Origin of the sequence: Paracidovorax sp. MALMAid1276 (assembly GCF_049198005.1) — a bacterium.
Classification (GTDB): Bacteria; Pseudomonadota; Gammaproteobacteria; order Burkholderiales; family Burkholderiaceae_C; genus Acidovorax.
The window spans coordinates 1-54,617 of record NZ_JBMIRS010000262.1; the positions used below are offsets into that span (position 1 = coordinate 1).

A 54,617-nucleotide genomic window follows, 5' to 3' on the forward strand; every position below is an offset into this window, starting at 1 on the left:
GGCTGATGCAGTGAGGCGCGGAGATGGCAACCGGCGCTGCGCAAGGCCAGCGCCCCCGCGCAAGGGCCGCCCCGCCGCGCTGGGGGCGTCCCCCTTGGGGGGAAGGCGCGCAGCGCCTCAGGGGAGGGCTCAATGATCCCGCGCCGCCTTCGCGTGGTCCGGGAAATCGCTGAACACGCCGTCCACACCCAGGTTGTAGAACAGCTTGTATTCGGCCTGGGGGTCGCCCTTGAAGTCCGAGGCCAGGCGCCGGGCCTCGCTGCGGAAGGTGTAGGGGTGCACCATCAGGCCTTCGGCGTGGGCGTTCTTCACCACGTCGGTGGCGGGCATCATCACGCGGTCGCGGTCGTCGATCTTGCCGTCGCCGTTCAGGTCGTCGGGCTTGCCGTCGCGGTTGTTGTCCACCTGGCGCGAAGGAATCAGGTAGGGCTTCCAGGGGCCGATACCGTCGGCATAGGTTTTCACTTCCTTGAGGCCTGCCGGCGTGAGCAGGCTGGCGAAAGTGCGCGGGTCTCCCGCCACCGCAAAGTCATAGGGCTTGTCGTAGGGGGCGGTCAGGTCCATGCTGCCGTCGGCGTTCACGTCGTTGGCATCCACCAGCTGCACCAGGCGGATCTGCGTCTTGGTGCGCAGGTACTTGAGGTTGCTGACCTCGAACGACTGCACGATGACGGGGGACGCCTTGGTGGTATAGCCGTACTGGGCCAGCACGGCCAGCAGGCGGTCTTCCAGCTTCAGGCCCAGGTTGACGTGGTAGGTGGGGTGCTTGGTTTCGGGGTAGACGCCCACGGTGCGGCCCACGCGTGTGCTTTCGGCCTTGGCCAGGTCCAGAATCTCCTGCAGCGTGGGGATCTGGTACCTGCCGTTGTGCGACTGGTCGCGCTCCGCCATGGGCTGCACGGCGCGCAGGGTCTTGATTTCTGCCAGGGTGAAGTCCGAGGCAAACCAGCCTTCCTCCTCCACGCCGTCCACCATCTTCTTGGTCTTGCGGCTGGCAAATTCCGCGCGGGTGGCCACGTCGGTGGTGCTGGTGATGTTGGGCTCGTGGCGGGCGATGAGCACGCCATCCTTGGTGGCCACCAGGTCGGGCTCGATGAAGTCGGCGCCGAGTTCCACCGCGCGGCGGTAGCTCTCCAGCGTGTGCTCCGGCAGGTAGCCGCTGGCGCCGCGGTGGCCGATGACCAGGGGTTTGTCGCCGCCGAGCGTGGGGTAGCGCGGGCCGTCGTCGCCGCCACAGGCCGCCAGAACCGCCAACGACAGGGCCATGACGGCCCACTTTGCACCCGAGATGCGCATGCTCTTCTCCTCAGACTTGTTGTGTGAAACCGCCGAACTGTGGGACTGCGATGTGACAGTGCCATGACTGCCACGGCGTGGGGCAAGTCACAGTGCAACAGTGCCCGAGAACCCGATGCCACGCACCAAAAAGATGCAACCAACCGCAACATTCCCCATTGTTGTGCGCGATAGTCAATGCCAGCGTATAACCCTTGAACACCCGCAGCCTGCGCGCGCTTGCCGCTTTCCCTCGCAGCCCTTCATTCCGAAAGTCCTATATCCATGAAACACGCGTCTGCCCACAGCTTTCTTTCGCACGTCGCCCACCGCAATCCCGGCCAGCCCGAGTTTCTGCAGGCGGTGACGGAGGTGATCGACAGCCTGTGGCCGTTCATCGAAAAACACCCCCGCTATGCCGAGCACGGGCTGCTGGAGCGGCTGGTGGAGCCTGAGCGCGTGGTGATGTTCCGCGTGGCCTGGGTGGACGACCACGGCACTGTGCAGGTCCACCGCGGCTACCGCATCCAGCACAGCATGGCCATCGGGCCCTACAAGGGCGGCATCCGGTTTCACCCGTCGGTGAACCTGTCGGTGCTGAAATTCCTGGCGTTCGAGCAGACCTTCAAGAACGCGCTGACCACGCTGCCGATGGGCGGCGGCAAGGGCGGCTCCGATTTCGACCCCAAGGGCAAGAGCCCGGGCGAGGTCATGCGTTTTTGCCAGGCTTTTGTGTCGGAGCTGTTCCGCCACGTGGGCGCAGACACCGACGTGCCCGCGGGCGACATCGGCGTGGGTGGCCGCGAGGTGGGCTACATGGCCGGCATGATGAAAAAGCTCAGCAACCGCGCCGACTGCGTGTTCACGGGCAAGGGCCTGTCGTTTGGCGGCTCGCTGGTGCGCCCCGAGGCGACGGGCTACGGCACGGTGTACTTTGCGCAGGAGATGCTCAAGTCGCAGGGCAAGTCTCTGGACGGCCTGCGCGTGTCTGTCTCCGGATCGGGCAACGTAGCCCAGTACGCGGTGGAGAAGGCCATGCAACTGGGCGCCAAGGTGGTCACGGTGTCGGACTCCAGCGGCACCATCGTGGACGAAGACGGCTTCACGCCCGATAAGCTGGCGGAATTGATGGAGGTGAAAAACCACCTGTATGGGCGCGTGAGCGACTACGCCGAGCGCACCGGGGCGACGTTCGAGGCCGGCAAGCGCCCCTGGCATGTGCCCGTGGACGTGGCCCTGCCCTGCGCCACGCAGAACGAGCTGGACGCAAACGACGCTGCCACCCTCATCCAGAACGGCGTGGCCTGCGTGGCCGAAGGTGCCAACATGCCATCCACCATCGACGCGGCCAAGGCGTTCGAGGCGGCCGGCGTGCTGTACGCACCGGGCAAGGCCAGCAACGCGGGCGGCGTGGCCACCTCGGGGCTGGAGATGAGCCAGAACGCGGCGCGCCTGTCCTGGCCGCGCGAAGAGGTGGACGCGCGGCTGCTGCAGATCATGCAGGGCATCCACGCCGCCTGCCTGAAATACGGCAAGCGCGCCGACGGCTCGGTGAGCTATGTGGACGGCGCCAACATCGCCGGTTTCGTCAAGGTGGCCGATGCCATGCTGGCGCAGGGCGTGGTGTAGCACGTGGTGTCGCACGCGGTGGTGTCACTCCTGGTGCCGCACCCGGTGTCACGCTGGGCGGGTGCCCAGCCCCGTCTGGCACGAAGCCTGCTGCATGTCAGAACTTTCTGACACGCAGCCGCTCTGTCACCACCATGAAGCGCACCCCCCTCCTGGTTTCCCTGACCCTCGCCATGGCCGTGACGGCCGGTTGCGCCACCCTCGACGCCAAGCAGCGCGAGTGGATCTTTCAGCCCAGCGACCGCAGTTGGGGCGGCGCGCAGTCCACCGCCGACATGCAGGACGTGTGGATCGACTTCCCATCGCAGGAGTCTGGCAAGGCCGAGCGCCTGCACGGGCTGTGGCTGGCCCACGAACGCGCCGACGCCCCTGTGCTGCTGTACCTGCACGGCGCGCGCTGGAACGTGGCGGGCTCTGCCGGCCGCATCCGCCGCATGCAGGAGCTGGGCTTTTCGGTGCTGGCCATCGACTACCGCGGCTTTGGCCAGAGCAGCGCCGGGCTGCCGTCGGAAGCCACCGCCGCCGAGGACGCCCGCGCCGCCTGGGACTGGCTGGCGCAGCAGCACGCGGGCAAGCCGCGCTACATCTTCGGCCACTCGCTGGGCGGTGCCATCGCCATCGAGCTGGCGCGGCAGGTGCCCGACGAGCAGGGCACCATCGTCGAAGGCACCTTCACCAGCATCCCCGAGGTGGTCAGCACCTTCAAATGGGGCTGGCTGCCCGTGTCGGGGCTGATCACGCAGCGCTTTGAATCGGTGCGCAAGGTGTCCAGCATCGGCTCACCCCTGCTGATCGTGCATGGCAGCCAGGACAGCCTGATCCAGCCACACCTGGGCCGCAAGCTGTACGAGGCGGCAGCGGAGCCCAAGCGGTTCGTGCTGGTGGAAGGGGGCTCGCACCACAACACCAATTCGGTGGGTCAGGGGCTGTACCGCGAGGCGATCGCGTCGCTGTTCAAGTTGAAATAGAGAACACCCCCCTGAGGCGCTGCGCGCCTTCCCCCCGCTCTCGCTGCGGGGCGGTCCTTGCTTGGCTGCCCTGGCTTGGGTCGCGCCGGTAATCAAGGTCAGTCATTGAGGCCAACCCAGGACGAGCGCCTGCCCCGTCGTGCCTGGAGTTTTACGCTCTGGGTACGCACAGCGCCAATCGCCCATACCGGTGTCGAATTCACCCGTCTGTTAACCTCGAACGGTTATGTCCGCCCCCTCTGCCGCAGCTGCAGGCGCTGCTCCCCCCGCCTCCCTCCAGCCCGGCCTGGCCATCGTGGTCCTGGCCTTGCTGCTGTCCATCCAGCCCGTCACCACCGACCTGTATTTGCCCGCGCTGCCCGCGCTCACGCGCAGCCTGGGCGCGCCGCTGTCGGCCGCGCAGCTCACGCTCAGCGGCCTGCTGCTGGCCTTTGGCTGTTCGCAAATGGTGTGGGGTCCGCTGTCCGACCGTTTCGGGCGCCGCCCGGTGCTGCTCACGGGGCTGGCCATCTACACCGTGGCCTCGGTGGGCAGCGCGCTGGCGCCCAGCATGGCGATGCTCATCGTGTGGCGCGTGGCCCAGGGCGCCGCCATGGGCGCGGTGGTGATGTGCGCCCGCGCCATCGTGCGCGACCTGTACACCCCGCTCGAAGGCGCGCGCGCCATGTCCAAGGCGCTCACCGGCCTGGGCATCGTGGCCTGCATCTGCGCACCCCTGGGCGGGCTGCTGAGCGAATGGCTGGGCTGGCGCGCGGCGCTGTCGGCCCTCACGGTATATGCGGTCGTCACGCTCGCCGTGGTGGCCCTGCGCATGCCCGAGACGCTGGCGTGGCGCAACCCGCGTGCGCTGCATCCGGGCGCGCTGGTGGGCACCTGGCTGCACGTGCTCAAAACTCCCGCGTTCTGGGCGTTCTCGCTGCAGACCACCGCCACCTACGGCGGGCTCTTCACCTTTCTGGCGGCATCGTCGTTTGTCTACATCGACGTGCTGGGCCTGTCGCGAACGCAGTTCGGCTGGACCATGGCCTCGGCCTGTGCGGCGTATCTGGGCGGCACGTTTGTGTGCCGTCGCCTTCTGGCGCGCCACGGCCTGCAGCGCACCGTGGCCATTGCCGGGGGCCTGAGCGTGGCGGGGGGCACCCTGATGGCGCTGGTGGCCTGGATGGGCTGGCACCACCCGTTTGCGCTGTTGCTGCCCTTCTACCTGTTCATGGTGGGCCACGGCATCCACCAGCCCTGCGGGCAAAGCGGCGCCGTGGGGCCGTTTCCGCAGGCCGCGGGCGTGGCGTCGGCGCTCAACGGTTTCATGATGATGCTGGCGGCCTTTGCGATTGGCGGCTGGCTGGGCCAGCGGCTGGATGGCACGGTGTGGCCGCTGGTCAACGGCATCTGGTTCTGGTCGGTGGTGCTGGCCCTCATCTCGTGGACGCTGGTGCAAAAGTTTGGAGCCCACCGTGACCGCGCCTGAAGCCGCCCTGCCGGCCATTGCGCTTGCGGGCCCCACCGCATCGGGCAAGACCGCAGGCGCCCTGGCCCTGGCCGCCGTGCTGGGCAAGCAGGGCCAGCCGGTCGAGATCATCAGCGTGGATTCGGCCCTGGTGTACCGGGGCATGGACATTGGCACCGCCAAGCCCACGCCGGAAGAACGCGCCTTCGTGCCCCACCACCTCATCGACATCCGCGAACCGCTGCAGGCCTACAGCGCCGCAGAATTTGTGCAGGACGCCACCCAGCTCATCGCCGAGATCCGCGCGCGTGGCGCGCTGCCGCTGCTGGTAGGCGGCACCATGCTGTACTTCAAGGCGCTGTTCGACGGCATCGACGACATGCCGGCCGCCGACCCCACAGTGCGCGCCAAGATCGAAGCCCAGGCCGCCGAACTGGGCTGGCCCGCCATGCACGCCGAGCTGGCGCGGGTAGACCCGGTCACGGCCGCGCGCCTGGCCCCCGGCGACAGCCAGCGCATCCAGCGCGCACTGGAGGTGTGGCAGGTGTCGGGCCAACCGCTGTCGAGCTTTCACACTACAAAAAAAGGAGCTGCCAACGCTTTACCAGCAAGCGCTGGGGCCCTTTTTTCCTTGGCACCTGACGACCGGGCCTGGCTGCACGCGCGCATTGCCCAGCGTTTTGACGCCATGCTGGCCGGCGGCTTCATCGACGAAGTGCAGGCCCTGCGCGCGCGCGGCGACCTGCACCCTGATTTGCCCAGCATGCGCTGCGTGGGCTACCGCCAAGTGTGGGACGAGCTGGACTTCATCGCCGCACAGCCGCCGGGCCGTCCCCTCAACCTGGGCCTGCTGCGCGAGCGCGGCATTGCCGCCACCCGCCAGCTGGCCAAGCGCCAGATCACCTGGCTGCGCAGCATGCCCGCGCGCCAAGCCATCGCCTGCGACCACCCCCAGGCCACGGCCCAGCTGGTGCAGGCCGTGCTGCATCGGCTCGCGCAGCAAGAGCACTGCGCCCCATGACCGCCGCCGCCACCACGTTGCAGGTCCAGGGGCTGGGCAAGCACTACGGCAGCACGCCGGTGTTTGCCAACGTGGATTTCAGCGTGGCGCCCGGCGAATTCGTCGCCATCGTGGGGGACTCGGGCGTGGGCAAGTCCACGCTGCTCAACTGCCTGGCAGGCCTGGACACCTGGGACACCGGCCGCATCACCCACGGCAGCACTGACCTGGGCCAGCTGGACGACACCGCCCGCGCGCTGTGGCGCCGCGCGCAGGTGGGTTTTGTATTCCAGGCCTTCCACGTGCTGCCGCACCTGGACGTAGCGCAGAACGTGGCCTTGCCGCTGATGCTGCTGGGCAAGACCGAGCCCGAACGCGTACAGCACATGCTGGCCGCCGTGGGCCTTGGCGACCTCGGTGCGCGCCTGCCGCAGCAGCTCAGCGGCGGCCAGCTGCAGCGCGTGGCCATCGCCCGCGCGCTGGTGCACCGCCCCGCCCTGCTGCTGGCCGACGAGCCCACCGGCAACCTCGACCCCACCACCGCCACGCGCGTGATGGACCTGCTGCTCGCGCAGACGCGCGAGCACGGCGCATCGCTGGTGTTGGTCACGCATTCGGATGCGGCGGCGGGGCGGGCGGACAGGGTGCTGCGCTTGCGAAGCGATGGTGTGGATAGCCGTTGACAACCGTGTCATGGGTTGAAGCGCCTTGGGAATCTGGTTTTCCAACGGGCCACCACCTACATCTGCAGCATTGCCGCATGCGTGTCTTCAACCGCTCACGCAGGTAGCACCTCGGTATTCGCCCGAAGACCAACTCACGCGTGATCCGCTGTGCGCCGGGGCGAGATTCACAGTCGCAGGACTTCGGTAGCCCACCTGCCCCGAAGGAACCACTGTGTTGGGGGTCTGGGTCCAGGTATAGCCAATATTGCTGCCCCACTGCGACAGGTAGGCTCCGGACTCATAAAACGCCATCAACTCTGGCAACGTAGGCAGGCGCCAGTCGGAACGCCCCTGGAACGTGGCCGCATCGCAATAGGCCACAGCGTCGTGATAGAGCAGCCCGCCACTGGGAGGCTGTGACCAGAGGAAGCCCCCCTGGCTGACAAAACCTTCTGCTCCACCAGGTTGGCTTCCCCCGGTGCGGCGACCGGAGAAACTGCCCTGGATCGCCGCACCATCTGACGTGCCGGTGTATGTTCCCGAAACATTGCCCGCCGCGTCGATGTTGCCATTGAGCACGGCGCTGGTTCCCGCTCCATCGTTGCCCGAGAGGCTGAAGCCGCCATTGGCATTCACCTTGCCAGAACACGCAATCAGCGTGCCCGCAGTGCAACTGCTGATGTTGCCATTGCCATCCACAGGGAATGTGACGGTTACCCCGCTGCCCGAGACGCTGTAAGTGCCAGCAAACGCAAAGCTTGGAGCGGGCGAAGGGGCCGGTGAAGGACTCGGCGCAGGCGCGGGCGAAGGAGCGGGCGTGGGCGCCGGAGCCGGCGCAGGCGCTGGTGCGGGCGCTGGCGGCGGGGGAGCAGGAGTGGGCGCGGGGGCCGGTGCAGGCGCGGGGCTCGGCGCCCCCCCCTGGCCGGGGTTCGCGGGCTTGATCAGCGTCCAATCCAGCGCGCCGCCCATGCCTGCGCCCTCGCGGGGTTTGCGCACGTCGCCGATCAGTTCCGCCGTTTCTTCAGCAGTCAGCTCCACAGGCTCTCCGCCGATCGGTGCGCCGGGTTTGGTGACGACCTGCGAGGAAAAACCCGCTTCTGCGCGCGGCGTGTAGGCAAAGCGCGAAACGCTTTCCTGGATTTCACCGGACGTGAACAGCTTCTCGGCCTTTTTCAGCAACGCCACGGTGGTATCCGACGCCTGGACAACCCGGTTCTCCACCTTGTCGACGACATATCCAAGAATGGTCGTGATAGGCGTCACCGTGGCCATGACCTTGGCGGCATAAGCGCACCGGAAGGCAACCATGCTTCCGTAAATTTCTCTGGTGGACTCATCCTCGTCCTGCACGCGCTGGTTGTCCACGCACTCCCTCTCCACAATGTCCGATTTGATGAGCGTTTTCTGCGCAGGCGTGCCTTCCTGCAGGATGACGGCCCCATCGGATCCAAATACCGTGAAATATGCGGGACGACCTCCTACGTCGAATCCCCAGAGCATGACTTTCAAACCGTCAAACTCGATGAACATGGGATTACTCACATCACTTCCCCATTTGAAGTGATAGGCCGTCTTGTCCTTGGCCAAGTAATCAACATGCCGCACCAAGCCCGCAGCATTGCGGTAACCCACAAATCCGGTGCCGTTGGCCCCGCTTTCCACGATCGCCACGGCAGAGTCCGCCTTGGCGAAGAACAACGTCGAGTAAGAGGACACGCCAGGGGGCGCGCCCGCAACTCCATTACTCCCTCCACCCCCGCCACATGCGTACAGGGAAGCCATCAGGGCGGCAACGGTGGCCAAACGGTGGGCGCGACTCAACGCTGGAACAGAGGGAAGCACAACGGGTTTGGGCATAAAAACACTCCTTGGATACATCGTGGAAACAACAAGTCCATTTGTATCTATCCGTACACACCCCGGCATCCCCCAAACTGGGGATGCGGCACACTCCGGAAAAGCACCCGTCTGGCGTCCTCTCCATGCTCACCATCCATAGCCCCAACGACATCGGCATGCCCGGCCTTATCCGCAGCATTTACGACGCCGCACTGGATGCCAGCCGGTGGCAGGAGTTTCTGGTCCGCTTCGCGGCCGAGTTCTCGTCGCAGACCACCATGATCTTTGGGCAGGATTTTTCGGACGGATCTGTGGAGGTGACTGGGGGAAGCACCTCGTTGGCGGCCCACCACGGGGTGGACGAAGCATCCATGGCCAGCTTTGCGGCCCACTACTGCCGCACCAACGTGTGGACGGCGGACGAGCGCCTGCACCATGAGGGCTGCATCGTCAACGGTTCCAAGTTCTACCCCGACGAGCACCTGCCGCGCACCGAATGGCATTGCGACTGGCTGCGCCCGCTGGATCTGTTCTACACGCTGGCTGCGGTGGTAGAAAAACGCACGCACCGCTCCTTCAACGTGACCGCCGTGCGCAGCAAGCGCAGCGGCCCCTACACCGCTGAAGAGGAACAGCGGTTGCAATTGCTGGTGCCGCATCTGCAAACCGCCTTCGCCCTGCACCGCCGCCTGCACAAGGCCGAGGCGCTGGCCCATGCCTCGGTGGCGGTGCTGGAGAGCCTGCCCATGGGCGTGGTGCTGCTGGGCGAAGCCGGCTGCTTGCTGCATGCCAATGCCCGTGCGCACTCGCTGGCCCAGTCCAGCGGGCTGGTGAGCATCAGCGACAGCGACGGCCTGCGGGCCAAGAACGCTGCCGACAATCAGCGCCTGCAGGGCGCCATGCGCGCGGTGGTTTCCAACCCGGCCAGCGCCCCCATGCACGCCGGCACCGGCATGCGGCTGCGCGGCATGACAGGGAACGAGCTGCATGTGGTGGTAACACCGCTGCCGCACTGGTCGGAGCCCTTTGGGGCGCATGCCTGCGGCGCCGTCTTCATCAGCGACCCCGCCACGCCATTGCAATCGCTGGAAGGGGTTTTGCGCAGCCTGTACGGGCTTACGCCGGCCGAAGCCCGCTTGGCGCAGGCGCTGGTCAACGGGCTGTCGCTGCAGGACCATGCCGAGCAGCAGTCGGTCTCCATTCATACCGTGCGCAGCCAGTTCCGCACCATTGCCAACAAGGTGGGCGTGGGGCGGCAGACAGACCTGGTGCGCACCGTGCTCACCGGCCCCGCCATGCTGAGGCGGGCCAGCGCACCCCAGGCCATGTCCTGAAACTTGCAGCTGGGCTTGGCGCCTTGCATGCCGGTCCGCGCTACCGAATCCGAAACGGTCGGGCCGCGCGCGGGACGCCAAGCCACCGCTTGCGGCTGCGTCAGCCGCCACAATGCCTTCCATGATCGCCCTGCTACGCACCTTCTCCTGGCAAGACCTGCGCCACCACCCCTGGCGCAGCGCGGCCGCGGTGGTGGCCGTGATGCTGGGCGTGGCGCTGGCGTTTGCGGTGCATGTGATCAATGCGTCGGCACTGGACGAGTTTTCGCAGGCCGTGCGCGCTGTCAACGGCCAACCCGACCTGGAACTGCGCGCCATGCAGGGCAGCCTGCCCGAGGCGCTGTACGAGCGCCTGGCCACCGACCCGCAGGTGGCCCGCGCCAGCCCGTTGCTGGAGCTGTCGGCCGTGGCCCAGGCGGTGGATACCCCTGGCACAACCCCGCCCGTCCGCACTCCGCTGCGCGTGCTGGGCGCCGACGCGCTGCTGCTGCCCCCCATGGCCCCCGCGCTCATGCCGCGCCCGTGGGCGGGGGCCGACCGCTACGCCCTGTTTGCCCCGGCCACCGTGTTCCTCAACACCGCCGCGCTGCAGGCGCTGGGCTTGCCCACCGTCGGCCCCCAGGGCGACAAAGACCGTGGCAACCCGCTGCCCACCGTGCTGCTGATCACCGGCCTGCAGCAGCGCGTGCTGGTGCAGGTGGCAGGCACCGTGGCCGCCGGTGGCGCGCCGCTGGCGGTGATGGACATTGGCGCCGCGCAAGACCTGTTTGGCCGCCAGGGCGCGCTCACGCGCATCGACCTGCAACTGCAGCCCGGCACCGACACCGCCGCCTGGCAGCGCACGCTGCGCGCCGAGCCCGGCTGGCCCGCCAACGCCGTGTTTGCGCAGCCGGGCGATGCGGCCCAGCGCATCAGCAACCTCTCGCGCGCGTACCGGGTCAACCTCACGGTGCTGGCGCTGGTGGCGCTGTTCACCGGGGCTTTTTTGGTGTTCTCGGTGCTGGCGCTCAGCGTGGCGCAGCGTGGGCCGCAGTTTGCGCTGCTGGCCGTGCTGGGCGCCACGCCCCGCCAGCGGCTGCTGCTGGTGCTGGCCGAATCGGCCGCGCTGGGGCTGCTGGGCAGCGTGCTGGGCATTGCGCTGGGCACGGCCCTGGCCGCCACCGCCTTGCAGCTGCTGGGTGGCGACCTGGGCGGTGGCTACTTTGCAGGCGTGCAGCCCGCGCTGCAGTGGAGCGCCCCCGCCGCGCTGATGTACGGCGCGCTGGGCGTGGCCGCAGCACTGGCAGGCGGCTGGTGGCCCGCCCGCGCCGCGCAGCAGTTGCCCCCGGCGCAAACGCTCAAGGGCCTAGGTACCGCCGCCAGCCAGGCCGACCGGGGCACGCTGGGCCTGGCGCTGCTGGCGGGCGGCGCCCTGCTGGCCCTGGCGCCCCCGGTGGGCGGCGTGCCGCTGGCGGCGTATGTAGCCATTGGCCTTTTGCTGGTGGGCGGCATTGCGCTGCTGCCCTGGGGCATGGCGCGGCTGCTGGCCGCCCTGCAACCGCTGGCCGCGCGCCACACGCTGCCCTTGCTGGCGCTGGAGCGCGCACGCCGCATGCGCGGCAGCGCCGCCATTGCGGTGGGCGGCGTGGTGGCATCGCTCAGCCTGGCCGTGGCGCTGACGGTGATGGTGGCCAGCTTTCGCGGCTCGGTCACGCAGTGGCTGGACGCGGTGCTGCCCTCACCGCTGTACGTGCGCTCGGCCCTCAGCACCAGCGGCACCACGGGCACCGAGGCCGCGCTGCTGCCCGCCGGTTTTCCCGAAGCCGTGGCCCAGCTGCCCGGCGTGGAACGCGTGCAGGCCTTGCGCGCCAGCCCCGTGCAACTTGTGCCCACCCTGCCCGCCCTGGCCGTACTGAGCCGCCCCCTGGGCGACAACCCCGCCCAAAGCCTGCCCCTGGTGGGCGAGCCCCTCAGCGTGCCTGCAGGCCGCGTAGCCGTCTACATCAGCGAGGCGGTGGTGGACCTGTATGGCGTGCGCCCCGGCATGGAATGGCCCGCACTTTCAGAGTCTTTTAGGCCCCTAGCGCTTGATGGACAAGCGCCACCAGCTATTTTTTATATAGCAGGCGTGTGGCGCGACTACGCCCGCCAGTCCGGTGCCGTGGCCATGGACCGCGCCGCCTGGCTGCGCCTGACCGGCGACCCCCGCACCAGCGACCTGGCCCTGTGGCCCCGCGAAGGCACCGACACCGCCGCGCTGCAAGCGGCCATCCGCAATGTGGCCGCCACCCACGCAGGCCGCACGGCTGCAGCCACAGGCGGCGCTACAGGCTCGGGCGACCACAGCGAAGCCCTGGTCGAATTCGCATCCTCCCGCGCCATCCGCGAGCGCTCGCTGCGCATCTTCGACCGCAGCTTTGCCGTCACCTACTGGCTGCAGGCCGTCGCCATCGGCATCGGCCTGTTCGGCGTGGCCGCCAGCTTCAGCGCCCAGGTGCTGGCCCGCCGCAAGGAGTTCGGCCTGCTCGCCCACCTGGGCCTCACGCGGCGGCAGATCCTGACCGTGGTGGCGGGCGAAGGCGCTGCGTGGACCGCGGTGGGCGCGGCGGCAGGCGTGCTGCTGGGGCTGGCCGTGTCGGTGGTGCTGGTGCACGTGGTCAACCCGCAGAGTTTTCACTGGACGATGGATCTGGCGGTGCCGGGGGGGAGGCTGCTGGGGTTGTGTGCGGCAGTGGTGGTGTCGGGCACGGTCACCGCGTGGCTTGCGGGGCGGGCGGCGGCGGGGAAGGACGCGGTGATGGCGGTGAAGGAAGATTGGTAGCAGGTCGCTCGACGACCGGTATTACTCGCCGAGCACAATGAGTTTTTCAGGTCCAAACTACTTTAGGTACACATGGTCACGTCGAACGCAATCCAACGCACCATCCATATTCGTTTCGCCGGGCAGATAGCCACCGCATTCTTCATTGATGTTGAAGGTCGCCAGTACTTGGTCACTGCGAAGCATGTCGTGCCCAATGCGCACGGAACGGTTCCAATCGCCATCTTCCAAGATAACGACTGGCGTGAAATTGCTGTAAGCCTCGTTGGGCATGCCCCAGGTGAGGCCGACATTTCCGTCCTTGCTCTACCGTACCGCATTGCAGGTATTGACCTACGTCTACCACCGGACGCTGCCGGGCTGACGGTTGGGCAAGATGCATTCTTTCTAGGTTTTCCGTTTGGCCTCTTCGGCAGTATGGGCACCGCCAACAACCACTACCCGCTGCCATTTGTAAAACGGGCCACGATAAGTTGTTTTGAGCACAACCAGTACGGCCTTCACAGGATCTTCCTCGACGGAAACAATAACCGTGGTTTTTCCGGAGGGCCCGTTGTCTTCTGCCCCCCAGGCACGAAAGAATTTCGCGTGGCAGGCGTCATATCCGGATACAGGTACGAAGATCAGCCCGTCTTTCGCGGAACAGAGTCCTTACCTCTAAGCACACGTCACAACACCGGGATCATCATTTCCTATGGGATTGGGTATGCGACTTCGCTGGCGCGAGCCAACCCTATCGGCCCCCAATAGGTAACTCGACATTCATCTGATGGCCTGCCTTCGGGCCGAATTTAGTCCGTTAGGCATCTGCTCCATTAGTCGGCCCCTACTTGTCTCCGGCTTTTTACCTTCCGAAAACATTCAGCGCCGACAATCCCCCCCAATGACCCTCCCCTCCCCCTGGCTCCACGAAGCCATCGCCCGCATCGAAGCCGACTACCAGCGCAGCGCCGACACGCACCTGATCCCGCTGCGGCTGCCCGCGTTTGCCGCGCGGGGCATTGACCTGTACCTCAAGGACGAATCCACCCACCCCACGGGCAGCCTGAAGCACCGGCTGGCGCGGTCGCTGTTTTTGTATGCGCTGTGCAATGGCTGGGTGCATGAGGGCTCGACCATCGTCGAGTCGTCCAGCGGCTCCACGGCGGTGAGCGAGGCCTACTTTGCCCGCCTGCTGGGGCTGCCGTTTGTGGCGGTGATGCCGCGCAGCACCTCGCCGGAGAAGGTGGCGCAGATCGAGTTCCATGGCGGGCGTTGCCACTTTGTGGACAGCGCGGGCGCGGTGTATGACGCGGCCCGGGCGATTGCCGAGGAGACGGGCGGCCACTACATGGACCAGTTCACCTATGCCGAGCGGGCGACCGACTGGCGCGGCAACAACAACATTGCCGAGAGCATGTTCACGCAGATGGCGCGCGAGCCGCACCAGGTACCGCGCTGGATTGTGGTGGGTGCGGGGACGGGCGGCACCAGCGCCACCATTGGCCGCTATGTGCGCTACCAACAACACGCCACGCAGGTGTGTGTGGCCGACCCGGCGGGGTCGGTGTTCAGCGCCTACCACCGCACGGGCGATGCGCAGCTGACGGCGCCGGGATCGCGCATTGAGGGCATTGGGCGGCCACGCGTGGAGCCGAGCTTTATCCGCACGCTGGTGGACCGCATGGTGGATGTGGCGGACTGCGAATCGGTTGCTGCCATGCGCGCGCTGTCGCAACTGCTGGGGCGGCGGGTGGGGCCGTCCACGGGCACCAACTTTGTGGCCATGCTCACGCTGGCCAGCGAGATGCGCGAGCGGGGCGAGCGCGGCTCCATCTTGTCGCTGCTGTGTGATGCGGGCGAGCGCTACCTGCCCACGTACTTCGACACCGAGTGGGTGGACCGCACGTTTGGCGATTGCTCCGCCGCGCAGCAGAAGGTGGACGCGTTGATGGGCTGAGCGCCCTGCCCTCTTCCACCGTTCCCCCACAAGCATCCCGTCACCATGTTCAGCGCTTCACGCCGCCAGTGGCTGATGCAGGCCGGACTGCAGGCAACCGGGCTGGGCGCGTTGGCCTGGCCCCAGGCATCGCTGGCGCTGCCTGCGCGCGCGCTGCGTTTTCCGCGCGACCATGGCAGCCATCCAGAGCTGCGCACCGAGTGGTGGTACATCACCGGCCATGCACAAGCGCAAGGCCAACCGTGGGGGTTTCAGCTCACGTTTTTCCGGTCACGGGTGGATGCCACGCAGGGCCTGCAGTCGGCGTTTGCGGCCAAGCAGTTGTTGTTTGCGCATGCGGCCGTCACCGATGTGAAGGGCCAGCGCCTGCGGCACGACCAGCGCATTGCGCGCGCGGGTTTTGGTGTGGCGCTGGCCAGCGAGGCGGACACGCGCATCCGCCTGCAGGACTGGACGCTGGAGCGCAGCGATGTGCCGGGCAGCACTGCCGGTGAGGCGCCGCGCAGCCGTTACACCACGCGCATCACGGGCGGCGAAGTGGGGATGGAGCTGCAGTTCGACAGCACGCAGCCGGTGCTGCTGCAGGGCCAGCAGGGCCTGTCGCGCAAGGGGCCGGATGCGGCGCAGGCGAGCTACTACTACAGCCAGCCGCAGCTGGCCGTGAGCGGGCACCTGACGGTGGCGGGCCGCCGCCTGGCGGTGGAGCCGGGCACCGGCCGCGCGTGGATGGACCACGAGTGGAGCGAGGCACTGATGCACCCCGAGGCGGTGGGCTGGGACTGGATTGGCATGAACCTGGAAGACGGCAGCGCGCTGACGGCGTTCAGGCTGCGGCGGGCCGATGGGTCGGCGCTGTGGGCGGGCGGCTCTTACCGCGCGCCCGGGCAGGCCGTGCAGGTGTTTGGGGCAGAGGGCGTGGCCTTTGTGCCCGAACGCTTTTGGACCAGCGCGGCCAGCAATGCGCGCTACCCGGTGCAGTGGCAGGTGCAGACGCCCATGGGCCGTTTTGCCGTGCATGCGCTGCTGGACGCGCAGGAGCTGGACAGCCAGGGTTCCACGGGCGCGATTTACTGGGAAGGCCTGAGCGAGCTGCGCGACGCCAGCGGCCGGGTGGTGGGCCGGGGCTACCTGGAGATGACGGGGTATGCGCGGGCGCTGCGGCTGGGGTGAGCGGTGTGGGGCAGCATCGGCGCCAGCGGCCCCTTTGCTTTCAATTTAATAGCTGGTAGCGCTTAAAAATAAAGGGTTTCAAGCCATTTTGGCCTGAAACCCTTATATAGCAAGCGCTAACCGCTATTCTTTTGGAAGCAATCGTGGCTTTGGCCTATCCCCGGCTGGCGCGGCGCCGGTCCAGCCAGGCGATGATTTCGCCCATGATGCCGCGGCGGAAGGCCAGCACGCAGATCACGAAGATGAGGCCGGTGACCATGGTGACGGACTCGCCCAGCGTGTTGAACCATTCCACGCGGGTCAGGTCCGCCAGCAGGTTGCCGAACTCGCCGATCTTGTTCTCCAGCAGCACCACCACGGCCGAGCCGATCAGCGGGCCCGACAGGGTGCCCAGGCCGCCCACCAGCGTCATCAGGATGACCTGGCCCGAGGCGGTCCAGTGCACGTCGGACAGCGTGGCGAAGCCCAGCACCACCGTTTTGAGCGAGCCGGCCAGGCCTGCGATGGCGGCCGAGATGACAAACGCCAGCAGCTTGAAGTGCTGCACGTCATAGCCCAGCGAGATGGCGCGGGGCTCGTTCTCCTTGATGCCCTTGAGCACCTGGCCAAACGGCGAGTGGATGGTGCGCACGATGAGCAAGAACGCCGCCACCACCACGACCAGCGCCACGTAGTACATGGTCAGGTCGTTCTTGAGATCGATGACACCAAACAGCTTGCCGCGCGGCACGCCCTGCAGGCCGTCTTCGCCGCCGGTGAAGGGCGCTTGCAGGCACACGAAGAACAGCATCTGCGCCAGCGCCAGCGTGATCATGGAGAAGTAGATGCCCTGGCGGCGAATGGCCAGCCAGCCAAACAGCAGGCCCAGCAGCGCACCGCCGCCGGTGCCCAGCAGCAGACCCACCTCGGGCGTGAGGCCCCACACCTTGATGGCGTGGCCGGTGACATACGCCGCACCGCCCAGGAAGGCCGCATGGCCGAACGACAGCAGGCCCGTGAAGCCCAGCAGCAGGTTGAAGGCCGAAGCAAACAGTGCAAAGCACATGAGCTTCATCACGAAGATGGGGTAGGCGCCGAGGAAGGGCGCCGCAAGCAGGCCCAGCAGCAGCAGGGCGTAACCGATGGGGGCAAGGTTCTTGAAGTTCATGCTGGCGGCCCCTTGTTATTTCTCTTTGCCGAACAGGCCGGCGGGGCGGATGAGGAGAACGATGACCATGATGACGAACACCACGGTGGAAGACGCTTCGGGGTAGAACACCTTGGTGAAGCCTTCGATGACGCCCAGGCCCAGCCCGGTGAGGATGGAGCCCATGATGGAGCCCATGCCGCCGATCACCACCACCGCAAACACCACGATGATGAGGTTCTGGCCCATGAGCGGCGTGACCTGATAGACGGGCGCGGCCAGCACACCGGCAAACGCGGCCAGACCGGCGCCGAAGGCGTAGGTGAGCGTCACCATCACGGGCACGTTGATGCCGAAGGCTTCGACGAGGCGGGGGTTCTCGGTGCCAGCGCGCAGGTAGGCGCCCAGCTTGGTTTTCTCGATCACGTACCAGGTGGCCAGGCACACCACGATGGAGGCCACCACCACCCAGGCACGGTAGTTGGGCAGGATCATGAAGCCGAGGTTGGTGGCGCCTTCGAGCAGCTGGGGCGTGTCGTAGCCCAGGCCAGACACCCCATAGATGGAGCGGAACACGCCTTCGATCAGCAGCGTGAGGCCGAGCGTGAGCAGCAGGCCGTAGAGGTGGTCGAGCTTGTAGATCCAGCGCAGCAGCAGGCGCTCGATGAGCACGCCGAACAGGCCCACCACCAGCGGCGCCAGCACCAGCATCAACCAGTAGTTGATGCCGAGGTAGTTCATGGCCATCCAGGTGATCAGGGCGCCAGTCATGAACAGCGCGCCGTGCGCAAAGTTGATGACGTTGAGCAGGCCGAAGATGACGGCCAGACCGAGGCTGAGGATTGCGTAGAACGACCCGTTGACCAGCCCCAGAAGGAGCTGGCTCAACAGGCCGGGCAATGAGATGCCAAAGATTTCCATGGGCGGGTGCAGCGGGTGCAGAGAGGGGTTGGAGCGAGAGCGGAGGGATGCGGGGCTTGCACAGCCGCGCACGAGGAGGCCGCAGCCGGCCCCGCCGCATGCAGCGGGGCCGGCGCGGGCTTCAGCCCGCTCTCAGGAGGCGGCCATCACTTCCAGAGCGGGCACTTGCTCTCGGCCTTGGTGGTGAACACCGATTCGCCGGGCAGCTTCTTGACGAGCTTGTAGTAGTCCCAGGGCTTGGTGGACTCCGAAGGCTTCTTCACTTCCATCAGGTACATGTCGTGCACGTAGCGGCCGTCGGCGCGCAGTTGGCCCGATCCGAAGAAGTCGTTCATCTTCATGCCGCGCCAGGTGGCCATGACCTTGTCGGCATCCACCGTCTTGGCGGCTTCGACGGCCTTGAGGTAGTTCATGGTGGCCGAGTAGTCGGCAGCCTGGATCTCGGTGGGCATGCGCTTGGTCTTCTCGAAGAACTTGGCCGCAAACTTGCGCGTATCTTCATTCAGGTCCCAGTACCAGCTGGTGGTGAACTGCAGGCCTTCGGTGTTGCGCAGGCCCAGGCTGTGCACATCAGAGATGAAGATCAGCAGGCCGGCGAGCTTCATGCTCTTGCCGATGCCGAATTCCTTGGCGGCCTTGATGGAGTTGATGGTGTCGCCACCGGCGTTGGCCAGGCCCAGGATCTGGGCCTTGGAGTTTTGCGCCTGCAGCAGGAAGGACGAGAAGTCGGACGCATTGAGCGGGTGGCGCACGGCGCCCACCACGTTGCCGCCCTTGGCCTTGACCACGGCCGTGGTGTCGGCCTCCAGCGCGTGGCCGAAGGCGTAGTCCGCAGTCAGGAAGTACCAGTTCTTGCCGCCCGTGTCCACGATGGCCGAGCCCGTGCCCTTGGCCAGGGCCACGGTGTCATAAGCATAGTGCACGGTGTAGGGCGTGCACTGGTCGTTGGTCAGCGCCGAGCTGGCCGCGCCGTTGTTGATGTACACGCGCTTCTTCTCGGCGGCCACCTTGGCAGACGCGAGTGCCGTGCCCGAGTTGGTGCCGCCAAACAGCATGGTCAGGCCCTGGGTGTCGATCCATTCGCGCGCCTTGGATGCGGCGATGTCGGCCTTGTTCTGGTGGTCGGCCGTGAGCAGCTCGATGGGCATGCCCAGCACCTTGCCGCCAAAGTCGTCGATCGCCATCTGGATGGCCACGGCGCCGTTCTTGCCCTCCACGTCTGCGTACAGGCTGGACATGTCGGTGATGAAGCCGATCTTGACCTTGTTGTCCTGTGCGTGCGCGGCCGAGGTGGCCAGGCCAGCTGCACCCAGCATCAGTGCCAACACTTTGAGTTGTTTCTTCATGGATTTGTCTCCTGGTGGTGTGGTGGAAGAAAGCGATGGGGAATCCAATGGGGACCGGAATGTGCGTGTGATGCGGTGCGCGGAGGGTTGCATCACACGCCCAGCAAATCGTTGAGCACGGGCATCTTCTCGTTGAGCTCGGAGGCAGTGAACTGCTCCACGATGCGGCCATGCTCCACCACGTAGAAGCGGTCGGCCAGCGGCGCGGCAAAGCGGAAGTTTTGCTCCACCATCACGATGGTGTAGCCCTTCTCGCGCAGCGTGGTGATCATGCGGGCCAGGGCCTGCACAATGACGGGAGCCAGCCCTTCGGAGATTTCGTCGAGCAGCAGCAGCTTGGCGCCGGTGCGCAGGATGCGGGCCACGGCCAGCATCTGCTGCTCACCGCCCGACAGGCGTGTGCCCTGGCTGTTCTTGCGCTCCTCCAGGTTGGGGAACATGGCGTAGATCTCGTCGATCGACATGCCGGGCGTGCCGGTCTTGAGTGCCGGCGGCAGCAGCAGGTTTTCTTCGCACGACAGGCTGGCAAAGATGCCCCGCTCTTCGGGGCAGTAGCCCACGCCCAGGTGGGCGATGCGGTGCGTGGGCATGTTCACCGTTTCCACGCCGTGGATCTTGACCGAGCCCTTGCGTGCGCCGGTGAGGCCCATGATGGCGCGCATGGTGGTGGTGCGGCCCGCCCCGTTGCGGCCCAGCAGCGTGACGACTTCGCCGGGCTGCACGACGATGTCGATGCCGTGCAGCACATGCGATTCACCGTACCAGGCTTCGAGGTTGGAAATTTCAAGTGCGGGTGCGCCGGACATCAATGCGCTCCCTGGAGTTGGCCATCCGTCGTGCCCATGTAGGCTTCCATGACTTCGGGGTTGTTCGAGACTTCGGCATAGGGCCCTTCGGCCAGCACGGCGCCGCGCTGCAGCACGGTGATGCAGTCGGCAATCGTGGAGACCACCTTCATGTTGTGCTCCACCATCAGGATCGTGCGGCCCGCCGACACCTTCTTGATGAGCTGGGTGACGCGGTCCACGTCTTCGTGGCCCATGCCCTGTGTGGGTTCGTCCAGCAGCATCAGCTCGGGCTCCATGGCCAGCGTGGTGGCAATCTCGAGCGCGCGCTTGCGGCCATAGGGCAGGTTCACCGTCACCTCGTTCGCCACGTCTTCCAGGCCCACCTCGGTGAGCAGCTGCATGGCGCGCCCGTCGAGCTGGCTCAGCGAGCGCTCGCTGCGCCAGAAGTGGAACGAGGTGCCCAGCTTGCGCTGCAGGCCCAGGCGCACGTTCTCCAGCAAGGTGAGGTGCGGGAACACGGCGGAAATCTGGAACGAGCGGATCACCCCGCGGCGCGCAATCTGCGCGGGCTGCTCGCGGGTGATGTCGTGCCCATTGAACCGGATGGTGCCGGACGTGGGCGTGAGGAACTTGGTCAGCAGGTTGAAGCAGGTGGTCTTGCCTGCGCCGTTGGGGCCGATCAGCGCATGGATGCTGCCTCGGCGCACGGCCAGGTTCACGTCGCTGACGGCGGTGAAGCCCTTGAACTCTTTGGTCAGGCTATGGGTTTCAAGAATGACGTCGCTCATTGCGCCTTGGCCGCTCCGTGTAGAACTGAGGGGGAAGGAGCCTTGCCCGCAAGGTCTCCACGAGGTGTCCGGGGTGTCGTTTCGCCGTGCATGGTATGCCCCTCTACCTGCGGGTAGATACTGGTACTAATGCCTATGTAGTACTTCCTAGGGTCTATCCGCAGGTGGGCCTGCCGCCGGCCCGCCATGCCGCGCAAAGGCGCGCCAGGCCTTGATTTCGCGCTTGCAGACCTGCGAAGCGAAGCGCCTGCCGGAGCGTGTCCGGGCGCGGTGTCTCTGACTCTTTGCTTACAGGCCGGGGTCGCCCATGCGACTGCGGCGGGATGCTCGACATTACGCGTCTGCAGAAGATGCCATCGCCCATGAAGGTGCCCCGCAACGGCCGCGCGCAGCCCACCCCGCCGGGGCCGGGCCTACACTGGCTGCATGCCCGCCCTGCCTCCCATGCCGCCCGCCTCCCGTTCAATGCCGTCCGCTTCCGCAACCGGGTCCGCCGGTTCTTTCCCATCGGCCCGATCCGCCGGGGCGGGCTCTGCGCGCGGTGCGCCGCGCTCCCTGTCGGGGCTGTTGCCGTTTCTGCGGCCCTACCGGGGGCGCATCGCGCTGTCGGGTGTGTTCCTGGTGCTCGCGGCGCTGGCCACGCTGGCGTTTCCGCTGGCATTGCGCGGCCTGATCGATGGCGGGCTGGTGGGCGGCAGCGCGGCCGACAAGGGCGCGCACGCCCTGGCGCTGCGCGGGCATTTCGAGATGCTGTTCGCCGTGGCGGTTGCGCTGGGGGTGTTCTCTGCCGCGCGGTTCTACATGGTGAGCTGGCTGGGCGAGCGTGTGACGGCCGATTTGCGCAACGCCGTCTACGGCCATGTGCTGCGGCAAAGCCCACAGTTTTTTGAGACCACGCAAACCGGCGAGGTGCTGTCGCGACTGACCACCGACACCACGCTGGTGCAGACCGTGGTGGGGTCGTCGTTGTCGATGGGCCTGCGCAACGCGGTGATGGGCGTGGGCGCCTTGGCGATGCTGGTGTGGACCAATCCCTATGTGATGTCGGTGGTGCTGCTGGCGGTGGTGCTGGTGGTGCTGCCCACGATGTGGATCGGCCGGCGCGTGCGCCGCCTCTCGCGCGACAGCCAGGACCGCGTGGCCGATTCGAGCGCGATAGCGGCCGAGGTGCTGAACGCCGTACCGGTGGTGCAGAGCTACACGGCCGAGCCGCGCGAGACCACGCGGTTTCGCGAGGCCACCGAGAACGCTTTCCGCGCCGCCATCCAGCGCACCGGAGCGCGAGCCGTGCTGGTGGCTTTCATCATCATCGCCAACGCGGCCCTGCTGCTGTGGGGCCTGTACCGGGGCACGGAGGCGGTGCTGGCGGGCCAGATGAGCGCGGGCCACCTGGGGCAGACGGTGGTCTACGTGATTCTGCTGGCCGGCGCCGTGGCCGTGCTGGGCGAGGTGTATGGCGACCTGCTGCGGGCGGCGGGCGCCACCGAGCGGCTGATGGAGCTGCTGGCCAGCCGCTCGCCCGTGGCCGACCCGGCGGCACCCCGCGCACTGCCCACGTCCGGCAAGGGCCTGGAGGTGGTGTTCGAGCGCGTGCATTTCCACTACCCCTCGCGGCCCGAGCACCCTGCCCTGCACGACTTTTCACTGCAGCTGGCGCCCGGCGAAACCGTGGCGCTGGTGGGCGCAAGCGGCGCGGGCAAGACCACCGTGTTCCAGTTGCTGCAGCGCTTCTACGACGTGGCCGCTGCCCCCGACGGCACACCGGGCGGTCAGATCCGGCTGAACGGGGTGGACATCCGCGATCTGGCGCTCTCCGACCTGCGCGCCCACATCGGCACGGTGCCGCAGGATGCGGTGATCTTCTCGGCGTCCGCGATGGAGAACATCCGCTATGGCAACCCCGGCGCCAGCGACGAGGCGGTGATGGCGGCGACCCGCGCGGCGTTTGCGCACGATTTCATCAGCGCGCTGCCCGAGGGCTACAACACCTTTTTGGGGGAGCGCGGCGTGCGCCTGTCGGGCGGCCAGCGTCAGCGCATTGCCATCGCGCGTGCCATGCTGAAGGACCCGCCCTTGCTGCTGCTGGACGAAGCCACCAGCGCGCTCGATGCAGAGAGCGAACGCATGGTGCAGGCCGCGCTGGACACTGCCATGCAGCGCCACACCGGCCGCCGCACCACGCTGGTCATCGCCCACCGCTTGGCCACGGTGCAGAACGCGGACCGCATCGTCGTGCTGGAGCACGGCCGCATCGTGGAACAGGGTACGCACGCGGGTTTGTTGGCCAAGGACGGGGTCTATGCGCGCCTGGCGGCGTTGCAGTTCACTGCGTGAGGACTGCGTGCCGCGGCGAGGGGGCGGCCTAGGCATGCCGGATCGGGTCGGGTGCTGTCACCAGGACGTATGAAACCTCGGCAGCAAATACTATAATTTTGATAGCTGCAAACGCTTATGCAATAAGCGCTGAAGCACAAAAACACTGAGACAGCGAGTCTGAACGGCCGCCTGAATCGCACTGCACCTCCGCGTGCCGCGCACCGCGCCAAAGCTACTGCAGTGTTTCCTTGGCGGCAGCGGGCAGCAGCAGGGGCACCACGGCGATGCCCTCCTCCAGCAGCTCCATGGCCTCGTCGGGCGTGGCCTCGCCGCGGATGGCGCGCTCTTCGGCTTCGCCGTAGTGCATGCGCCGCGCCTCCTGCGCAAACTGCGCGCCCACATCCTCCGTGTGGGCCACCACCTTGCGCGCCAGTTCCAGCCATGCGGCCTGCAGCGCCGGAGGCAGGGCACCATGCACGGCGGCAGCCATCGACGGCGAGGCGGTTGCAGGTACGCCCGAGGGCGTGGCCCCTGCAGGCGCCTGATGCGGTGCATCGGCCCCCACGCGCTGCGCGGGCTCACGCGCGCCGAGGTTCAGGCGCGGCGCACTGAGGCGCTTTTCGATCTGGGCGTCCGCACACAGCGGGCACTGCACCAGGCCCCGCCGGCGCTGGTCCTGAAAATCGTCTTCGGAGGCAAACCAGCCCTCGAACACGTGGGCCTGCCGGCATTGGAGGTCAAGCACCTTCATGGCGTGGTTCCAAGGTCTGCTGAAGCAGGTGGCGGGTGGCGGTTGGTTGTGAGGGGACGTGCGGGCGCTGCGGGCAAGGCCCGTCAGCCGTGGCGGCGCACCAGGTAGCGGTAGACGAAGCCTGGAAACGCCAGGGTGAGAAAGAGCGTGCCGGTAATGGCATAGAACTCCCACCCCTGGGGCGCGATCTGCCCGGCGCGGCGCTCCAGCAGCAGGGCCAGGCCGCCCACCAGAAAATACATCACCACCAACTCGGCCAGCCGCCCAGCCAATGGCTTGCGGGGGGCCGCAACAGGCCCGACCACCGCCCACCGGTGGTTCACAAACGGCAGGTTGGCCGCCACAAGGGCCGCCACGATGACCAGCCAGACGGATGCAGTGATGGACGACACGGGCAGCAGGCAGCGGGGCTAGAAAACGCGCGGCATGGGCAGGGTTGCAGGGTGCGATGGCGGCGGCGAACCGCGCTGAGACCTGCGACGCTTCCTGCCCGGCAGCCGGTATGGATCGATCAGGTGGCCAGCGCCCGCACGACGGCGTCGGCGCACAGCGTCATCAGGCCGCCCGGCAGCAGGCCCAGGCCCAGCACCAGGGCACCGTTCACGGTCAGCACCACGCGCACGTCCACCGGGGCAGACACGGTGGTGGCCGTGAGCGGCGCGTCGAAGTACATCACCTTGACCACGCGCAGGTAGTAGAACGCGCCGATGAGCGACATGATCACGGCGAACACCGCCAGCGCGATGTACAGGCTCTGGCCCGAGGCCACGAGCGCCTGCAGCACCGACAGCTTGGCATAGAAGCCCACCAGGGGCGGAATGCCGGCCATCGAGAACAGGCAGATCGCCATCACGGCAGCGTACAGCGGGCTGCGCTGATTGAGGCCGGCAAGGTCGGAGATCTCTTCGCTTTCGAAACCTTCGCGTGCCAGCAGCAGGATGACGCCGAAGGCCGCCAGCGTGGTCAGCACGTAGGTCACCACGTAGAACATCGACGCGCTGTAGGCATTCTCGACCGCCGTGGCGTCCACGTTTCCGTTGATCACGCCCGACATCAGGCCCAGCAGCACGAAGCCCATTTGCGAGATGGTGGAGTACGCCAGCATGCGCTTGAGGTTGGTCTGCGCAATGGCCGCCAGGTTGCCTACCAGCAGCGAGCCGATGGCCAGCACCGCGAGCATCTGCTGCCAGTCGATCGCAAGCGGCAGCAGCCCGTCCACCAGCAGGCGGATCACGATGGCAAAGGCCGCCAGCTTGGGCGCGCCGCCAATCATCAACGTGACGGCCGTGGGAGCCCCCTGGTACACGTCGGGAATCCACATGTGGAAGGGCACCACACCCAGCTTGAACGCCAGGCCCGCCACCACGAACACCAGGCCGAACACCAGCACCTGGTGCTTGATCTGGCCGGAGTTGACGGCCTTGAAGACCTGACCGATGTCGAGCGAGCCGGTGGCGCCATACACCATGGACAGGCCATAGAGCAGGAAACCGCTGGCCATGGCACCCAGCACAAAGTACTTCATCGCGGCCTCGGTGGCCGTGGCGTTGTCGCGGCGCAGGGCCACGAGCGCATAGCTCGACAGGGTGAGCAGCTCCAGGCCCAGGTAGATCACGAGGAAGTTGTTGCCCGAGATCATGATGAACATGCCCAGGAGCGCAAACATCGACAGCGTGAACATCTCGCCGCCGCGCAGCATGTCGCGGTCGGCCGCATAGGGACGGCTGTAGACCAGCGTGACCATCATGGCCACGGTGGCAAAGCACTTGAGCCAGTTGCCCATGGCATCGCTCACCACCATGTTGCCGAAGCCATAGAAGGTGTTGGCGCTGCTGGCGTACATGCCCTGCAGCGCGGCCACCACGGCCAGCGTCAGCATGGTCAGCACGTAGGTGCCGGTGCGGCGGGCGCTGTGCACGCCCAGATCGACCAGCGCGATCACGCAGGCCATGACAAGCAGCACGATCTCGGGGTAGATCGCTAGCCAGCTGATGTTGTCAATCATCTTCTTGAATCTCTCAGTTCAGTCTGGTCGGGTCAGATCAGTTCAGCTTGGACAACGCCACATGCTTGAGCAGTTCTGCCACCGATGCGTCCATCACGTCGGTGAACGGGCGGGGATACAGACCCATGGCCAGCACCGCGATGGCCAACACGGCCAGCACCAGGAATTCACGGCTGTCGATATCCGTCAGGCCCTTGACGTTGTCGTTCGCCACGGGGCCCAGGTAGACACGCTTGAACATCCACAGCGTGTAGGCCGCGCCAAAGATCAGCGCCGTGGCCGACGCCAGGCCTATCCAGAAGTTGGCCTTCACGGCACCCAGGATCACCATCCACTCGCCCACAAAGCCCGCCGTGCCCGGCAGGCCGCAGTTGGCCATGGCAAACAGCAGCGCAAAGGCCGTGAAGTTGGGCATGGTGTTAACCACGCCACCGTAGGCGGCGATCTCACGCGAATGCACGCGGTCGTACAGCACGCCGATGGACAGGAACATGGCGCCCGACACGAAGCCGTGGGCGATCATCTGCACCAGGCCGCCCGAGACACCCAGGTCGTTGAAGATGAAGAAGCCCAGGGTCACGAAGCCCATGTGCGCCACCGACGAGTACGCCACCAGCTTCTTCATGTCCTTCTGGACCATGGCAACCAGGCCCACGTAGATCACGGCGATGAGCGAGAGCGCAATCATCAGCCACGCCCATTCGCGGGAAGCATCCGGGGCGATGGGCATGGAAAAGCGCAGGAAGCCGTAGGCGCCCAGCTTCAGCATGATGGCCGCCAGCACGGCGGAGCCCCCGGTCGGCGCTTCCACGTGCACGTCGGGCAGCCAGGTGTGCACCGGCCACATGGGCACCTTCACGGCGAAGGCGGCAAAGAACGCGAAGAACAGCAGCGTCTGGGCCGTGCGGCTCAGCGGCAGCTGGTGCCAGGTGGCGATGTCGAAGCTGCCGCCGGACTGGTTGTACAGGTAGATCAGCGCGATCAGCATCAGGAGCGAGCCGAGCAGCGTGTACAGGAAGAACTTGAACGCCGCGTAGATCTTGTTGGGGCCGCCCCAGATGCCGATGATGAGGTACATCGGGATCAGCGTGGCTTCGAAGAACACGTAGAACAGGATGCCGTCGAGCGCGCTGAACACGCCGATCATCAGGCCCGACAGGATCAGGAACGCGCCCATGTACTGGTTCACGCGCTCGGTGATGGATTCCCACGAGGCGATCACCACGATCACCGTAATGAAGGCCGTGAGCGGCACGAACCAGAAGGAGATGCCGTCCACGCCCAGGTGGTAATGCACATTGAAGCGCTCGATCCAGGCGGCCTTTTCGACAAACTGCATGGCGGCCATGCCGGTTTGGAACCCGTCATACAGCGGCAACGTGACCAGGAAGCCGATCAGCGCGCCCACCAGCGCGAGCCAGCGCACGGCACGGGCGTGCTCGTCGCGCCCCAAGGCGAGCAGCAGCGCGCCAAAGGCAATCGGCACCCAGATGGCAAGACTCAACAGACCCATTTGTTTTTTTCCTTATTTGATGAGCTGCAGGAAGACGTCGCCCCAGACAAACCAGGTCATCAGCACGAACACGCCCAGGATCATGACCAGCGCATAGTGGAAGATGAAGCCGGACTGGATCCAGCGCACCACGCCGGACACGCCCCGCACCACTTTCCAGGAGCCGTTCACCAGACCGCCATCGATGATGGCCTGGTCGCCGCCCTTCCACAGGCCCACCCCCAGGGCGCGGGCACCGCGCGCCAGAATGTTCTCGTTGATCCAGTCGAGGTAGTACTTGTTTTCGAGCAGCGTATGGAGAGGCTGAACACGCGCCTTGATGGCCGCGGGCAGCGCTGGGTTGACCATGTACATGTAGTACGACGCTGCCACGCCAGCCACTGCCAGCCAGAAAGGCGCCGTCTGCAAGCCGTGCAGGGCCATGCCGACAGGGCCGTGGAAGATCTCGGCCAGCTTGACCATGGCGGGGTGCTTGGCGGCATCGACAAAGATCACGCCCTTGAAGAAGTCGCCAAACAGCATGGGCTGGATGAACATGAAGCCCACCACCACCGAGGGGATGGCCAGCAGCACCAGCGGCACCGTCACCACCCAGGGGGATTCGTGCGGCTTGGCGTCGTGACCGTGGTGGTCGTCGTGGCCATGGTGGTCGCCATGGTGCGCGTCGGGGTTCTGGTCGTAGCGCTCCTTGCCATGGAAGACCAGGAAATACATGCGGAACGAATAGAACGCCGTGATGAACACACCGGCCAGCACGGCGAAGTGCGCAAAACCGGCGGCCGGCAGTTGGCTGAAGTGCACGGCCTCGATGATGCTGTCCTTGGAGTAGAAACCCGAGAACAGGGGCGTGCCGATCAGCGCCAGCGAACCCAGCAGCGAAGTGATCCAGGTGATGGGCATGTACTTGCGCACGCCGCCCATCCAGCGGATGTCCTGGTTGTGGTGCATGCCCATGATGACCGAGCCCGCACCCAGGAACAGCAGCGCCTTGAAGAACGCGTGCGTCATCAGGTGGAACACCGCGACCGAGTAGGCCGAGGCACCCAGCGCCACGGTCATGTAGCCCAGCTGCGACAGCGTGGAATACGCCACGACCCGCTTGATGTCGTTCTGGATGATGCCGAGGAAGCCCATGAACAGAGCCGTGATGGCGCCGATCACGAGGATGAAATTGAGCGCGGCATCCGACAGCTCAAACAGGGGCGACATGCGCGCCACCATGAAGATGCCGGCGGTCACCATGGTGGCCGCGTGGATCAGGGCGGAAATGGGGGTCGGGCCTTCCATCGAGTCGGGCAGCCAGACATGCAGCGGGAACTGGGCGGACTTGCCCATCGCGCCGATGAACAGGCAGATGCAGATCACGGTGATCAGCATCCAGTCGGTCCCCGGAAAGCTCAGGCCACCGAGTTCGCCCGACTTGGCAAACACCTCACCATAGTTGAGCGTGCCGGCATAGGCAGCAATGAGGCCGATACCCAGGATGAAGCCGAAGTCGCCGACGCGGTTCACCAGAAAGGCCTTCATGTTGGCGAAGATCGCCGTGGGCTTGTTGAACCAGAAACCGATCAGCAGGTAGGACACCAGGCCCACGGCTTCCCAGCCGAAGAACAGCTGCAGCAGGTTGTTGCTCATGACCAGCATGAGCATGGAGAAGGTGAACAGCGAGATGTAGGCGAAGAAGCGGTTGTAGCCTTCGTCTTCTTCCATGTAGCCGATGGTGTAGAGGTGCACCATCAGCGACACGAAGGTCACCACCACCATCATCATGGCCGTGAGGCTGTCCACCAGGAAGCCCACCTCCATCTTCAGCCCGCCCACCACCATCCAGGTGTAGAGCGTCTCGTTGAAGCGGGCACCATCCAGCGCCACGCTCTTGAGCGTCATGGCCGACAGCACGAAGGCCACCAGCACGCCCAGGATGGTCAGGGTGTGGGACAGGCGGCGGCCGATCCAGTTGCCACCGAAGGTCGTGCCAAAGATGCCGGCCAGCAAGGCGCCCGCCAGCGGAGCCAGTGGCACGGCCAGGAGCGTTGAAGCAGAGAGGGTTTGACTCATTCTTGAGAACCTTGGGAATACGGACGAACCATCAACCCTTGAGGGTGTTGAGGTCTTCCGCGTTGATGCTGGACTTGTTACGGAACAGCAGCACCAGGATGGCCAGGCCGATGGCCGACTCGGCAGCAGCCACCGTCAGGATGAAGAACACGAACACCTGTCCGTGCATGTCGCCCAGGTAGTGAGAGAACGCCACGAAGTTCATGTTCACCGCCAGCAGCATCAGCTCGATGGCCATCAGCAGCACGATGAGGTTCTTGCGGTTCAAAAAGATACCGATCACCGCCAGCGCGAACAGCATCGCACCCAGCGAGAGAAAGTGGCCCAATGTCAGCGTCATGCTTTTTTCTCCTCGGCAGCAGGCTCCGCAGGCACTGTATCGACTGCCTTCTGGGTCGCAGCCACCTTCACCACCTCCAGCCGGTCGCTGGCGCGCACCCGGATCTGCTGCGCAGGGTTGATGGCCTTGCTGTCCTTGCGCTGGCGCAGCGTGAGGGCAATGGCGGCGATCATGGCCACGAGCAGGATCACGGCAGCGATCTCCACCGGGTACAGGTACTCGGTGTACAGCAGCTTACCCAGTGCCTTGGTGTTGGAGTAAGGAACGACCTGGCCTGCGGCATCGACGACCGTGGCGATGGCCTTGGGCTCATCCATGCCGCGAAATCCGCCCATCAGCACCGCCGCCATTTCGAGCGCGATCAGCGCGCCCACGGTGGCGGCCAGGGGGAAATGTTTCCAGAAGCCCTTGCGAATGGAGTCGATGTGGATGTCCAGCATCATCACCACGAACAGGAACAGCACCATCACCGCGCCCAGGTACACCAGCACCAGGGCAATGGCCAGGAACTCTGCCTTGAGCAGCAGCCACACCGCGGCGGCCTGCGAGAACGCAAGGATGAGGTACAGCACCGCGTGCACAGGGTTGCGCGCGGTGATCACCCGGAAGGCTGCAAACAGCAGCACGACCGAGAAGAGGTAGAAGAAACCGGTCTTGGCGTCCATGAATCGGGTCTTTATAGAAAGTCAGGCAATGAGGCCGCGTTCCGCACCGCTCAGCGGTACTTGGCGTCTGCCGCCTTGGCTGCCGCGATTTCGCCTTCGTACCGATCGCCCACGGCCAGGAGCATGTCCTTCGTGAAATACAGATCGCCACGCTTTTCGCCGTGGTATTCGAAGATGTGGGTTTCGACGATCGAATCCACCGGGCAGCTTTCTTCGCAGAAGCCGCAGAAGATGCACTTGGTCAGGTCGATGTCATAGCGCGTGGTGCGGCGCGAGCCATCAGCGCGCACATCCGACTCAATGGTGATGGCCATGGCCGGGCACACGGCCTCGCACAGCTTGCAGGCAATGCAGCGCTCTTCGCCGTTTTCGTAGCGGCGCAGGGCATGCAGGCCGCGAAAGCGCGGCGACAAAGGCGTCTTCTCCTCCGGGAACTGCACGGTCACCTTGCGGCGAAACGCGTAGCGGCCCGTGAGGGCCATGCCCTTGACCAGTTCCACGAGCATGAAGCTCTTGAGGAAGTCTTTGACAGAGAAAGGTGCAGCAGCAACAGTAGCAGTCATACGTGTTGTCCCCGCTTATTTCCAGATATTCCAAGGCGAGAGCAACCACCCGCCCACAAACAACAAATACACCAGCGTCACCGGGATGAAGATCTTCCAGCCCAGGCGCATGATTTGGTCATAGCGGAACCGGGGGAATGTCGCCCGGATCCAGATGAACATGGACACCACCAGGAAGGTCTTGAGGCCCAGCCAGATCCACCCGGGAATCCAGTTGAACAGCGCGCTGTCGATGGGAGACAGCCAGCCGCCCAGGAACATGAGCGCACCCAGTATGGACACCAGCCACATGCTGGCGTATTCGGCCAGGAAGAAGATGGCAAAGCCCATGCCCGAGTACTCCACCATGTGGCCGGCCACGATTTCGGCTTCGCCTTCGACCACGTCAAAGGGGTGGCGGTTGGTTTCGGCCACGCCGGAGATCAGGTACACCAAAAAGATGGGCAAGAGCGGCAGCCAGTTCCAGGACAGGAAGGTCAGGCCCTTGTCAGCAGCCATGCCCTTGGCCTGCGACATCACGATCTCGGTCAGGTTCATGCTGCCCGACACCATGATCACCACCAGGAAGCAAAACCCCATGGCGATTTCATAGCTCACCATCTGCGCCGAAGCGCGCAGTGCGCCCAGAAAGGCGTACTTAGAGTTCGACGCCCAGCCCGCGATGATCACGCCATACACCTCGATGGAGGTGATGGCCATCACCAGCAGCAGGCCGGCATTGACGTTGGCCAGGGCCACATCGGGCCCGAAGGGAATGGCAACCCACGCTGCCAGCGCCGGCATGATGGCCATGACGGGGCCCAGCACGAACAGACCCTTGCTCGCGGCCGTAGGCTGGATGATTTCCTTGGTCAGCAGCTTCAGTGCGTCGGCAATCGGCTGCAGCAGGCCCATGGGGCCCACGCGGTTGGGGCCGTGGCGTACCTGCATGAAGCCGAGCAGCTTGCGCTCCCACAGCGTGAGGTAGGCCACAGCGCCCATCAGGGGCGCCAGGATGCAGACGATCTTGATCAGAATCCAGAGCACCGGCCAGACGATGCCGGTCCACCAGCCGAATGAAAGCAGGTTCAGGCCCGCGTTGTAGATCGTGTCGATCATGCGGCCACTCCTTCACGTGCCTTGCGTGCGTCGGCAGTGAGCTGCAGCGACGTGGATCGGCGTACCAGACCATCCAATTGATAAATGCTGGCCACAGCCGGCTGCACCATCGCACCAGCGTCGCCACCGGTTGCGGGTACGTCTGCCACGGCGTTGGACAGCTGATCGGCAGGCAGGTGCGTGAGGCTGCCTGCGGGCGCATTGGTGGCCCGGGCCAGCACGTCCTGCGAGGTTTCGAAGTCGAAGCCCGGCACGCCCAGCACGTTGGCCAGTACGCGCAGCACCTTCCACGCGGGACGCGTGTCGCCCAGCGGGCGCACCACGGCGTGGAAGCTCTGCAGACGACCTTCGGCATTAACGAAGCTGCCCGAGGTCTCGGTGAACGGCGCGATGGGCAGCAGCACGTCGCTGATATCCATGTTGGCCTTGAACGGGCTCATGGTCACGACCATCTGGGCCTGTCCGATGGCGGCTGCGGCCTGGGCACCGTTGGCGGCATCGAAGGCAGGCTCGGTGTTGAGCAGCAGCACGGCCTTCAGGCCGCCAGCCAGCATCTGGCCGGCGTTCAGGCCGTTGCCCACGGGGCGTGCGCCCGCAAACTGGGCGCCCACGGTGTTGGCGGCTTCGGTGAGGTAGCCGACGGTGGCACCGGTCTGCTCGCCGATCCAGTTGGCCAGGGCCAGCAGCTGCGTGGCCTGGCCATGGTGGGCGGCGGCATTGCCCAGCAGCACGGCCTTGCGCTCACCGCCCAGCAGCGAACGGGCGATGGCCAGGCTGGCTTCGGAGGCTTGGGCCGCACCAGCGGGCGCTGCCACGTTCTTTTCTTGCGCGATGGCCGAGGCGATGGAACCCAGGGCCTGCAGCCATTGGCCGGCGCCTTGCAGCAGCTTGTGCTTGACGGGCATGGCCCAGTCGTCCACGGCGGAATCCACCACGCTCAGCTGGGCGCCGTGGCGCACGGCATGGCGCACGCGCAGGGCGAACAGCGGGTGGTCCTTGCGCAGGTTGGAACCCACCACCAGCACGCGCTGCAGCGTGGACAGCGAAGCGATGGACGTGCCCAGCCAGCGGACGCCTTCATGGTTGGCAAATTCAGCATTGCGCAGGCGATAGTCGATGCTGTCGCTGCCCAGGCCGCGCACCAGGGCGGAGGCCAGGTACAGCTCTTCGAGCGTGCTGTGCGGGCTCACCAAGGCGCCGATGCTGTTGGCGCCATGGTCGTTCTTGATGTTCTTGACGCCGTTGGCGACGTACTCGAGTGCGGTCTGCCAGTCGACTTCCTTCCAGACGCCGCCCTGCTTGAGCATGGGCTGGGTCAGGCGCTCGTCGCTGTTGAGCGATTCGTACGAGAAACGGTCGCGGTCGGCAATCCAGCATTCGTTGACGGCTTCGTTCTCGAGGGGAACGACGCGCATCACCTTGTGGTTCTTGACCTGGACGATGAGGTTGGCACCGGTGGAATCGTGCGGGCTGACCGAGCGGCGGCGCGAAAGCTCCCAGGTGCGGGCGCTGTAGCGGAAGGGCTTGCTGGTCAGGGCACCCACGGGGCAGATGTCGATCATGTTGCCCGACAGCTCGGAGTCCACGGTATCGCCCACCACGGTGGTGATCTCGGAGTGCTCGCCGCGGTGGATCATGCCGAGCTCCATCACGCCGGCCACTTCCTGGCCGAAGCGCACGCAGCGGGTGCAGTGGATGCAGCGGCTCATCTCTTCCATCGAGATCAGCGGGCCCACGTCCTTGTGGAAGACCACGCGCTTTTCTTCCTCGTAGCGCGAGGAGGAACCGCCATAACCCACGGCCAGGTCCTGCAGCTGGCACTCACCGCCCTGGTCGCAGATGGGGCAGTCCAGCGGGTGGTTGATGAGCAGAAATTCCATGACCGACTGCTGGGCCTTGATGGCCTTGTCGCTCTTGGTGCGCACGATCATGCCCTGCGTCACGGGCGTGGCGCAGGCGGGCATGGGCTTGGGGGCTTTTTCCACGTCCACCAGGCACATGCGGCAGTTGGCGGCGATGGAAAGCTTCTTGTGGTAGCAGAAGTGGGGGATGTAGGTGCCCGCCTTCTCGGCTGCATGCATCACCATGCAGCCTTCGGCGACTTCTACCTTCTGCCCGTCGAGTTCGATTTCAACCATATGCGTTTCTCGCGGTCAGGCCGCTGCGGAAGCCTGAGGGGTCATCTCTTTGCGGATCAGCGCTTCGAATTCCGGACGGAAGTGCTTGATCATGGCGCGCACCGGCATGGCCGCAGCGTCACCCAGCGCGCAAATCGTGCGGCCCTGGATGTTGTCTGCCACCGAATTGAGCAGGTCCAGGTCGCCATCGCGCCCCTGGCCATGGTGGATCCGGTCGATCACGCGCCACATCCAGCCCGTGCCTTCGCGGCACGGCGTGCACTGGCCGCAGGACTCGTGCGAATAGAAATAGGACAGGCGCAGCAGGCTTTCGACCATGCTGCGGGAGTCGTCCATCACGATGACGGCGCCCGAGCCCAGCATGGAGCCGGCCTTGGCGATGGAGTCATAGTCCATCGTGCATTCCATGATGATGGAAGCAGGCAGCACGGGGGCGGACGAGCCACCGGGGATCACGGCCTTGAGCTGGCGGCCCTTGCGCACGCCACCGGCCAGCTCGAGCAACTTGGCGAACGGCGTGCCCAAAGGCACTTCGTAGTTGCCGGGCTTTTCCACATCGCCCGAGACCGAGAAGATCTTGGTGCCGCCGTTGTTGGGCTTGCCGCACTCCAGGTAGGCCTGGCCGCCGTTGCGGATGATCCACGGCACGGCTGCGAAGGTCTCGGTGTTGTTGATGGTGGTGGGCTTGCCGTACAGACCGAAGCTGGCCGGGAACGGCGGCTTGAAGCGTGGCTGGCCTTTCTTGCCTTCGAGCGATTCGAGCAGCGCGGTCTCTTCGCCACAGATGTAGGCACCGAAGCCGTGCGCCGCATGCAGCTGGAAGCTGAAATTGCTGCCCAGGATCTTGTCGCCCAGGTAGCCAGCGGCACGCGCCTCTTCGAGCGCTTCTTCGAAGCGGTCGTAGGTCTGGAAGATTTCGCCGTGGATGTAGTTGTAGCCCACGGAAATACCCATCGCGTAGGCCGCGATGATCATGCCTTCGATGACGATGTGCGGGTTGAACTGCAGGATGTCGCGGTCCTTGCAGGTACCTGGCTCGCCCTCGTCGGAATTGCAGACGAGGTATTTCTGGCCGGGGAACGAGCGGGGCATGAAGCTCCACTTGAGGCCGGTGGGGAAGCCCGCGCCGCCGCGGCCGCGCAGGCCCGACTCCTTGACGGTGGCGATGACCTGGTCTTGCGTCAGCGGCTCGCCGCCATCCGTGCCCAGAATCTTGCGCAACGCCTGGTAGCCGCCGCGCGCTTCGTAGTCCTTGATGCTCCAGTTGGAACCATCCAGGCCCGCGTAGATCTGCGGGTTGATGTGGCGGTCGTGGAAGCAGGTCTGGACGCCGGTGGCCTGGAACTGCGAGAGGATCTGTGCGGCGGTGGTCATGCTTGTCCTTCCGCACGTGCCGTGGAGGCGCCTTCGGCTTGGCGCAGGCCATCCACCAGCTGGTCGAGCTTGTCGTTGTCCATGAAGCTGCACATGGTGCGGTCGTTCACCAGCATCACGGGCGCATCGGCGCAGGCGCCCAGGCATTCACACTGCTGCAGGGTGAACAGGCCATCGGCCGTGGTCTCGCCCATGGTCACGCCGAGCTTCTTCTCGAGGTGGTGCAGCGCCTTCTGGCCGTCACGCAGCTGGCAAGGCAGGTTGGTGCAGACGTTGAGCTTGTACTTGCCCGTCGGCTGCTGGTTGTACATGTTGTAGAACGTGGTGACTTCGTGCACCGCGATCTGGGGCATGCCCAGGTAGTCGGCGATCACGGCCTCGCTCTCAGCGCTCACCCAGCCCTGCTCCTGCTGCACGATGGACAGGCAGGCCATCACGGCGGACTGCGCCTGCTCAGGCGGGTATTTGGCGACTTCGCGCGCAAAGCGCGCGAGCGTGGCCTCGGTGATCTTGGTGGAGGTGCTGCTGCTCATCGGTCGATTTCTCCGAACACGATATCCATGGTGCCGATGATGGCCACGGCGTCGGCGATCATGTGGCCGCGTGCCATTTCATCGAGCGTGGCCAGGTGCGCAAAGCCCGGGGCACGAATCTTCAGGCGGTAAGGCTTGTTGGCGCCATCGCTCACCAGGTAGATGCCGAACTCGCCCTTGGGATGCTCGACGGCCGCGTAGGCCTCGCCTTCGGGCACATGGAAGCCTTCGGTGAAGAGCTTGAAGTGGTGGATCAGCTCTTCCATGTTGGACTTCATGGATTCGCGTGCCGGTGCCGCCACCTTGTGGTTGTCGGTGATGACGGGGCCGGGGTTGGCGCGCAGCCAGTCCACGCACTGCTTGATGATGCGGTTGGACTCACGCATTTCCTGCACGCGCACCAGGTAGCGGTCGTAGCAGTCGCCGGTCTTGCCCACCGGGATGTCGAAGTCCATGCGGTCGTAGACATCGTAGGGCTGCGTCTTGCGCAGGTCCCAGGCGATGCCGGAGCCACGGATCATGGGACCGGTCATGCCCAGATTGAGCGCGCGCTCGGGCGGCACCACACCAATGCCCACGGTGCGCTGCTTCCAGATGCGGTTGTCGGTGAGCAGCGTTTCGTACTCGTCCACGCAGCCGGGGAAGCGCTTCGTGAAGTCGTCAATGAAGTCGAGCAACGAACCCTGGCGGTTCTGGTTCAAGGCCTCCAATGCTTTGGCGTTCTTGATCTTGCTGACCTTGTACTGCGGCATGCTGTCCGGCAGATCGCGGTAGACGCCGCCCGGACGGAAGTAGGCTGCATGCATGCGCGCGCCGGAAACGGCTTCGTACATGTCGAACAGGTCTTCGCGCTCGCGGAAGGTGTAGATCAGGATGGTGGAACTGCCGCAGTCGTTGCCGTGCGAGCCCAGCCACATCAGGTGGTTGAGCAAGCGCGTGATCTCGGAGAACATCACGCGGATGTACTGCGCGCGCACGGGCACTTCCAGGCCCAGCAGCTTCTCGATGGCCAAGCAGTAGGCGTGCTCGTTGGACATCATGGATACATAGTCCAGACGATCCATGTAGGGCAGCGACTGGATGTAGGTCTTGTGCTCGGCCAGCTTTTCAGTGGCGCGATGCAGCAGGCCGATGTGGGGGTCGGCACGCTGGACGACTTCGCCGTCGAGCTCCAGCACCAGGCGCAGCACGCCGTGGGCCGCCGGGTGCTGCGGTCCGAAGTTCAGGGAATAGTTCTTGATTTCAGCCATGGTGAATCACGTGGGGCGCGCGGCGCCTCAGTGCAGGCCTCCGTACTTGTCTTCGCGAATGATGCGCGGCGTGATCTCGCGCGGCTCGATCGAGACGGGCTCGTAGACCACCCGGCGCTGCTCGGTGTCGTAGCGCATCTCGACATGGCCGGACAGCGGAAAGTCCTTGCGGAAGGGGTGCCCGATGAAGCCGTAGTCCGTCAGGATGCGGCGCAGGTCGTTGTGACCGTCGAACACGATGCCGAACAGGTCGAACGCCTCGCGCTCATACCAGTTGGCAGAATTCCAGAGCTCGGCGACCGAAGCCACAACGGGAAAATCGTCGTCGGCACAGAATACCTTGACGCGCAGGCGCTGGTTCAGACTGACGGAGAGCAGGTGCGAGACCACGCAGTAGCGCGGCCCTTCGTTGACCTCATCTGCATACGCGGAGTAGTCGACACCGCAGAGATCCACCAGTTGCTCAAACTGGCAGCCGGGCGCGTCGCGCAGCAGGCGCATGGCGTCGAGGTAGTCAGCCGCCGCGACCTGCAAGGTGACTTCGTCGAGGGCGACGTCGATCTTGCGGACCTTGTCGCCCAGCACGGCCGCGACGGTGTCCTTGATTTTTTGAGGATGAATGGCAACAGACGTCATCGTGGATCCTCAGGCACGCGCAATGGTGTTGGTGCGGCGGATCTTCTGCTGCAGCTGGATGATGCCGTAGATCAGCGCTTCGGCCGTGGGGGGACACCCGGGCACGTAGACATCCACCGGCACGATGCGGTCGCAGCCGCGCACGACGGAATAGCTGTAGTGGTAATAGCCACCGCCATTGGCACACGAACCCATGGAGAGCACCCAGCGGGGCTCGGACATCTGGTCATAGACCTTGCGCAGCGCGGGTGCCATCTTGTTGCACAGCGTGCCGGCCACGATCATCAGATCGGACTGGCGGGGGCTTGCGCGAAAGACTTCAGCACCAAACCGGCCAAGGTCATAACGGGCGGCCGCCGCGTGCATCATCTCGACCGCGCAGCAGGCCAGACCGAATGTCATGGGCCAGAGCGAGCCGGTTTTGGCCCAGTTCACCACCGAGTCATAGCTCGTGGTGATGAAGCCTTCCTTCATCACGCCTTCAATCATTGCATCAGTCCTTGTTGGAGCCCGGGCTCACTCCCAGTCGAGGGCGCCCTTTTTCCATTCGTAAGCGAAGCCCACGACGAGGATGGCCAGGAAAATCACTACCGCCACGAAACCGGCCATGCCCACTTCGTGGAGCGTGACAGCCCAGGGGAAGAGGAAGGCAATTTCGAGGTCGAACAGAATGAAGAGGATGGCAACGAGGTAGTAGCGCACATCGAACTTCATGCGCGCATCTTCGAAGGCCTCGAAGCCGCATTCGTAAGGGGAGTTTTTCGCGTCATCTGGACGGTTGGGCCCGAGAATGTAGCCCAGAACCAGGGGGACAACGCCAACAGCGATGCCAACCAAGATGAACAAAAGGACGGGGAGGTACTGATCGAGGTTCATCTTGAGGATGTGCTCACCGCAGTGGCCCTGCCCAACATGAACCGCAGCGGGATCACGTGGGGGGAGCCTTTGTTTTGGTGCCGTCGGCGAGACTCGAACTCGCACAGCTTTCGCCACTACCCCCTCAAGATAGCGTGTCTACCAATTTCACCACGACGGCTGGTTGCTGTATCTGGATGGCATGAGGAACCTTGCGGTTTTGGCTTTCCAGACAATCCCGGATTCTACCCCGGAAAAACCCTGTAACAGCTTACGCTGCCCAATTTTGAGCAGATTATTTGGTCGGAATCTGCGCGGCGCCCGACGCAGGCGCGGCAGGTGCCACGGCCGCATCCGACGCTGCACCAGCGGGCACCACGGCTGCGGGCGTCTCGAGCACGCTGCCAGAACTTGCAGGGCGCGCGTTACCAAAATACGCTAGCGTCAACGTGGCCGCAAAGAACACAAAGGCCAGCACGGCGGTGGTGCGCGAAAGGAAGTTGGCGCTTCCGCTGGCCCCGAAGAGACTGCCCGAGCTTCCGCTGCCGAACGCCGCCCCCATGTCGGCGCCCTTGCCGTGCTGAATGAGGATCAGGCCAATCATCCCGAGGGCCGTCAACATCTGCACAGCCAAGACCACATTCACGATCGCATTCATTCTCTGTTCACTCCTGATTGACTAATGGGTTTGGATGCGGCTCAACGGGCCGCTGCAATGATCTGCAAAAAGTCGGGCGCCTTGAGCGACGCACCGCCCACAAGGCCCCCATCGATGTCCGGCTGGGCCAGCAGCTGCGCAGCATTGGCCGCATTCATGCTGCCGCCGTAGAGCAGCCGTATGCGGTCTGCATGCTCGCTGGCCGCAGCCAGTTGCGCTCGCAAGACTGCATGCACGGCCTGGGCTTGCTCAGGGCTTGCCGTGCGCCCCGTGCCGATGGCCCACACCGGCTCATAGGCCACCACCACTTCGCTGATGCAGTGGCCATTCACATGGATGACGGCGGCCAGCTGTCGCTTGACGACCACCTCCGTCTGGCCCGCCTCGCGCTCTTGCAACGTCTCGCCCACACACACGATGGGCGTGATCCCCGCAGCGAGCGCACGCTGGGTTTTTTCCGCCACCACAGCGTCGGTTTCGCCGTGGTACTGGCGGCGCTCTGAATGGCCTACCAGCACATAGCGCGCGCCAAAATCCTTGAGCATGGCGGCAGACACCTCGCCGGTGTACGCACCCGCTTCATGCGCGGAAACATCCTGCGCCGCCAATTCCACCGAAGACCCTGCCACAAGCGCCTGGACCTGCGCCAGATACAGCAAAGGCACGGCCACTGCAACGTCGCAGGCAGGATCCTGCAAGCCCGCGATCAGGGCCTTCACCAACGCTTCGTTGGCCGCCAGGCTGCCATTCATCTTCCAGTTGCCTGCGATGAGTTTTTTCTTACTGCTGCTCATTCTTTGATCACCAGGTCAAAACAATCTTGCCGATGTGCTGGTTGGATTCCATCAAGGCATGCGCCTGCGCCGCATCGGCGGCTGCAAACGTGCTGTGGATCACCGGGCGAACAGTGCCCGCCTCCAGCAAAGGCCAGACGCTCTCGCGCAAAGAGCGTGCGATGGCACCCTTGAATGCCACCGGCCGAGGCCGCAGGGTTGAGCCCGTGATGGTGAGCCGTCGCCGCAACACCAAACCGGCGTTGAACTCGCTCTTCACACCACCCTGCACGGCAATGATGACGATGCGCCCGTCCTCGGCCACACATTCCACCTCGCGGGCCACGTAGTCGCCCGCCACCATGTCCAGCACCACATCCACGCCCCGCCCTTCGGTGATGCGCTTGGCTTCTGCCACAAAATCCTGGGATTTGTAGTTGATGGCGTGGTGGGCTCCCAAGCGCACACACGCGGCACACTTCTCATCACTGCCCGCAGTAGCGATCACCGTGGCACCAAAGGCACGCGCCAGCTGAATGGCCGTCACGCCGATGCCACTGGTGCCGCCTTGCACCAGCAAGGTTTCGCCGCTCTGCAGACGCCCTCGGTCAAACACGTTGCTCCACACCGTGAAGAACGTTTCAGGCAGCGACGCGGCTTCGATATCGGTGAAACCGGCAGGCACAGGAAGGCATTGCTCAACAGGCGCCACGCACCACTGCGCGTACCCGCCACCCGCCACCAAGGCGCATACGCGGTCACCCACCTGAATGCCGGCGCGCGCCATGGCCTCGGCATCACCCGATTCCACGACGCCCGCCACCTCCAGACCGGGCAAATCGGACGTTCCGGGCGGAGGCGCATAGTGCCCAAGCCGCTGCAACACGTCAGGCCGATTGATGCCGCTGGCACCCACGCGTATCAGCAGCTCGCCCAGGGCGGGCTGAGGCCTTGCGCGCTCGGCCACAGCCAGTACCTCCGGCCCGCCAAAGGACGTGATGGCTACGGCTTGCATGGTTTGATTCATGGGGTTGAATTTGAATGATTTTGGCCTTCAGCGCTTTACCATCAAGCGCTGAAAGCTACAAAATCAGTAGCAAAAACAGACTCAGCCTGCCAGTTGTTCCGACGCGCCATCAGCGCCAGACGACTGCTGTTGCTGCTGCTGCTGATCAGCCGAAGAACGGCCACCATCACGGCTGCCGTCGCGGCCTTGGTCCCGACGGGGCTCGCGGTCACCACGCTCTGCAGGAGCCGGGCGGTCGCTGCCACCTGCAGGCCGATCGGCCAGCACCTTCATCGACAGCTTGATGCGGCCCTTTTCGTCGGTCTCCATGACCTTGACCTTGACCACCTGGCCTTCGGTCAGATAGTCGGAGACCTTCTCCACACGCTCGTGTGCAATCTGGCTGATATGCAGCAGGCCGTCCTTGCCGGGCAGCAGGTTGATCAATGCGCCAAAGTCCAGAATCTTGGTCACAGGGCCTTCATAGATCTTGCCGATTTCGACTTCGGCCGTGATCTGCTCGATGCGGCGCTTGGCCTCGTCGGCCTTGGCTGCATCGGTGGCGGCGATGGTGATGGTGCCGTCTTCCTCGATGTTGATCTGGCAGCCGGTTTCTTCGGTCAGCGCGCGAATCACGGCCCCCCCCTTGCCGATCACGTCACGGATCTTCTCGGGGTTGATCTTCATCGTGTAGAGCTTGGGCGCGAAGTTCGACACTTCGGTCTTGGCTTCGCCCATGGCCTCCTGCATCTTGCCCAGGATGTGCATGCGCGCCTCCTTGGCCTGGGCCAGCGCGACCTGCATGATTTCCTTGGTGATGCCCTGGATCTTGATATCCATCTGCAGCGCAGTGATGCCACCGGTGGTACCGGCCACCTTGAAGTCCATGTCACCCAGGTGATCTTCGTCGCCCAGGATGTCGGTCAGCACGGCAAAGCGGTTGGCATCCTTGATCAGGCCCATGGCGATACCCGCCACATGCGCCTTCATGGGCACGCCGGCATCCATCAGCGAGAGGCAGCCGCCGCACACCGACGCCATCGACGACGAGCCGTTCGACTCGGTGATCTCGGACACCACGCGCATGGTGTAGGGGAACTCTTCCTTCGTAGGCAACACGGCGACCAGCGCACGCTTGGCCAGGCGGCCGTGGCCGATTTCGCGGCGCTTGGTGGAGCCCATGCGGCCCACTTCGCCCGTGGCAAAGGGAGGCATGTTGTAGTGCATCATGAAGCGGTCTTCGTACTCGCCCGCCAGAGCATCGATGCGCTGCGCGTCCCGCTCGGTGCCCAGCGTGGTCACCACCAGAGCTTGCGTTTCGCCCCGCGTGAACAGCGAAGAACCGTGGGCGCGCGGCAGCACGCTGCCGCGAATTTCGATGGGGCGCACGGTGCGCGTGTCGCGGCCATCGATGCGGGGCTCGCCGGCCAGAATCTGGCTGCGCACGATGCCGGCTTCGATGTCGAACAGCATGCCCTCCACCTTCACCGAGTCGAACTCCACGCCCTCAGCCTTGAGGGACTCCATCACCGAAGCGTAGGCTTCGCGGCAGGCTTGCGTGCGGCTTTGCTTGTTGCGAATCTGGTAAGCGGCGCGCAGCTTGTCTTCAGCCACCGCCTTCACCTTGGCGATCAAAGCCTCATCCTTCGCCGGAGCTTCCCACTGCCAAACAGGCTTGCCCGCGTCACGCACGAGCTCGTGGATGGCATTGATCGCCACATTGCCCTGCTCATGGCCGAACACCACCGCACCCAGCATGATTTCTTCGGAAAGCTGCTGTGCCTCGGACTCGACCATCAGCACTGCAGACTCGGTGCCCGCCACCACAAGGTCCATCTGCGAATTCTTGCGTGCCGTCTGGCCAGGGTTGAGAACGTATTCACCGTTGATGTAGCCCACGCGCGCAGCGCCGATGGGGCCGTTGAACGGAATGCCGGAAACCGCCAGAGCAGCGCTGGTGGCGATCATCGCGGCGATGTCTGCATCCACTTCCGGGTTCAGCGACACCGTGTGGATCACCACATGCACTTCGTTGAAGAAGCCTTCAGGGAACAGCGGGCGGATGGGGCGGTCGATCAGGCGGCTGGTCAGCGTTTCGTGCTCGCTGGGCTTGGCTTCGCGCTTGAAGAAACTGCCAGGAATCTTTCCGGCAGCATACGTTTTCTCAATGTAGTCCACCGTCAGCGGGAAGAAGTCCTGGCCGGGCTTGGCCGACTTGGAAGCCACCACCGTGGCCAGCACGACGGTGTCATCGATATTCACCAGCACGGCGCCGGTCGCCTGGCGGGCGATCTCACCCGTCTCCATGACGACGGTCTTGTCGCCCCACTGAAAAGACTTGGTGACCTTGTTGAAAATGCTCATGTTCAGCTCCTATTTTTTGATAGCTGGTAGCGCCCTACCAGAAGGGCTTGGAGGGCAATTCAGAACACGATGCCATTCCAGTGCTGCATTTTTTGCTATCAAACTTGCAGCATTGGAATGACACAGCTTCGCTCTGTTTTGCAACTCCGAAGTAAAAAACGCCTGAGCTAGCGGACTAACCCAGGCGCTTTTTGCGTGCGATAAAAGTTACTTGCGCAGACCCAGCTTGGCGATCAGAGCGGTGTAACGGTCTGCATCCTTGGCCTTCAGATAGTCCAGAAGCTTGCGACGACGGCTCACCATGCGCAACAGGCCACGGCGACCGTGGTGGTCCTTGGCATGCTGCTTGAAGTGGGGGGTCAATTCGTTGATGCGGGCGGTCAGCAGGGCCACCTGCACTTCTGGGCTACCGGTATCGTTGGCAGCACGGGCGTTGGCCTTGACGACTTCGGCCTTGATGGAAGATGCGATCATAATTTTCCTAGCTTTGGCCGCAACGAACGCAATGCATCCTGCGACCATGGTTCCACTTGCGCAAGCGACTGGAAAGGCCGCGTGCGTGCGTCTTGCACCATGCAAAACCTTTAGATTATAACGCGTTGGGGTTTTAACGCACGAAGGCCCCAAACCTGCCCGAGTATTGCTCAACCTCTATGGGGCCACAAATGCCGTCTACACCACCACGCCAACGATTCCACCTGATGAACCAAGCAATCAGTCTCTCATTGCGCTTCACCCTGGGTCCTGCGATTCTGGCCGCCGCTGCCTGGCTCCCTACCCACGTCGCGGCGATTGAGACAGCACCCTTTGCGAACAGTCAAATACCGTCCATTACAGCTACCAAGGCAGGAGCAGAAACCAAGAAAAGGAAGGGCGTGAGCAAAGTCACTTACCAGCGAAGCAGTTCCGAAGAGACTCCCGCCCAACGTGACAAGCGCATGACCCGAGAGTGCAAAGGGCTGCCCAATGCCGGTGCCTGCCGCGGATATACGCGCTGACATGTGCATGCAAACGCATGCCCCCAAAGTAGCGGACCGCGCCGGGAGCGAGCCTCCGAACCCAGTCAATGACACGCTCCACCGTTCATCACCATCTGCCCGCCTCCCATCCAGCGACGCCTTCCCCAAAGTGGCGCTCCTCCTAATATGACAGACATGCAAGAATCCCCTTCGGTCACATGCGAGTCTTCCGCGTGCTTGACGCACAACGCAGGTGCGACACGTCGCCATGACCAAGGATTCACCGCCATTGAGCTGATGGTCGTGATTTCCATTGTCGCAATCCTTGCGGCACTGGCGGCCCCCAGTTTCAACCTTCTGATTGAGAGATGGCGCGTACGCAGCGCCACAGAGGATTTGTCTTCTAGCCTGTACTTTGCAAGATCCGAAGCCATCAAGCGCGGGGGCAACATCGTGTTGATGAAAAATGCAAACACCGCCGCGTGCACTAACGCCACGGGCAATACCCAATGGGGTTGCGGGTGGCGGGTCTTCTATGACGTGAACGGCAACGGGCTACAGGATGCTTGCGTCGCCGCAAATACGCCCAATGAGTGCGACATCCAGGTGACCGCCGCACCTACCCGGCTCACGATTAATCTACCCGCCAGCACCGGGGGCATCTCAGTCGACCGCTGGGGCATGCTTTCCCATACGGGAGGGGCTGTTGTTCCAACCAATATGTTCTTTGAGCTGACACCTCAAGGAAAGGCTTTGACCGACACCAGTGCTGCAAAACTTTGCGCTTCCACCGGAGGCCGAATCGTCACCAAAAAAGGCACCGACGCCTGCTGATCGCACCATGGCTCTAGACCTTACCCCTACCTGTCGTACAGGCACCTCTACCGGTCTGGCCCATTGGCAGCGCCAGTGCGGCTTTACCGCCGTCGAGTTGATGGTGGTGGTTGGCATTGCTGCGGTGCTGACCACTCTGGCCGGCCCTTCGTTCGCCCAGATCATCGAGTCCTGGCGCGTACGAAGTGTGCAAGAGTCGCTGCAGTCGTCATTGATGTTGGCGCGGTCGGAGGCGATCAAGCGCGGCGGTCGCGTCGCGATCCAGAAGATTCCCAACAACACCAACGGTTGCACCGGAGCGGCAGAAAACGCAGCATGGAACTGCGGCTGGCTGGTCTGCCATGATGTAAATGACAACGGCAGGTGCGATGCGGGCGAGGCAGTTCTCCAGAGGATGGAGTCCAACGGAAAGGTCGAGGTCACCCGCAGTGTGAGCAACGCCAGCATAAAACTCAACCGCTGGGGTCTCGTCGATGGCGCGTGGCCAGGGTTCAGCTTGGTGCCCTTAAACAAATCTATTGCCCATCCCGGCGCACGCGGCGTGTGCATGAGCTCCGGAGGCCGTATCCAAGTTCTTTTACCTGAGGCCATTCCATGCCGAGATTAGCCCACCATTCATCTTCTGGAGTTGCTCGCCGCCAACGCGGTCTTACGTTGGTCGAGTCCCTTGTTGCCGTGGTGCTGACCGCGCTGGGCATCCTCGGCATTCTCGGCGTGCAGATGCGCACTCTTACCGATACATCCACCACGGTACGCCGGGCACAGGCCATACGCCTCATTGAGGACCTCGGTGAGCGCATGAAAGCCAACCCAAACGCATTGGCGAGCATCAATTCCTACGTCTCCGGGTTTGCCGTCACGCCGACAGCAACCAGTTGCGCCTCCGGTTGCAACACGGCCCAGTTGGCTGCTTACGACTTGGCGGTGTGGAAGACTGCGGTGCAGCGCACCTTGCCGTTGGGTAAGGCCAATATCTTCATCCCGTCCGCCGAGACGCCCCTGGGTGTAGGTCAGCGCCGCCAGATCGGCATCATGATTGCATGGCGCGAGAACGAACGCGACACCAGCGCGGCCTACAAGGATGACATCGACGCCACCAAGGCCAAGGCCAACGACGGGACACTCAGCGATGGCGCTGGCGGCGTTGCGGCCTGCCCCGCAGACCATACCTGCCATTTGCAGTACATCCCGGTAGCAGGCCGCTGCGCCCCTTATACCCCCGGAGGCAATGCCGCCATGTACTACTGCCCGGGAGCCTGACATGGAGACACAGTGCTTATTTGAACTTGGTCGGCGACTTTCGAACTCTCGTGCAACTTCTGCGCGCGCTCAGCCTCGCCCGGCGTTGCGCGCTATCCAGCGCGGTGTCACGCTCATTGAATTGCTGGTTGGCATTGCCATCGGACTGTTGGTCGTTGCGGTGGCTATGGGCGCGCTGATGGTCTCACGCGGAGTGTCTGGAACAGTCAGCGACGCCAGCAGCACCCAACAGCAAGCTGCCTACGTCATGCGCGTTGTGGGAATGCAGCTGCGTCAGGCTGGATCCCTTCGCCTAAATCTGAACCCAGGCACGGCAACGACCGAGGCGTTGTACATGGCGCCGGTAGGCTTTGAGACCTCGGCACCTGCCCAGGGGACGGGCAATGCGTTCACACCCAGCAGCGACACCATCTCCGGCACGGCGTCTCCGGTGACACTGACCGTCGGCTATCGACGCTACACCGATCCCGTGTTCATCAGTGCCGCACAACAATCGACAGCCCGCAATTGCGTAGGGGGACCGAACGACGCCAGTGTCGACCAAGCTCTGACCAGCGCCTTTCAATTAGTGGGTTCGGAACTTCGCTGCAGTGGAAATGGCGCAGCTGCTCAACCCATTGCCCAGAACGTTGCCAACTTCTGGGTCCGCTACCTGGTCCAGAACACTACGGCCACACCTGGCGTTCCAACGATACGCCAGGTTGATGCCGCAGCTGTGACCAATTGGGCACAGGTGCAAGCTGTCGAAGTTTGCATAGTGCTGTATGGCACTGAGCCTCTCGACCTGCCCGCTGGCAGCACCTACACGGACTGCGATGGCACCCTGGTTGACATGACCACGCTTGCTGGTCAACGAGCACGGCGTATGCATCTGGCGTATCGCAACGTCTTCCAACTGCGCAGTCAAGGCCTTCTGGGCTCGGTGCTGTGACGTACACGGGAAAGCCTCTCATGTCCTGTCTCGCCTTTTATTCACACCAATCACGGCGACGGCCCCAGCGGGGTGTTGCCTTGTTTGTAGTGATCGTGTTTGTAATGCTCTCCATGCTGCTAGCCCTGTGGGCTTCGCGCACCTCCCTGTTCAATGAGATGCTGGTTGGCAACGATGCCGACTATCAGCGCGCCTTCGAGGCAGCCCAAGCGCTGCTTCTGGATGCGGAACTTGATATTCGAGGCGAAAACCCGGATGGCACACGCTGCGTGGCTGCCACTTGCCGGGACAACGTCGCAGCCGCATTCAAGATTCCGCTTGACTCCCAGGAAGTGACACCGCTGCTAGCCGATCTCGACACCGAAACAACCAAGTGCCGCAGCGGTCTTTGCACCAAGCGCACCGGGCGCCAGGATTTCTGGAACTACACGACCACCACCAGCCCCGCTCCAACAAATCTGCAACCGGGCGAGGTCCGCCTCGATCAGATGACGCAACCCGCAGTCGGTGCACGCTACGGGCAGTACAGTGGCGCGGCCGTGGGGACCACCACCACGCCTGCGAATCCCATTCTGCAATGGGATGCCACAACCCCCAACAACCAGGGTGGCTGGTATTGGGTGGAAATCATGCCTTATGACGAAAGCAGCAAAAACTCTGGGCTGATCACCACCAGCAGCGCCAACCTGTTAAGTCTGAACCTCAAACCCAACGTCGCCTATCGCATCACAGCGTTAGCGTATGGCCGCAAACCGGGGACCATGGCAGTGCTGCAGCAGACCTACGTTCGCCAGTTGCGCAAAGACTGATGGACCGCAGCTACCCCTGTCGCCGCAAACACCCCAAACCACGTTCCGTATTCACGCCGAAGGAGCCCGTCATGCCCCGCACCTCCGCACCCAGCTTCCGCAAACACATGCTCGCTCTCGCGGCCAGCGCTGCCGTGGCCCCGCACGGAGCCTGGGCCCTTGACTTATCTCAGGCGCCCCCAGGAACGGTGGAACCGTATGTCACCCCGAACGTCATCATCTCCGTCGACGATTCCGGCAGTATGAATTTTCGCCTTGACCAGGAGAACGCTACTGGCGCGACGAACAACGTTGTACCCAATGCAGACGGTACCTGGCCTCCGACAACCCGTCGCATCAACGTGCTCAAGCACGCACTCATCGGCAACGGGGGCACTGGCGGAGTGTTCCGTGACACAAGTCTGCTGCCCGACAAGAAGATCCGGATATCCTGGCAGGCCATGTGGAACAACGGCAATTCGCCGGACGCCACCAATGTAGACAGCGCAACGATGAAAACCAATTCGATGCGCCCCTGGCAAGGAACGCATAAAACCAACTTCATCAGTTTCGTACAAGGACTTTCTGCCAACAATGGCACCCCGTCGCACACGATGTTCAAGCAGGCGGACCAGTACATGCGGCGCACGCTGGGTACCAACAGCCCACTTGCAACCAACCCTGGGGTCGCGGGCTCGCCCTATCTGGCGTGCCGCCGCACCTACCACATCATGATGACGGACGGACGCTGGAATGGCACTGCCCATGCCGTGCCCGACACCACCAAACGTGACAACGCCACCAACATCACTCTGCCCGACGGCATGACATATGGGGGCGCGACTGCAGCCGAGCGTGCAAAAAGTGCGCTCTACCGCGACACCCAGAACAATACCCTCGCCGACTGGGCGTTTTACAGCTGGGCTGTGCCACTTCACACAACCGGCATGACGGGCACCATGCAGCCCACGGCCGACTATCGCAAAGCCCCTGCTACTGAGAACTTCGGCAAAGACACCGCCAACAACGACGCCATTCTCGACCGCTACTGGAACCCGCGCTACAACCCTGCGACGTGGCCACACATGGTGACCTACACCATTGGTTTCAGCAATATGGCGGTCACCTGGCCCGGTGCGCCGACGGTGATTTCCCCCTCTTCGACCGTGCCGTTCGGATACGACGGCAGCTTTCCCAGCTTGGCAACAGGTGTCCTGGACTGGCCCGCCATGGACAATGAAAACAAGAGGTCGCTGGACCTCTGGCATGCAGCACTCAACGGACGCGGCCGCTTTTATGCCGTTACGCAGGGCGAAGATCTCGAAAAGGCATTCCGCGAGATTTTTGGACAGATCAACACGCAGACTGACCCCGACTTGAGCGCCAGTGCCACAAGCGGCTCCAACGTGTCGCGCAGCGAAGTCGGCAAATACACGGCCTCATACGAACCCACCAAGGCGTGGAAGGGATCGGTGATCGCCGACCGCGTCAAGTCCGATGGGACCACCGTCAGTGACCCTGCCTGGGGCGGAAAAACCACGGCAGACAAATTGGATGCCATCGGCACCATCAACAATCGATTGATCCTGAGTTGGAGCGACAAGTGGGAAACGTCGCAGCCCAAGGGGGGCGTGACATTCAAGTGGGCCACTGACGAGTCAAACCTTTCCTCCGCCCAGAAGGTATCGCTGCAGAAGAACGCCAGCGGAACGGATGAAGGCGCCACCAAGGGACAGCAGAGACTGAACTACATCCGCGGAGACCGCAGCCTGGAAGGCTCGGAGACGACGGGCTACACCACGGCCAAGCCATACCGCGAACGCCAGAGCCGGCAGGGTGACATCATCAACTCCGATGTATGGTATGTCGGCGCACCATCAAGCACGTCGCTGTTCAAGGGCTACAGTGCATTTGTGCGAAGCAACAAGGCACGTCCCGGCATGCTGTATGTGGGGGGAAATGATGGGATGCTCCATGGTTTCGCCGCAGCTGATGGTGAAGAGAAAATTGCCTACGTGCCACGCGGTGTCATCCCCAATCTCACCTTGCTGACAGACCCTCAATACAACAACAAACACCGGTACTTCGTCGATGGTTCCCCCATGACGGGAGATATCGACATCAACGGGGGCATGCAAGACCCAGCCGACCCCAACTACGCAACCTACGTTCCCAATTGGCGCACATATCTCGTGGGAACCTTGGGCCTGGGAGGCAAGGGTTATTACGTGATGGACGTGACCAACCCGACCAGCACGACTTCGCCGAGCGGCGTACCAGGCTTCTCCGAAGCCAGTGCCGCAGCGCTGGTACGTGCCGACCGCACTCGCGGAACCACTGAGGCCGCCCCCGTCTGCGGCACGATGACTGGAGCGGAGCAGGTGGCGTGCCTCAAGACAGTTGATGAAGACAAGGACATCGGACACATAACCGCCAAGCCGGTTCGCGACGACAACGATCCGATGCGCAGTTCTCAGATCACCCTGATGAACAATAACCGCTGGGCTGTGGTGATGGGCAATGGCTACAACAGTGCCAACCAGCGCCCCGTTCTGCTCATCCAATACCTGGACGGTGCACGGGAATTGCTGCGCATCCCTGCCACCACCAACACAGCGGGAACCGGCCTTGCGGCTGACAATGGACTGGCAGCGCCGCGTGTGGTTGATCTCAACGGTGACAATCGAGCTGACGTCGTCTACGCAGGCGACAACCTGGGCAACCTGTGGAAGTTCGACTTGACCGATGCAAATGCGAACAATTGGAAGGTCGCATTTGGCGGCAGTCCGCTGTTCACTACACGAGGGCCCGCAGCCCTGGGTGGTGCATCCCGCACCAAGGTGCAGCCGATCTCGACGGTACCGACGGTGCGCGCCAATGACAGGAACATGCAGATTGGCACGGGCGCCAGCGCCAAGACGGTCAAGGTGGGGGGCATGATGGTTGCGTTCGGTACTGGGCGCAATGTGGACAAAGACGATCCCGCCAGCGTCGACGTGCAAACGCTCTACTCCGTGCTGGACAACACCCGTTACCGCGAAATCACAACCTCTTTGGGCAAGCGTCTTGAAGTCCACCCTGGCGCTGGTACCTGCCCTTCAGGATCGGACTGCGTACCTGCGCCGGCTGCGCTCGGCACAGGCGTCACAACCGCAAAGCTGGCACAACAGAAAATCACTGAAACCGATGCTGGCGCATACGGCACCGTAGACATCGTCAACGAATTGAAGCTCGACACATGGGCGAACTTCAACGGCTGGTACATGGACTTGCCGGCGGTCGGGGAGCGCCTGCTCAAACCCATGGAGTTTTACGACGCAAGCAATCTGCTGACCGTTTGGTCTCAGGTGCCTGCCAAAGGCTCGGATGTAGACCCAAATGTCGAAAGCTGCGAATCCACTTCTGTGGACGGCGAACGCCAGTACCGCACCTTCGTCAATATCATGGACGGCAAGCGCCCCTCGGTGCAGATCGTGAACAAGGCCGGCGTGACTCAACTCTACAGTGCCACGGCCAACGCTGGAGTGTCGCGAGCTCAAGTGGCCAAGGGTCCGCACAGCATCATCAAAAAGGACAAATTTGAAAATGTGGACATCGACGCGAAGAACAACAAGGAAAATCTTGCATCCATGCCGGAGGAGTCCTTGCGCCCCAGCTGGCGCCAGATTCAGTGACAAGGACGCTAAGATGCCGCGCATGCAACGCACGCCCCACCTTCGCCAGCACGGCTTCACGCTCATCGAACTGATGATCGTCGTGGCCGTGGTCGGTATCCTCACCGCCATCGCTGTCCCAAGTTATGCCGAATACGTTCGCCGTGGTCACAGAGCTGATGCGCGCGCAGGGCTGTTGCAGGCGCAGCAGTGGCTTGAGCGTGCCGCCACCGCCACTGGAACCTACCCTTTGGCCTTACCAGCCAATCTGACCTGGGCCGCAGATGCTACGAAGCGGTACACGATCGGGTTTCAAGCAGGCAACACCAATGCGGCCTTTACCCTGGTTGCGACCCGCAAGGCCGGTACCGCACAAGCCACGGACCGCTGTGGCAATTTCACGTTGACAAACACAGGCGTGCGGGACACCTTAAGCCGCTCCAGCGGAGCCACCAACGACGAATGCTGGAACCGGTAGCCGTCCGCCGCTACCATCGGCGGGCCATGACAAATTCATCGCCCGACCACATGCACCAAGCGCTTGGGCTCGCCGCCCAGGCGCTTTTTCTTTCCAACCCCAATCCCCGTGTTGGTTGTGTCCTGGTGGGACGCGATGGTGGGGTGCTGGGGGTGGGGTTCACGCAGCGCGCGGGCGGGCCGCACGCCGAGGTGATGGCCTTGCGGGACGCCGTTGCGAAAGGTGCGGACGTGCGAGGTGCTACGGCGTACGTCACGCTGGAGCCCTGCGCTCACCATGGAAGGACCGGTCCGTGCTGTGACGCGCTGATCGATGCGGGAATCACCAAGGTGGTCGCGTCGCTGACGGACCCCAACCCGCTGGTGGCCGGCCAGGGTTTTGCGCGGCTTCGGGCGGCGGGCATTGAGGTGGTGGTGGGGCCAGGGGCGGACGAGTCTCGCGAACTGAATATCGGGTTCTTCAGCCGCATGGTCCGAGGCACACCGTGGGTGCGGCTCAAGGCGGCCATGTCGCTGGATGGCGCGACGGCGCTGGAGAATGGCGCCAGCCAGTGGATCACGTCCCGCACGGCCCGCTCGGACGGGCATGCGTGGCGCGCGCGGGCCTGTGCGGTGTTGACCGGCATCGGTACGGTGCTGGACGACAACCCCCGCCTCGACGTTCGCGAAGTGGCCACGCCGCGCCAGCCGCACGTGGTGGTGGTCGACAGCCAGCTGCAAACACCGCCCGATGCCAACCTGCTGCTGCATGCCGGAGAGCGCCAGGTGCTGATTTATTCGGCCACGGACAACGATGCCCGGCGCAAAGCACTGGAGGCCCGGGGTGCGCAAGTCATCTGCCTGCCGCAGACCTCCGGCGGCAAGGTGGACCTGGCCGCGATGCTGCGCGACCTGGGTGCGCGGGGCATCAATGAGCTGCACGTGGAGGCGGGCCACAAGCTCAATGGGTCGCTGGTGCGGGAAGGCCTTGTGGATGAATTGTTGGTCTACATGGCCCCCCGCCTGCTGGGCATGGCGCGCGGCCTGGCGCACTTCGGCCCCCTGGCCGCGCTGGCGGACGGGCTGGAGCTGCAGTTCACCTCGGTGGAGACCCTGGGCCCGGACATCCGGATCACCGCGCGCGTGGCGGGGCGCGACGCTTTCTGAACGCACCACAAAACACATCACCGAAAGCATCACAGGGCGCATCGCCGAAAGGCAGACCATCGGGTCCAGCAGCCTGAAGGTCAAAAAGTATGGGACCGCACGGCGCAACCACAGCGATCAACCCGTCGCGCGCCAGCCCAGCTTCTGCAGCGCCCATGGAGCCCGCCGAGACCTGGCGGCCACGCCCAGCCGGACTGTTGTTCCCCACAGCACTTTCACCCGCCCCACCAGGCAGCAGCACAGACGACCGCCGCGGATAGCTCCGCCGACGGTCCTTGCATGCGCACCCGCCACGGGCGCAGGAGCTGCGCACTGCAAACGTTCTTATGAGATCGACCCAGCGCCCTGCCCTCACCGTGCCAGCTTCGTCAGCACACCAAGGCGCCCCACAGAGCATTGCAAGACCGCTTTTCTGGACACCGGACTGAACTCAATCAATTTGATAGCAAAGAAACGTTTACAGATAAGCGCTGAAGGCCATTTTTATCCATATTTCTCAGGCCAAGCACTTTCTGTATGCACCCTGCGGCGCGCCCTTGCGCGCGGAATTCGCCGTCCGGCGTCCGCCCACCCCTGGGAGTCTGCCCGGCAGAAGGTGCATCGGCTGCAACGCGCGAAAAACCGGTCTCGCGCGGTAC

Annotated in this window: 49 protein-coding genes and 1 tRNA gene; 20 read left to right on the plus strand and 30 right to left on the minus strand. The window is 64.3% G+C overall.

The genetic code is table 11. The annotated features are described in order from the left end of the window. Nucleotides 1–129: 129 nt before the first annotated feature. A complete protein-coding gene (locus tag ACOQFS_RS22310) occupies nucleotides 130–1,296 on the minus strand; it encodes a glycerophosphodiester phosphodiesterase (RefSeq protein WP_421564995.1) in 1,167 nt (388 codons plus the stop codon). A gap of 264 nt (nucleotides 1,297–1,560) precedes the next feature. On the opposite strand from ACOQFS_RS22310, the gene gdhA reads away from it, so the two are divergent. From gdhA to ACOQFS_RS22335, 5 genes are all read left to right on the plus strand, one after another. Continuing rightward, nucleotides 1,561–2,904 carry an NADP-specific glutamate dehydrogenase gene (gene gdhA, locus ACOQFS_RS22315; RefSeq protein WP_421564996.1) on the plus strand — a complete coding sequence of 448 codons (1,344 nt, stop codon included), beginning with the start codon at nucleotides 1,561–1,563 and terminating at the stop codon, nucleotides 2,902–2,904. Nucleotides 2,905–3,038: 134 nt separating this feature from the next. Continuing rightward, a complete protein-coding gene (locus tag ACOQFS_RS22320) occupies nucleotides 3,039–3,872 on the plus strand; it encodes an alpha/beta hydrolase (RefSeq protein ID WP_421564997.1) in 834 nt (277 codons plus the stop codon). Nucleotides 3,873–4,098: 226 nt separating this feature from the next. After that, complete coding sequence (locus ACOQFS_RS22325) at nucleotides 4,099–5,340, plus strand: multidrug effflux MFS transporter (RefSeq protein WP_421564998.1); 1,242 nt, start codon at nucleotides 4,099–4,101, stop codon at nucleotides 5,338–5,340. Then, a complete protein-coding gene (gene miaA / locus ACOQFS_RS22330; protein WP_421564999.1) occupies nucleotides 5,327–6,340 on the plus strand; it encodes a tRNA (adenosine(37)-N6)-dimethylallyltransferase MiaA in 1,014 nt (337 codons plus the stop codon). Before ACOQFS_RS22325 ends, miaA begins: the two co-directional genes overlap by 14 nt. Next, complete coding sequence (locus ACOQFS_RS22335; RefSeq protein WP_421565000.1) at nucleotides 6,337–7,002, plus strand: ABC transporter ATP-binding protein; 666 nt, start codon at nucleotides 6,337–6,339, stop codon at nucleotides 7,000–7,002. Before miaA ends, ACOQFS_RS22335 begins: the two co-directional genes overlap by 4 nt. Nucleotides 7,003–7,089: 87 nt before the next feature. Here ACOQFS_RS22335 and ACOQFS_RS22340 read toward each other — a convergent pair whose 3' ends face one another. Further along, on the minus strand, nucleotides 7,090–8,700 hold the full coding sequence (locus ACOQFS_RS22340) for a hypothetical protein (protein ID WP_421565001.1): 1,611 nt from the start codon (nucleotides 8,698–8,700) through the stop codon (nucleotides 7,090–7,092). A gap of 266 nt (nucleotides 8,701–8,966) precedes the next feature. Here ACOQFS_RS22340 and ACOQFS_RS22345 point away from each other — a divergent pair, with 266 nt between their 5' ends. From ACOQFS_RS22345 to ACOQFS_RS22365, 5 genes are all read left to right on the plus strand, one after another. Beyond that, entirely contained in the window at nucleotides 8,967–10,157 is a 1,191-nt protein-coding gene (locus ACOQFS_RS22345; RefSeq protein WP_421565002.1) for a helix-turn-helix transcriptional regulator, read from the plus strand. A 112-nt stretch (nucleotides 10,158–10,269) separates the two neighbouring features. Continuing rightward, nucleotides 10,270–12,957 carry an FtsX-like permease family protein gene (locus ACOQFS_RS22350; protein WP_421565003.1) on the plus strand — a complete coding sequence of 896 codons (2,688 nt, stop codon included), beginning with the start codon at nucleotides 10,270–10,272 and terminating at the stop codon, nucleotides 12,955–12,957. A gap of 72 nt (nucleotides 12,958–13,029) precedes the next feature. After that, on the plus strand, nucleotides 13,030–13,707 hold the full coding sequence (locus ACOQFS_RS22355) for a trypsin-like peptidase domain-containing protein (protein ID WP_421565004.1): 678 nt from the start codon (nucleotides 13,030–13,032) through the stop codon (nucleotides 13,705–13,707). Between the two features lie 133 nt (nucleotides 13,708–13,840). After that, nucleotides 13,841–14,896 (plus strand): PLP-dependent cysteine synthase family protein, encoded by a 1,056-nt coding sequence (locus tag ACOQFS_RS22360; RefSeq protein WP_421565005.1) that lies wholly within the window; start codon nucleotides 13,841–13,843, stop codon nucleotides 14,894–14,896. A gap of 45 nt (nucleotides 14,897–14,941) precedes the next feature. Beyond that, nucleotides 14,942–16,066 (plus strand): lipocalin-like domain-containing protein, encoded by a 1,125-nt coding sequence (locus tag ACOQFS_RS22365; RefSeq protein WP_421565006.1) that lies wholly within the window; start codon nucleotides 14,942–14,944, stop codon nucleotides 16,064–16,066. Between the two features lie 154 nt (nucleotides 16,067–16,220). Here the strand turns inward: ACOQFS_RS22365 and ACOQFS_RS22370 are convergent, their stop codons facing one another. The 5 genes from ACOQFS_RS22370 to ACOQFS_RS22390 all read right to left on the minus strand — a co-directional run bounded on the left by ACOQFS_RS22370 (nucleotide 16,221) and on the right by ACOQFS_RS22390 (nucleotide 21,035). Beyond that, on the minus strand, nucleotides 16,221–17,213 hold the full coding sequence (locus tag ACOQFS_RS22370) for a branched-chain amino acid ABC transporter permease (RefSeq protein ID WP_421565007.1): 993 nt from the start codon (nucleotides 17,211–17,213) through the stop codon (nucleotides 16,221–16,223). 15 nt (nucleotides 17,214–17,228) lie between these two features. Continuing rightward, a complete protein-coding gene (locus ACOQFS_RS22375) occupies nucleotides 17,229–18,113 on the minus strand; it encodes a branched-chain amino acid ABC transporter permease (protein ID WP_421565008.1) in 885 nt (294 codons plus the stop codon). A gap of 146 nt (nucleotides 18,114–18,259) precedes the next feature. Beyond that, nucleotides 18,260–19,459, minus strand: a complete 1,200-nt coding sequence (locus ACOQFS_RS22380) for an ABC transporter substrate-binding protein (RefSeq protein WP_421565009.1) — start codon at nucleotides 19,457–19,459, stop codon at nucleotides 18,260–18,262. A 92-nt stretch (nucleotides 19,460–19,551) separates the two neighbouring features. Then, nucleotides 19,552–20,265: an ABC transporter ATP-binding protein gene (locus ACOQFS_RS22385; protein ID WP_421565010.1), complete on the minus strand. Its 714-nt coding sequence runs from the start codon at nucleotides 20,263–20,265 to the stop codon at nucleotides 19,552–19,554. After that, nucleotides 20,265–21,035 (minus strand): ABC transporter ATP-binding protein, encoded by a 771-nt coding sequence (locus tag ACOQFS_RS22390; protein WP_421565011.1) that lies wholly within the window; start codon nucleotides 21,033–21,035, stop codon nucleotides 20,265–20,267. Before ACOQFS_RS22390 ends, ACOQFS_RS22385 begins: the two co-directional genes overlap by 1 nt. A gap of 465 nt (nucleotides 21,036–21,500) precedes the next feature. Between ACOQFS_RS22390 and ACOQFS_RS22395 the strand changes: the two genes are divergently transcribed. Beyond that, nucleotides 21,501–23,369 (plus strand): ABC transporter transmembrane domain-containing protein, encoded by a 1,869-nt coding sequence (locus ACOQFS_RS22395; RefSeq protein ID WP_421565012.1) that lies wholly within the window; start codon nucleotides 21,501–21,503, stop codon nucleotides 23,367–23,369. 214 nt (nucleotides 23,370–23,583) lie between these two features. Here ACOQFS_RS22395 and ACOQFS_RS22400 read toward each other — a convergent pair whose 3' ends face one another. The 22 genes from ACOQFS_RS22400 to rpsO form a co-directional block, all read right to left on the minus strand. Then, nucleotides 23,584–24,102 carry a DUF1178 family protein gene (locus tag ACOQFS_RS22400; RefSeq protein ID WP_421565013.1) on the minus strand — a complete coding sequence of 173 codons (519 nt, stop codon included), beginning with the start codon at nucleotides 24,100–24,102 and terminating at the stop codon, nucleotides 23,584–23,586. A gap of 83 nt (nucleotides 24,103–24,185) precedes the next feature. Then, nucleotides 24,186–24,494, minus strand: a complete 309-nt coding sequence (locus ACOQFS_RS22405) for a DUF2818 family protein (RefSeq protein ID WP_421565014.1) — start codon at nucleotides 24,492–24,494, stop codon at nucleotides 24,186–24,188. Between the two features lie 119 nt (nucleotides 24,495–24,613). Then, nucleotides 24,614–26,107, minus strand: coding sequence for an NADH-quinone oxidoreductase subunit NuoN (gene nuoN / locus ACOQFS_RS22410; protein ID WP_421565015.1), 1,494 nt, complete (start codon nucleotides 26,105–26,107; stop codon nucleotides 24,614–24,616). A gap of 37 nt (nucleotides 26,108–26,144) precedes the next feature. After that, the gene (locus tag ACOQFS_RS22415; protein ID WP_421565016.1) at nucleotides 26,145–27,620 is read right to left on the minus strand and encodes an NADH-quinone oxidoreductase subunit M; all 1,476 of its coding nucleotides are present in this window, start codon (nucleotides 27,618–27,620) and stop codon (nucleotides 26,145–26,147) included. 12 nt (nucleotides 27,621–27,632) lie between these two features. Then, nucleotides 27,633–29,678: an NADH-quinone oxidoreductase subunit L gene (gene nuoL, locus ACOQFS_RS22420; RefSeq protein ID WP_421565017.1), complete on the minus strand. Its 2,046-nt coding sequence runs from the start codon at nucleotides 29,676–29,678 to the stop codon at nucleotides 27,633–27,635. Between the two features lie 31 nt (nucleotides 29,679–29,709). Next, nucleotides 29,710–30,018 carry an NADH-quinone oxidoreductase subunit NuoK gene (gene nuoK, locus ACOQFS_RS22425; RefSeq protein ID WP_005793248.1) on the minus strand — a complete coding sequence of 103 codons (309 nt, stop codon included), beginning with the start codon at nucleotides 30,016–30,018 and terminating at the stop codon, nucleotides 29,710–29,712. Continuing rightward, entirely contained in the window at nucleotides 30,015–30,683 is a 669-nt protein-coding gene (locus tag ACOQFS_RS22430) for an NADH-quinone oxidoreductase subunit J (protein WP_421565018.1), read from the minus strand. The genes nuoK and ACOQFS_RS22430 overlap by 4 nt, the downstream gene beginning before the upstream one ends. Before the next feature lie 50 nt (nucleotides 30,684–30,733). Next, the gene (gene nuoI / locus ACOQFS_RS22435; RefSeq protein WP_421565019.1) at nucleotides 30,734–31,246 is read right to left on the minus strand and encodes an NADH-quinone oxidoreductase subunit NuoI; all 513 of its coding nucleotides are present in this window, start codon (nucleotides 31,244–31,246) and stop codon (nucleotides 30,734–30,736) included. Between the two features lie 15 nt (nucleotides 31,247–31,261). Next, nucleotides 31,262–32,344: an NADH-quinone oxidoreductase subunit NuoH gene (gene nuoH / locus ACOQFS_RS22440; protein WP_421565020.1), complete on the minus strand. Its 1,083-nt coding sequence runs from the start codon at nucleotides 32,342–32,344 to the stop codon at nucleotides 31,262–31,264. After that, nucleotides 32,341–34,482: an NADH-quinone oxidoreductase subunit NuoG gene (nuoG, locus tag ACOQFS_RS22445; protein ID WP_421565021.1), complete on the minus strand. Its 2,142-nt coding sequence runs from the start codon at nucleotides 34,480–34,482 to the stop codon at nucleotides 32,341–32,343. The genes nuoH and nuoG overlap by 4 nt, the downstream gene beginning before the upstream one ends. Nucleotides 34,483–34,497: 15 nt before the next feature. Then, nucleotides 34,498–35,856 (minus strand): NADH-quinone oxidoreductase subunit NuoF, encoded by a 1,359-nt coding sequence (nuoF, locus tag ACOQFS_RS22450; protein ID WP_421565022.1) that lies wholly within the window; start codon nucleotides 35,854–35,856, stop codon nucleotides 34,498–34,500. Further along, complete coding sequence (gene nuoE / locus ACOQFS_RS22455) at nucleotides 35,853–36,389, minus strand: NADH-quinone oxidoreductase subunit NuoE (RefSeq protein WP_421565023.1); 537 nt, start codon at nucleotides 36,387–36,389, stop codon at nucleotides 35,853–35,855. Before nuoE ends, nuoF begins: the two co-directional genes overlap by 4 nt. Next, nucleotides 36,386–37,639 (minus strand): NADH-quinone oxidoreductase subunit D, encoded by a 1,254-nt coding sequence (locus ACOQFS_RS22460; protein ID WP_421565024.1) that lies wholly within the window; start codon nucleotides 37,637–37,639, stop codon nucleotides 36,386–36,388. The genes nuoE and ACOQFS_RS22460 overlap by 4 nt, the downstream gene beginning before the upstream one ends. Before the next feature lie 27 nt (nucleotides 37,640–37,666). Next, nucleotides 37,667–38,275, minus strand: a complete 609-nt coding sequence (locus ACOQFS_RS22465; RefSeq protein ID WP_421565025.1) for an NADH-quinone oxidoreductase subunit C — start codon at nucleotides 38,273–38,275, stop codon at nucleotides 37,667–37,669. A gap of 9 nt (nucleotides 38,276–38,284) precedes the next feature. Continuing rightward, nucleotides 38,285–38,764 carry a NuoB/complex I 20 kDa subunit family protein gene (locus ACOQFS_RS22470; protein WP_421565026.1) on the minus strand — a complete coding sequence of 160 codons (480 nt, stop codon included), beginning with the start codon at nucleotides 38,762–38,764 and terminating at the stop codon, nucleotides 38,285–38,287. Between the two features lie 27 nt (nucleotides 38,765–38,791). Beyond that, nucleotides 38,792–39,151: an NADH-quinone oxidoreductase subunit A gene (locus ACOQFS_RS22475; RefSeq protein WP_421565027.1), complete on the minus strand. Its 360-nt coding sequence runs from the start codon at nucleotides 39,149–39,151 to the stop codon at nucleotides 38,792–38,794. Nucleotides 39,152–39,226: 75 nt separating this feature from the next. Next, nucleotides 39,227–39,311, minus strand: a tRNA-Leu gene (locus tag ACOQFS_RS22480). Nucleotides 39,312–39,425: 114 nt separating this feature from the next. Then, nucleotides 39,426–39,788 carry a preprotein translocase subunit SecG gene (gene secG, locus ACOQFS_RS22485; protein WP_421565028.1) on the minus strand — a complete coding sequence of 121 codons (363 nt, stop codon included), beginning with the start codon at nucleotides 39,786–39,788 and terminating at the stop codon, nucleotides 39,426–39,428. Between the two features lie 41 nt (nucleotides 39,789–39,829). Further along, on the minus strand, nucleotides 39,830–40,582 hold the full coding sequence (gene tpiA, locus ACOQFS_RS22490) for a triose-phosphate isomerase (protein ID WP_421565029.1): 753 nt from the start codon (nucleotides 40,580–40,582) through the stop codon (nucleotides 39,830–39,832). 7 nt (nucleotides 40,583–40,589) lie between these two features. Next, complete coding sequence (locus tag ACOQFS_RS22495) at nucleotides 40,590–41,576, minus strand: NAD(P)H-quinone oxidoreductase (RefSeq protein ID WP_421565030.1); 987 nt, start codon at nucleotides 41,574–41,576, stop codon at nucleotides 40,590–40,592. Nucleotides 41,577–41,669: 93 nt separating this feature from the next. Then, nucleotides 41,670–43,931 (minus strand): polyribonucleotide nucleotidyltransferase, encoded by a 2,262-nt coding sequence (gene pnp / locus ACOQFS_RS22500; protein ID WP_421565031.1) that lies wholly within the window; start codon nucleotides 43,929–43,931, stop codon nucleotides 41,670–41,672. 207 nt (nucleotides 43,932–44,138) lie between these two features. Further along, nucleotides 44,139–44,405: a 30S ribosomal protein S15 gene (rpsO, locus tag ACOQFS_RS22505; RefSeq protein WP_092937170.1), complete on the minus strand. Its 267-nt coding sequence runs from the start codon at nucleotides 44,403–44,405 to the stop codon at nucleotides 44,139–44,141. 227 nt (nucleotides 44,406–44,632) lie between these two features. On the opposite strand from rpsO, the gene ACOQFS_RS22510 reads away from it, so the two are divergent. The 9 genes from ACOQFS_RS22510 to ribD all read left to right on the plus strand — a co-directional run bounded on the left by ACOQFS_RS22510 (nucleotide 44,633) and on the right by ribD (nucleotide 53,979). Next, nucleotides 44,633–44,929, plus strand: coding sequence for a hypothetical protein (locus ACOQFS_RS22510; RefSeq protein WP_421565032.1), 297 nt, complete (start codon nucleotides 44,633–44,635; stop codon nucleotides 44,927–44,929). Between the two features lie 156 nt (nucleotides 44,930–45,085). Then, complete coding sequence (locus tag ACOQFS_RS22515) at nucleotides 45,086–45,724, plus strand: GspH/FimT family pseudopilin (RefSeq protein ID WP_421565033.1); 639 nt, start codon at nucleotides 45,086–45,088, stop codon at nucleotides 45,722–45,724. A 7-nt stretch (nucleotides 45,725–45,731) separates the two neighbouring features. Continuing rightward, nucleotides 45,732–46,331, plus strand: a complete 600-nt coding sequence (locus ACOQFS_RS22520; protein WP_421565034.1) for a GspH/FimT family pseudopilin — start codon at nucleotides 45,732–45,734, stop codon at nucleotides 46,329–46,331. Beyond that, nucleotides 46,319–46,984, plus strand: coding sequence for a type IV pilus modification protein PilV (gene pilV, locus ACOQFS_RS22525; RefSeq protein ID WP_421565035.1), 666 nt, complete (start codon nucleotides 46,319–46,321; stop codon nucleotides 46,982–46,984). The genes ACOQFS_RS22520 and pilV overlap by 13 nt, the downstream gene beginning before the upstream one ends. Before the next feature lies 1 nt (nucleotide 46,985). Beyond that, nucleotides 46,986–47,915: a PilW family protein gene (locus ACOQFS_RS22530; protein WP_421565036.1), complete on the plus strand. Its 930-nt coding sequence runs from the start codon at nucleotides 46,986–46,988 to the stop codon at nucleotides 47,913–47,915. Nucleotides 47,916–47,935: 20 nt separating this feature from the next. Further along, nucleotides 47,936–48,724, plus strand: a complete 789-nt coding sequence (locus tag ACOQFS_RS22535; RefSeq protein ID WP_421565037.1) for a pilus assembly PilX family protein — start codon at nucleotides 47,936–47,938, stop codon at nucleotides 48,722–48,724. 71 nt (nucleotides 48,725–48,795) lie between these two features. Then, entirely contained in the window at nucleotides 48,796–52,377 is a 3,582-nt protein-coding gene (locus ACOQFS_RS22540) for a pilus assembly protein (protein ID WP_421565038.1), read from the plus strand. 22 nt (nucleotides 52,378–52,399) lie between these two features. Then, a complete protein-coding gene (locus tag ACOQFS_RS22545; RefSeq protein ID WP_421565039.1) occupies nucleotides 52,400–52,834 on the plus strand; it encodes a type IV pilin protein in 435 nt (144 codons plus the stop codon). 50 nt (nucleotides 52,835–52,884) lie between these two features. Beyond that, the gene (ribD, locus tag ACOQFS_RS22550) at nucleotides 52,885–53,979 is read left to right on the plus strand and encodes a bifunctional diaminohydroxyphosphoribosylaminopyrimidine deaminase/5-amino-6-(5-phosphoribosylamino)uracil reductase RibD (protein WP_421565040.1); all 1,095 of its coding nucleotides are present in this window, start codon (nucleotides 52,885–52,887) and stop codon (nucleotides 53,977–53,979) included. Between the two features lie 434 nt (nucleotides 53,980–54,413). Here ribD and ACOQFS_RS22555 read toward each other — a convergent pair. Continuing rightward, on the minus strand, nucleotides 54,414–54,617 hold a 204-nt coding region (locus ACOQFS_RS22555; protein WP_421565041.1), incomplete at its 5' end, for a hypothetical protein.

What these genes read in the sequence shown, in the direction of transcription:
- ACOQFS_RS22310 (WP_421564995.1), bottom strand. Translation starts at nt 1,296, where the DNA reads ATGCGCATCTCGGGTGCAAAGTGGGCCGTCATGGCCCTGTCGTTGGCG.
- gdhA (WP_421564996.1), top strand. Translation starts at nt 1,561, where the DNA reads ATGAAACACGCGTCTGCCCACAGCTTTCTTTCGCACGTCGCCCACCGC.
- ACOQFS_RS22320 (WP_421564997.1), top strand. Translation starts at nt 3,039, where the DNA reads ATGAAGCGCACCCCCCTCCTGGTTTCCCTGACCCTCGCCATGGCCGTG.
- ACOQFS_RS22325 (WP_421564998.1), top strand. Translation starts at nt 4,099, where the DNA reads ATGTCCGCCCCCTCTGCCGCAGCTGCAGGCGCTGCTCCCCCCGCCTCC.
- ACOQFS_RS22335 (WP_421565000.1), top strand. Translation starts at nt 6,337, where the DNA reads ATGACCGCCGCCGCCACCACGTTGCAGGTCCAGGGGCTGGGCAAGCAC.
- ACOQFS_RS22345 (WP_421565002.1), top strand. Translation starts at nt 8,967, where the DNA reads ATGCTCACCATCCATAGCCCCAACGACATCGGCATGCCCGGCCTTATC.
- ACOQFS_RS22350 (WP_421565003.1), top strand. Translation starts at nt 10,270, where the DNA reads ATGCCTTCCATGATCGCCCTGCTACGCACCTTCTCCTGGCAAGACCTG.
- ACOQFS_RS22355 (WP_421565004.1), top strand. Translation starts at nt 13,030, where the DNA reads ATGGTCACGTCGAACGCAATCCAACGCACCATCCATATTCGTTTCGCC.
- ACOQFS_RS22360 (WP_421565005.1), top strand. Translation starts at nt 13,841, where the DNA reads ATGACCCTCCCCTCCCCCTGGCTCCACGAAGCCATCGCCCGCATCGAA.
- ACOQFS_RS22365 (WP_421565006.1), top strand. Translation starts at nt 14,942, where the DNA reads ATGTTCAGCGCTTCACGCCGCCAGTGGCTGATGCAGGCCGGACTGCAG.
- ACOQFS_RS22370 (WP_421565007.1), bottom strand. Translation starts at nt 17,213, where the DNA reads ATGAACTTCAAGAACCTTGCCCCCATCGGTTACGCCCTGCTGCTGCTG.
- ACOQFS_RS22375 (WP_421565008.1), bottom strand. Translation starts at nt 18,113, where the DNA reads ATGGAAATCTTTGGCATCTCATTGCCCGGCCTGTTGAGCCAGCTCCTT.
- ACOQFS_RS22380 (WP_421565009.1), bottom strand. Translation starts at nt 19,459, where the DNA reads ATGAAGAAACAACTCAAAGTGTTGGCACTGATGCTGGGTGCAGCTGGC.
- ACOQFS_RS22385 (WP_421565010.1), bottom strand. Translation starts at nt 20,265, where the DNA reads ATGTCCGGCGCACCCGCACTTGAAATTTCCAACCTCGAAGCCTGGTAC.
- ACOQFS_RS22390 (WP_421565011.1), bottom strand. Translation starts at nt 21,035, where the DNA reads ATGAGCGACGTCATTCTTGAAACCCATAGCCTGACCAAAGAGTTCAAG.
- ACOQFS_RS22395 (WP_421565012.1), top strand. Translation starts at nt 21,501, where the DNA reads ATGCCGTCCGCTTCCGCAACCGGGTCCGCCGGTTCTTTCCCATCGGCC.
- ACOQFS_RS22400 (WP_421565013.1), bottom strand. Translation starts at nt 24,102, where the DNA reads ATGAAGGTGCTTGACCTCCAATGCCGGCAGGCCCACGTGTTCGAGGGC.
- nuoN (WP_421565015.1), bottom strand. Translation starts at nt 26,107, where the DNA reads ATGATTGACAACATCAGCTGGCTAGCGATCTACCCCGAGATCGTGCTG.
- ACOQFS_RS22415 (WP_421565016.1), bottom strand. Translation starts at nt 27,620, where the DNA reads ATGGGTCTGTTGAGTCTTGCCATCTGGGTGCCGATTGCCTTTGGCGCG.
- nuoL (WP_421565017.1), bottom strand. Translation starts at nt 29,678, where the DNA reads ATGAGTCAAACCCTCTCTGCTTCAACGCTCCTGGCCGTGCCACTGGCT.
- nuoK (WP_005793248.1), bottom strand. Translation starts at nt 30,018, where the DNA reads ATGACGCTGACATTGGGCCACTTTCTCTCGCTGGGTGCGATGCTGTTC.
- ACOQFS_RS22430 (WP_421565018.1), bottom strand. Translation starts at nt 30,683, where the DNA reads ATGGACGCCAAGACCGGTTTCTTCTACCTCTTCTCGGTCGTGCTGCTG.
- nuoI (WP_421565019.1), bottom strand. Translation starts at nt 31,246, where the DNA reads ATGACTGCTACTGTTGCTGCTGCACCTTTCTCTGTCAAAGACTTCCTC.
- nuoH (WP_421565020.1), bottom strand. Translation starts at nt 32,344, where the DNA reads ATGATCGACACGATCTACAACGCGGGCCTGAACCTGCTTTCATTCGGC.
- nuoG (WP_421565021.1), bottom strand. Translation starts at nt 34,482, where the DNA reads ATGGTTGAAATCGAACTCGACGGGCAGAAGGTAGAAGTCGCCGAAGGC.
- nuoF (WP_421565022.1), bottom strand. Translation starts at nt 35,856, where the DNA reads ATGACCACCGCCGCACAGATCCTCTCGCAGTTCCAGGCCACCGGCGTC.
- nuoE (WP_421565023.1), bottom strand. Translation starts at nt 36,389, where the DNA reads ATGAGCAGCAGCACCTCCACCAAGATCACCGAGGCCACGCTCGCGCGC.
- ACOQFS_RS22460 (WP_421565024.1), bottom strand. Translation starts at nt 37,639, where the DNA reads ATGGCTGAAATCAAGAACTATTCCCTGAACTTCGGACCGCAGCACCCG.
- ACOQFS_RS22465 (WP_421565025.1), bottom strand. Translation starts at nt 38,275, where the DNA reads ATGACGTCTGTTGCCATTCATCCTCAAAAAATCAAGGACACCGTCGCG.
- ACOQFS_RS22470 (WP_421565026.1), bottom strand. Translation starts at nt 38,764, where the DNA reads ATGATTGAAGGCGTGATGAAGGAAGGCTTCATCACCACGAGCTATGAC.
- ACOQFS_RS22475 (WP_421565027.1), bottom strand. Translation starts at nt 39,151, where the DNA reads ATGAACCTCGATCAGTACCTCCCCGTCCTTTTGTTCATCTTGGTTGGC.
- secG (WP_421565028.1), bottom strand. Translation starts at nt 39,788, where the DNA reads ATGAATGCGATCGTGAATGTGGTCTTGGCTGTGCAGATGTTGACGGCC.
- tpiA (WP_421565029.1), bottom strand. Translation starts at nt 40,582, where the DNA reads ATGAGCAGCAGTAAGAAAAAACTCATCGCAGGCAACTGGAAGATGAAT.
- ACOQFS_RS22495 (WP_421565030.1), bottom strand. Translation starts at nt 41,576, where the DNA reads ATGCAAGCCGTAGCCATCACGTCCTTTGGCGGGCCGGAGGTACTGGCT.
- pnp (WP_421565031.1), bottom strand. Translation starts at nt 43,931, where the DNA reads ATGAGCATTTTCAACAAGGTCACCAAGTCTTTTCAGTGGGGCGACAAG.
- rpsO (WP_092937170.1), bottom strand. Translation starts at nt 44,405, where the DNA reads ATGATCGCATCTTCCATCAAGGCCGAAGTCGTCAAGGCCAACGCCCGT.
- ACOQFS_RS22510 (WP_421565032.1), top strand. Translation starts at nt 44,633, where the DNA reads ATGAACCAAGCAATCAGTCTCTCATTGCGCTTCACCCTGGGTCCTGCG.
- ACOQFS_RS22515 (WP_421565033.1), top strand. Translation starts at nt 45,086, where the DNA reads ATGCAAGAATCCCCTTCGGTCACATGCGAGTCTTCCGCGTGCTTGACG.
- ACOQFS_RS22520 (WP_421565034.1), top strand. Translation starts at nt 45,732, where the DNA reads ATGGCTCTAGACCTTACCCCTACCTGTCGTACAGGCACCTCTACCGGT.
- pilV (WP_421565035.1), top strand. Translation starts at nt 46,319, where the DNA reads ATGCCGAGATTAGCCCACCATTCATCTTCTGGAGTTGCTCGCCGCCAA.
- ACOQFS_RS22530 (WP_421565036.1), top strand. Translation starts at nt 46,986, where the DNA reads ATGGAGACACAGTGCTTATTTGAACTTGGTCGGCGACTTTCGAACTCT.
- ACOQFS_RS22535 (WP_421565037.1), top strand. Translation starts at nt 47,936, where the DNA reads ATGTCCTGTCTCGCCTTTTATTCACACCAATCACGGCGACGGCCCCAG.
- ACOQFS_RS22540 (WP_421565038.1), top strand. Translation starts at nt 48,796, where the DNA reads ATGCCCCGCACCTCCGCACCCAGCTTCCGCAAACACATGCTCGCTCTC.
- ACOQFS_RS22545 (WP_421565039.1), top strand. Translation starts at nt 52,400, where the DNA reads ATGCAACGCACGCCCCACCTTCGCCAGCACGGCTTCACGCTCATCGAA.
- ribD (WP_421565040.1), top strand. Translation starts at nt 52,885, where the DNA reads ATGCACCAAGCGCTTGGGCTCGCCGCCCAGGCGCTTTTTCTTTCCAAC.